This window comes from Sphingobacterium wenxiniae, from assembly GCF_900116225.1.
Lineage (GTDB): Bacteria > Bacteroidota > Bacteroidia > Sphingobacteriales > Sphingobacteriaceae > Sphingobacterium > Sphingobacterium wenxiniae.
Window position 1 is genome coordinate 57,672 of the sequence record NZ_FOZZ01000004.1, and the last position, 57,671, is coordinate 115,342.

General features: G+C 41.6%; 52 protein-coding genes (1 of these 52 only partly in view). 16 read left to right on the forward strand and 36 right to left on the reverse strand.

Features of this window, described 5'->3' with window-relative positions:
• Window positions 1-231: 231 nt before the first annotated feature.
• Both BM375_RS06760 and BM375_RS06765 read right to left on the reverse strand, forming a co-directional pair.
• Window positions 232-906, reverse strand: a complete 675-nt coding sequence (locus BM375_RS06760) for a response regulator transcription factor (protein ID WP_093364683.1) — start codon at window positions 904-906, stop codon at window positions 232-234.
• A gap of 69 nt (window positions 907-975) precedes the next feature.
• Window positions 976-2,361: a sensor histidine kinase gene (locus tag BM375_RS06765; protein ID WP_170852606.1), complete on the reverse strand. Its 1,386-nt coding sequence runs from the start codon at window positions 2,359-2,361 to the stop codon at window positions 976-978.
• 198 nt (window positions 2,362-2,559) lie between these two features.
• Here BM375_RS06765 and BM375_RS06770 point away from each other — a divergent pair, with 198 nt between their 5' ends.
• Complete coding sequence (locus BM375_RS06770) at window positions 2,560-3,885, forward strand: DUF4270 family protein (RefSeq protein WP_244525845.1); 1,326 nt, start codon at window positions 2,560-2,562, stop codon at window positions 3,883-3,885.
• Between the two features lie 3 nt (window positions 3,886-3,888).
• Window positions 3,889-4,893 carry a Kelch repeat-containing protein gene (locus tag BM375_RS06775; RefSeq protein WP_093364690.1) on the forward strand — a complete coding sequence of 335 codons (1,005 nt, stop codon included), beginning with the start codon at window positions 3,889-3,891 and terminating at the stop codon, window positions 4,891-4,893.
• A gap of 626 nt (window positions 4,894-5,519) precedes the next feature.
• Here the strand turns inward: BM375_RS06775 and BM375_RS06780 are convergent.
• Entirely contained in the window at window positions 5,520-6,509 is a 990-nt protein-coding gene (locus BM375_RS06780) for an aspartate-semialdehyde dehydrogenase (protein ID WP_093365004.1), read from the reverse strand.
• A gap of 204 nt (window positions 6,510-6,713) precedes the next feature.
• On the opposite strand from BM375_RS06780, the gene BM375_RS06785 reads away from it, so the two are divergent.
• From BM375_RS06785 to BM375_RS06795, 3 genes are read left to right on the forward strand one after another with little or no spacing between them, the layout of a single operon-like run.
• Window positions 6,714-8,330, forward strand: coding sequence for a lamin tail domain-containing protein (locus BM375_RS06785; protein WP_170852607.1), 1,617 nt, complete (start codon window positions 6,714-6,716; stop codon window positions 8,328-8,330).
• 33 nt (window positions 8,331-8,363) lie between these two features.
• The gene (locus tag BM375_RS06790; RefSeq protein WP_093364692.1) at window positions 8,364-9,311 is read left to right on the forward strand and encodes an NAD-dependent epimerase/dehydratase family protein; all 948 of its coding nucleotides are present in this window, start codon (window positions 8,364-8,366) and stop codon (window positions 9,309-9,311) included.
• 2 nt (window positions 9,312-9,313) lie between these two features.
• Window positions 9,314-10,039: a YebC/PmpR family DNA-binding transcriptional regulator gene (locus BM375_RS06795; protein ID WP_093364694.1), complete on the forward strand. Its 726-nt coding sequence runs from the start codon at window positions 9,314-9,316 to the stop codon at window positions 10,037-10,039.
• Window positions 10,040-10,095: 56 nt separating this feature from the next.
• Here the strand turns inward: BM375_RS06795 and BM375_RS06800 are convergent, their stop codons facing one another.
• From BM375_RS06800 to BM375_RS06910, 23 genes are all read right to left on the reverse strand, one after another.
• Entirely contained in the window at window positions 10,096-12,219 is a 2,124-nt protein-coding gene (locus tag BM375_RS06800; protein WP_093364695.1) for a glycoside hydrolase family 97 protein, read from the reverse strand.
• A 70-nt stretch (window positions 12,220-12,289) separates the two neighbouring features.
• Entirely contained in the window at window positions 12,290-13,675 is a 1,386-nt protein-coding gene (locus BM375_RS06805) for an alpha-galactosidase (RefSeq protein WP_093364696.1), read from the reverse strand.
• Window positions 13,672-14,805, reverse strand: coding sequence for a SusE domain-containing protein (locus BM375_RS06810; protein ID WP_093364697.1), 1,134 nt, complete (start codon window positions 14,803-14,805; stop codon window positions 13,672-13,674). The genes BM375_RS06805 and BM375_RS06810 overlap by 4 nt, the downstream gene beginning before the upstream one ends.
• Before the next feature lie 20 nt (window positions 14,806-14,825).
• On the reverse strand, window positions 14,826-16,541 hold the full coding sequence (locus BM375_RS06815; protein WP_093364698.1) for a RagB/SusD family nutrient uptake outer membrane protein: 1,716 nt from the start codon (window positions 16,539-16,541) through the stop codon (window positions 14,826-14,828).
• A gap of 21 nt (window positions 16,542-16,562) precedes the next feature.
• Window positions 16,563-19,565 (reverse strand): SusC/RagA family TonB-linked outer membrane protein, encoded by a 3,003-nt coding sequence (locus tag BM375_RS06820; RefSeq protein ID WP_212611635.1) that lies wholly within the window; start codon window positions 19,563-19,565, stop codon window positions 16,563-16,565.
• 233 nt (window positions 19,566-19,798) lie between these two features.
• Window positions 19,799-21,388, reverse strand: coding sequence for a DUF6377 domain-containing protein (locus BM375_RS06825; protein WP_170852608.1), 1,590 nt, complete (start codon window positions 21,386-21,388; stop codon window positions 19,799-19,801).
• Window positions 21,389-21,626: 238 nt separating this feature from the next.
• Window positions 21,627-22,724, reverse strand: coding sequence for a beta-ketoacyl synthase N-terminal-like domain-containing protein (locus BM375_RS06830; RefSeq protein WP_093364701.1), 1,098 nt, complete (start codon window positions 22,722-22,724; stop codon window positions 21,627-21,629).
• Window positions 22,725-22,793: 69 nt separating this feature from the next.
• Entirely contained in the window at window positions 22,794-23,240 is a 447-nt protein-coding gene (locus BM375_RS06835; RefSeq protein ID WP_093364702.1) for an acyl-CoA thioesterase, read from the reverse strand.
• Entirely contained in the window at window positions 23,215-24,504 is a 1,290-nt protein-coding gene (locus tag BM375_RS06840) for an ABC transporter permease (protein WP_093364703.1), read from the reverse strand. Before BM375_RS06840 ends, BM375_RS06835 begins: the two co-directional genes overlap by 26 nt.
• Window positions 24,497-25,249: an ABC transporter ATP-binding protein gene (locus BM375_RS06845; protein ID WP_093364704.1), complete on the reverse strand. Its 753-nt coding sequence runs from the start codon at window positions 25,247-25,249 to the stop codon at window positions 24,497-24,499. The genes BM375_RS06840 and BM375_RS06845 overlap by 8 nt, the downstream gene beginning before the upstream one ends.
• Window positions 25,246-26,241 carry a BtrH-related acyltransferase DarH gene (locus BM375_RS06850; protein WP_093364706.1) on the reverse strand — a complete coding sequence of 332 codons (996 nt, stop codon included), beginning with the start codon at window positions 26,239-26,241 and terminating at the stop codon, window positions 25,246-25,248. The genes BM375_RS06845 and BM375_RS06850 overlap by 4 nt, the downstream gene beginning before the upstream one ends.
• Complete coding sequence (locus BM375_RS06855; protein WP_093364707.1) at window positions 26,232-26,645, reverse strand: flexirubin biosynthesis protein DarG; 414 nt, start codon at window positions 26,643-26,645, stop codon at window positions 26,232-26,234. Before BM375_RS06855 ends, BM375_RS06850 begins: the two co-directional genes overlap by 10 nt.
• Before the next feature lie 3 nt (window positions 26,646-26,648).
• Window positions 26,649-27,104, reverse strand: coding sequence for a hotdog family protein (locus BM375_RS06860; protein ID WP_093364709.1), 456 nt, complete (start codon window positions 27,102-27,104; stop codon window positions 26,649-26,651).
• A 1-nt stretch (window position 27,105) separates the two neighbouring features.
• Window positions 27,106-27,540: a hotdog family protein gene (locus tag BM375_RS06865; RefSeq protein ID WP_212611636.1), complete on the reverse strand. Its 435-nt coding sequence runs from the start codon at window positions 27,538-27,540 to the stop codon at window positions 27,106-27,108.
• Window positions 27,540-28,673: a dialkylresorcinol biosynthesis protein DarB gene (locus BM375_RS06870; protein WP_093364713.1), complete on the reverse strand. Its 1,134-nt coding sequence runs from the start codon at window positions 28,671-28,673 to the stop codon at window positions 27,540-27,542. The genes BM375_RS06865 and BM375_RS06870 overlap by 1 nt, the downstream gene beginning before the upstream one ends.
• A gap of 3 nt (window positions 28,674-28,676) precedes the next feature.
• Window positions 28,677-29,582, reverse strand: coding sequence for a flavodoxin family protein (locus BM375_RS06875; RefSeq protein WP_093364714.1), 906 nt, complete (start codon window positions 29,580-29,582; stop codon window positions 28,677-28,679).
• Between the two features lie 18 nt (window positions 29,583-29,600).
• Window positions 29,601-30,482, reverse strand: a complete 882-nt coding sequence (locus BM375_RS06880) for an LpxL/LpxP family acyltransferase (protein ID WP_093364715.1) — start codon at window positions 30,480-30,482, stop codon at window positions 29,601-29,603.
• 7 nt (window positions 30,483-30,489) lie between these two features.
• Window positions 30,490-30,741, reverse strand: coding sequence for an acyl carrier protein (locus tag BM375_RS06885; protein WP_093364716.1), 252 nt, complete (start codon window positions 30,739-30,741; stop codon window positions 30,490-30,492).
• A complete protein-coding gene (locus BM375_RS06890; protein ID WP_093364717.1) occupies window positions 30,734-31,960 on the reverse strand; it encodes a beta-ketoacyl-[acyl-carrier-protein] synthase family protein in 1,227 nt (408 codons plus the stop codon). The genes BM375_RS06885 and BM375_RS06890 overlap by 8 nt, the downstream gene beginning before the upstream one ends.
• Window positions 31,961-31,986: 26 nt before the next feature.
• The gene (locus BM375_RS06895) at window positions 31,987-32,265 is read right to left on the reverse strand and encodes a Txe/YoeB family addiction module toxin (protein WP_093364718.1); all 279 of its coding nucleotides are present in this window, start codon (window positions 32,263-32,265) and stop codon (window positions 31,987-31,989) included.
• Window positions 32,262-32,489: a DUF2683 family protein gene (locus BM375_RS06900; protein WP_093364719.1), complete on the reverse strand. Its 228-nt coding sequence runs from the start codon at window positions 32,487-32,489 to the stop codon at window positions 32,262-32,264. The genes BM375_RS06895 and BM375_RS06900 overlap by 4 nt, the downstream gene beginning before the upstream one ends.
• 89 nt (window positions 32,490-32,578) lie before the next feature.
• Window positions 32,579-33,310, reverse strand: coding sequence for a flexirubin biosynthesis SDR family reductase FlxB (gene fabG, locus BM375_RS06905; RefSeq protein WP_093364721.1), 732 nt, complete (start codon window positions 33,308-33,310; stop codon window positions 32,579-32,581).
• A gap of 9 nt (window positions 33,311-33,319) precedes the next feature.
• Window positions 33,320-34,837 carry a flexirubin biosynthesis tyrosine ammonia-lyase FlxA gene (locus BM375_RS06910; protein ID WP_093364722.1) on the reverse strand — a complete coding sequence of 506 codons (1,518 nt, stop codon included), beginning with the start codon at window positions 34,835-34,837 and terminating at the stop codon, window positions 33,320-33,322.
• Between the two features lie 132 nt (window positions 34,838-34,969).
• Between BM375_RS06910 and BM375_RS06915 the strand changes: the two genes are divergently transcribed.
• The 4 genes from BM375_RS06915 (at window position 34,970) to BM375_RS06930 (ending at window position 38,327) form a co-directional block, all read left to right on the forward strand.
• Window positions 34,970-36,223, forward strand: a complete 1,254-nt coding sequence (locus BM375_RS06915) for an NAD(P)/FAD-dependent oxidoreductase (protein ID WP_212611637.1) — start codon at window positions 34,970-34,972, stop codon at window positions 36,221-36,223.
• 183 nt (window positions 36,224-36,406) lie between these two features.
• Window positions 36,407-36,961, forward strand: coding sequence for a hypothetical protein (locus BM375_RS06920; protein WP_093364724.1), 555 nt, complete (start codon window positions 36,407-36,409; stop codon window positions 36,959-36,961).
• Between the two features lie 98 nt (window positions 36,962-37,059).
• Window positions 37,060-37,746, forward strand: coding sequence for a hypothetical protein (locus BM375_RS06925; RefSeq protein ID WP_093364725.1), 687 nt, complete (start codon window positions 37,060-37,062; stop codon window positions 37,744-37,746).
• A gap of 26 nt (window positions 37,747-37,772) precedes the next feature.
• Complete coding sequence (locus tag BM375_RS06930) at window positions 37,773-38,327, forward strand: hypothetical protein (protein ID WP_093364726.1); 555 nt, start codon at window positions 37,773-37,775, stop codon at window positions 38,325-38,327.
• Between the two features lie 151 nt (window positions 38,328-38,478).
• Here BM375_RS06930 and BM375_RS06935 read toward each other — a convergent pair whose 3' ends face one another.
• The gene (locus tag BM375_RS06935; protein ID WP_093364728.1) at window positions 38,479-39,423 is read right to left on the reverse strand and encodes an aldo/keto reductase; all 945 of its coding nucleotides are present in this window, start codon (window positions 39,421-39,423) and stop codon (window positions 38,479-38,481) included.
• Window positions 39,424-39,525: 102 nt separating this feature from the next.
• Window positions 39,526-40,737 (reverse strand): MFS transporter, encoded by a 1,212-nt coding sequence (locus BM375_RS06940; protein ID WP_093364729.1) that lies wholly within the window; start codon window positions 40,735-40,737, stop codon window positions 39,526-39,528.
• A 137-nt stretch (window positions 40,738-40,874) separates the two neighbouring features.
• Between BM375_RS06940 and BM375_RS06945 the strand changes: the two genes are divergently transcribed.
• Both BM375_RS06945 and BM375_RS06950 read left to right on the forward strand, forming a co-directional pair.
• The gene (locus BM375_RS06945; RefSeq protein ID WP_093364730.1) at window positions 40,875-41,237 is read left to right on the forward strand and encodes a BlaI/MecI/CopY family transcriptional regulator; all 363 of its coding nucleotides are present in this window, start codon (window positions 40,875-40,877) and stop codon (window positions 41,235-41,237) included.
• Window positions 41,238-41,239: 2 nt separating this feature from the next.
• A complete protein-coding gene (locus BM375_RS06950) occupies window positions 41,240-42,904 on the forward strand; it encodes a M56 family metallopeptidase (RefSeq protein ID WP_093364731.1) in 1,665 nt (554 codons plus the stop codon).
• Window positions 42,905-42,932: 28 nt separating this feature from the next.
• On the opposite strand, the gene BM375_RS06955 is transcribed toward BM375_RS06950, so the two are convergent.
• A complete protein-coding gene (locus BM375_RS06955; RefSeq protein ID WP_093364733.1) occupies window positions 42,933-44,192 on the reverse strand; it encodes a chloride channel protein in 1,260 nt (419 codons plus the stop codon).
• A 150-nt stretch (window positions 44,193-44,342) separates the two neighbouring features.
• Here BM375_RS06955 and BM375_RS06960 point away from each other — a divergent pair, with 150 nt between their 5' ends.
• A complete protein-coding gene (locus tag BM375_RS06960) occupies window positions 44,343-44,945 on the forward strand; it encodes a trimeric intracellular cation channel family protein (RefSeq protein WP_093364739.1) in 603 nt (200 codons plus the stop codon).
• Window positions 44,946-44,968: 23 nt separating this feature from the next.
• Here BM375_RS06960 and def read toward each other — a convergent pair whose 3' ends face one another.
• Complete coding sequence (gene def / locus BM375_RS06965) at window positions 44,969-45,559, reverse strand: peptide deformylase (RefSeq protein ID WP_093365006.1); 591 nt, start codon at window positions 45,557-45,559, stop codon at window positions 44,969-44,971.
• Window positions 45,560-45,702: 143 nt separating this feature from the next.
• Here def and BM375_RS06970 point away from each other — a divergent pair, with 143 nt between their 5' ends.
• The 3 genes from BM375_RS06970 to miaA all read left to right on the forward strand — a co-directional run bounded on the left by BM375_RS06970 (window position 45,703) and on the right by miaA (window position 48,664).
• The gene (locus BM375_RS06970) at window positions 45,703-46,476 is read left to right on the forward strand and encodes a hypothetical protein (protein ID WP_093364740.1); all 774 of its coding nucleotides are present in this window, start codon (window positions 45,703-45,705) and stop codon (window positions 46,474-46,476) included.
• Between the two features lie 62 nt (window positions 46,477-46,538).
• On the forward strand, window positions 46,539-47,711 hold the full coding sequence (locus BM375_RS06975; RefSeq protein ID WP_093364741.1) for a Gfo/Idh/MocA family protein: 1,173 nt from the start codon (window positions 46,539-46,541) through the stop codon (window positions 47,709-47,711).
• Entirely contained in the window at window positions 47,708-48,664 is a 957-nt protein-coding gene (gene miaA, locus BM375_RS06980; protein WP_093364742.1) for a tRNA (adenosine(37)-N6)-dimethylallyltransferase MiaA, read from the forward strand. The genes BM375_RS06975 and miaA overlap by 4 nt, the downstream gene beginning before the upstream one ends.
• Before the next feature lie 67 nt (window positions 48,665-48,731).
• On the opposite strand, the gene BM375_RS06985 is transcribed toward miaA, so the two are convergent.
• The 6 genes from BM375_RS06985 to BM375_RS07010 all read right to left on the reverse strand — a co-directional run bounded on the left by BM375_RS06985 (window position 48,732) and on the right by BM375_RS07010 (window position 54,729).
• A complete protein-coding gene (locus BM375_RS06985) occupies window positions 48,732-49,892 on the reverse strand; it encodes a glycoside hydrolase family 130 protein (RefSeq protein ID WP_212611638.1) in 1,161 nt (386 codons plus the stop codon).
• 111 nt (window positions 49,893-50,003) lie between these two features.
• A complete protein-coding gene (locus tag BM375_RS06990; RefSeq protein ID WP_093364744.1) occupies window positions 50,004-51,557 on the reverse strand; it encodes an Rne/Rng family ribonuclease in 1,554 nt (517 codons plus the stop codon).
• 286 nt (window positions 51,558-51,843) lie between these two features.
• Window positions 51,844-52,680, reverse strand: coding sequence for a tetratricopeptide repeat protein (locus tag BM375_RS06995; protein WP_093364746.1), 837 nt, complete (start codon window positions 52,678-52,680; stop codon window positions 51,844-51,846).
• Window positions 52,681-52,688: 8 nt separating this feature from the next.
• A complete protein-coding gene (locus BM375_RS07000) occupies window positions 52,689-52,973 on the reverse strand; it encodes an HU family DNA-binding protein (RefSeq protein WP_093364748.1) in 285 nt (94 codons plus the stop codon).
• A 224-nt stretch (window positions 52,974-53,197) separates the two neighbouring features.
• Entirely contained in the window at window positions 53,198-54,247 is a 1,050-nt protein-coding gene (locus BM375_RS07005; protein WP_093364749.1) for an aminotransferase class I/II-fold pyridoxal phosphate-dependent enzyme, read from the reverse strand.
• Between the two features lie 17 nt (window positions 54,248-54,264).
• Window positions 54,265-54,729: a hypothetical protein gene (locus tag BM375_RS07010; protein WP_139227516.1), complete on the reverse strand. Its 465-nt coding sequence runs from the start codon at window positions 54,727-54,729 to the stop codon at window positions 54,265-54,267.
• A 134-nt stretch (window positions 54,730-54,863) separates the two neighbouring features.
• Here BM375_RS07010 and BM375_RS07015 point away from each other — a divergent pair, with 134 nt between their 5' ends.
• Window positions 54,864-57,671, forward strand: partial view of a S41 family peptidase gene (locus BM375_RS07015; RefSeq protein WP_093364751.1) — the 5' portion only. It continues 327 nt past the right edge of the window; the window shows 2,808 of its 3,135 coding nt (coding positions 1-2,808); its start codon is at window positions 54,864-54,866; the stop codon falls past the right edge of the window.

The window sequence follows — 57,671 nt, forward strand, 5'->3', positions numbered from 1 at the left end:
TTGGGAGGGATTTTCTTTGTGTGTGTTGAGACTGTGCGAAAAGCCACCTCGGATGGGACAAAGGGTTTTGGTCACTTTTGCCCTTCAAAAGTGACGCCCTGTCCCGGCGAGGGACGGAAAGGATGTGCGATGGAGAAAATCGACAATTGTCGAAAGAAAACAATTTATTTCATAAAAGACGCTTTAATGAGACAGTGTCAAAAATAATCAAGGCTTTCATGTGATATGAAATTACGCAATAGTCAACATATATCCAACTCCACGAATATTGGTAATCTTGATACGTTCGTCTTTCGACAGATATTTCCGTATGCGACTTATGAATACATCCAGGCTACGTCCTGTGAAATAGTTATCCTCATTCCAGTATGCTCGAATAATCTCATCACGTGGCACGACCTGATCTTTTTGTTCATACAGCCTTCGCAAAAGCTCCCCTTCACGGAAAGACAGCTTCTCTTCCATGTTGTGTAACGTCAAAGTTGACTTTAAAGTGTCCAATACATAGCTCCCAATCTGATACGTCCGTGCTGCAGGAGGTTGCACATTACGTTTCACTAACGCCTCAATACGAACGATAAGTTCCTCTATCTTGAAAGGTTTGCGTACGTAATCATTTGCTCCCAATTTAAAGCCGTGCACAACATCCTCCGTCTGCGTGAGCGCCGTAAGAAAGAGTATAGGAACCTGCGAATCTGTCTTGCGAATCTCTTCTGCAACAGCAAAACCATCCATCAGGGGCATCATCACATCTAACACAACAATATCGGGTTTATGATGGTTAAAAGCAATAATGGCTTCTCGTCCATTTACCTTATGCGTTACCTTATAACCCTGTTCCTCTAGGCTGTCAGTCACAATCATAGCCAAGCTAAGTTCATCTTCTACATACAATATACGCACCATATTATTTTAAGTTATGGAGGTGATAGAAGTTATGGAAGTGAAGAAAGCCATAACCACCGTCACTTTATTTTATTTTTTCGGAAATTTCACCGTAAATGTACTGCCTCTCCCTATTGCACTTTCCACCCCTACTTCTCCTCCATGTTGTTGAATCACCTGTTTCACATACGCCAAACCTATCCCAAAGCCTTTTACCTCATGCAGATGCCCTTCAGAGACACGATAAAACATATCAAAAATATGTTTTTGTTGAGACTTATCTATTCCTTTGCCTTTATCTTCCACACGGATTTCGACAAAATCTCCTTTATCCAGTATATGAACGGCAACTGTTGCCCGCTCCCCTGAATATTTAATAGCATTATCCAGCAAATTGCTGATAACACTCTTCATATGAGCCTCATCTGCATGAACGAAGAGTCTCTCTTCCTCAGTTATTAAATCAATAAGTGTCTCTTTCTTTGCGCTCATCTGCGCAGTTTCTATCCCTGAGGCGACAGCACCGACAATATCCATATCCTGTTTTATCAGTGGCACTCCCCGCACATCATCATGATCCATCTGCAACAGTCGCTCCACCACATTGTTCAAATGTTCCAGTTCTTGTTTAGAAACATGTAAATATTTCTCCGTCCGACCTTTATCGCCTTTGGCACCAAAACGCTGAATAGCTTCGACCGCAGCCATCACCGTCGCAACAGGAGTTTTCAACTCGTGGGTCATATTGTTAACAAAGCTTTTGCGTTGTTGCGCCAGTTCATGCTGTCGTTTTATCGTTTGCAAAAGATAAAGAAACGTACCTATTAAAGCTGCCAAGAGCAAAACAGAAAACAGCACCTGCCACCACATCGTTCGCAATAAGTAAGCCCAAGGATTATCAAATTTAGCAATGAGGAACTGTCCGTTATCGGGATTGACCAAAATTGGTCGGGTAACTAAATCTTGATACATCGGATTTCTGGCAAAATACGCTTCCAACTCCTCACGCGACATTGTTTGGATAAACAGTTCAAAGTCCGTAGACATATTATTTCGCTTCAACGAACGTTGCAACATTTGCTTCAGCTCGTCCAATACTTCCTCATTAAAGGAAATCTTCTCTAACAGATAAGATGGCAGTAATTGATCTGGGTCATCCTTGCGCACTCCTCCTGGTTTATCACGGCGATGTCTTTGGAAGTTTACTGTATCTAGAGCTGTTTTCAGCGGTGAAAGGTCAAGCTCTGGATAAACCTTACCTACGAAAGACAACAAATATCGCTGCCGCCCAGTTCCTGAACCTGTGCTATCTACATCTTTAGCCTCAGGAAGAACTTCTCTTTGATAGTAATTCTGTATCACATTGAACAGCGATCTTTCCGCCGAACCTAAAAACAATTCCTGCCGACCACGGTAGCTACCATACAACCAGATCAACAACACCATCAGGATACCACTGGCTGTCAGGGCTATCATTAGGACAAGTATTTTATGCTTTTTTAACATTATTAATACAAATTTAAATTAGTAGCTTTGCATCGCATCAGCAAGTGGTTGCTTTTAACAAAATATAACACTGATTAACAGTTCAGTTTAACTACTTTTGCGCGTCAGACTATAAATATGAATCAAATTTTTAAGAAAAGCTTTAATTTTTTTATAGCGCCATTTTTTATGCTCCTCCTCATCACTGCCTGTGATAAGGATATGAGTGTGATGTTGGACAATTCTGCTACGAGCAATGTAGGGGTAACTATGATTGATTCATTTACTGTTAAAACTTCCACTATACAATTAGATAATCTTCCAACACAAGCCACGGGTACGCTGTTAGTAGGCAAGTCTAATATACAACAAGTGGGCAGCATGGAGTCTTCGGCTTTTTTCCGAATTGGATTTTCTGATTTCACAAACGACATTCCACAGGGAGCTACTTTTGACTCATTGAATTTGGTGTTAAAGCCAAATGCATCTCGATATTATTTCGGAGACACGACCGTAACGCAGAAGATTAACGTACACCAAGTAACGGAGACAATCGAAACGACTTCTCTCTCTGGGGGTATCAATAACATTGCCACACCGATATATGTAAGCGGAGCGTCTATCTTTTCTAAACAAAAATTCACCTACGACAGTACACCTTTAGGAAGTGTCAGTTTCCTTCCGCGAATTGCTTCGATGGATTCACTAAGCATCAAGCTTAGCCCAACACTTGGTCAGGACTTTTTTGATCTAGTTATCAACAATGATATGCGGGCAAGGTCTAATGAAAATTTCCAAGACTATTTCAAAGGTTTAGCCATCGTTCCAGATACAGACAATTCGCTTGCCATAGGTTTTAGCGATACAGTTCGTGTGAATATTAACTATAGTTACACTGGAGCGGACGGTTTCAAAAAAAACGGGGCAAAAACATTGAGCATTGTCCAAAAGGACCTACAACATAATTATATACATTATGATCGCTCGGAAACTGTTTTTGAGACCTTGAGCTTGACGAACAAAGAGATTGCTACTTCAGCAACAGGAGGGCTTACTTATTTGCAGGCTGGCACCGGTGTTGTAGCGAAAATGACCTTTCCTTCGTTACAAGATTTTGTGCGAGATGACAACATTTCCATTAACAAAGCAGAATTGGTTATCGAGTCGGCCTCTTCAGGAAGCAATGCGGCTCAATCTATTCCAGGCAGTTTGATGTTATTTGTCGCAAATTACGATGGCATCCCAACATCTTATGTACGGGTTCCTTATGCAACAGCGGCACAACAGGCAAATTTTGTTCCGGGCAACCAGACAGGAAGAAACGGGACATATACATTCAATATGATTGAATATTTAAAGATTTTAAAGTCCTCAGATACATATGACCAAACGTCATTATATTTGAGTCCGTTAGTAGGTCCTGCAACATTCAGCACATTGAGTACGGCCTTGATTGCAACAGAAAATGGTGCTCCTAAAATTAAATTGAATATATTGTACACAAAATTTAAATAATTTATGAATAAGAAAAATTGGCTATTGTTAATCTTGGCCTGCACAGTTGCTTTAGCTTCTTTCAATTCTTGTAAGAAAGATAACGACGACGATACTTCGGCAACAGACAATGGACCTACGGAGTGGGAAAGATCAAATGTATTTAAAAATGACCCGAGAAACGGTGCTGCAGCATTCGTTATTGATAATACAGCATACGTAGTCGGTGGATATGTCAGAAATGAAGGTGCAGTAAATGATGGTGCAGCATTTAATGGTGAAACATGGAGTGATATTCCTAATTTCCCAGGCACAGCACGCCAGATGGCAGTAGGTTTTGCTATCGATGGCAAGGGCTTTATTGGTACAGGTTCTGACGGAACAGACGATTTAAATGATTTCTACAAATACGACCCTGCTACAAAAACTTGGTCGAAAATTGCTGATTTCCCAGGAAGAGCGCGTTATGGTGCTGTAGCCTTTTCTTTAGGTGGTTATGGTTACGTAGGATTAGGTACGACCAAGACTGATGCAAAATTCAGTGATTTCTTCAGATATGATCCTAAGACTGACAAATGGGAAACTGTTGCTACACCGTTCAAATACAAAAAAGCAGAAGCTTTTGCCTTCGTTATCGGAGACAAAGCATACGTAGGCGGTGGTTATGCAAACAGCTCTGACCTTCCTGAAGATTTCTATTCTTTCGATGGAACAAGCTGGAAAGCCCTAAACGATTTAAAACGTGACGACAACAGCTTTACGTATGATGTAAGAAAACGTAGTGCTTCTGCATTCGTTATTGGCAACAGTGCGTACGTTGTAAGTGGAAGAAGCGGAACGAGCATTACTAATACAGTGTGGAAATATGAACCATCTTCAGATTCATGGACTGATAAACACCAAAATCTTCCTGCTGATGCGCGTGAAAAAGCTGTAGGTTTCAGCTTAAACGGAAAAGGTTATATCACAACAGGGGTAAACGGTTCGTTTATATTTGATAACACTTGGCAGTTTACACAAGTGCGTTAATTATTTTTGATAAATACTTCATATTAGAAAAGGGTTCAGCATAAGCTGAACCCTTTTTTTGTTTTTGAGAGAGAATAGAATTTACGACAGAAGCGCATACGTTTTTAATAAAGCAGGGAAAAGCATCTAAATTGTTTTTCATGAGATTTGTGGGGAGGGGAAATGGAGATTTTGTTTCATCAATGTTTTGTCGCTCAAGCCCCCGAAAGCATTCGGGACACTGCGCGACTGGCTCATACTTTTATCTTGCCAAAAGTATGCAAAAGCGTGTCGCTCAAAAGTTTTGACCAAATAGATAGTGCAAGGAATATCTTTCTACATGGTCAAAACTTTTAATAGAGTTTAGACTTCCGAAGTTTGTGAACGGCGAAGCCCTCAACGAAGTTAAACTTCGGAAGTCTTCAATAAACTTTCACACCTAAACAGGAGGACATTATGATATATTGCAAATGAAAACATATCGCTCTTCGACTTCGCTCAGAGTGACATGTTTTTGCTGCACGCGCTACTCCATCCTTAACAGCAGATGTCGCCAAAAAAGTACCATACCTCGCCGGCATAGAGGCATTCAATTAAAAAAGGGATTCGGCAATGCCGAATCCCTTTTCTGCTAAGCCTAATGCTAATTATATCAATCCCTTTTTGTGTAACAACTCTGCAATTTGTACCGCATTGGTTGCAGCTCCTTTACGCAAGTTGTCTGCGACAACCCAAAGGTTAAGCGTTTTGTCCTGCGACTCGTCACGACGGATACGACCGACTAAGACCTCGTCTTTACCATGTGCATCTTTTGGCATTGGATATTTCAGGTTTGCAGGGTCATCAACCACAATAACACCTTCTTGTTGTGCTAAGATCTCACGAACTTCCTGCACATCAAAATCATTTTCAAACTCTATATTAACAGACTCAGAATGTCCCCCCATAACTGGGATACGCACTGTGGTTGCTGTTACACGGATAGAGTCATCACCCATAATCTTGTTAGTCTCCTGAATCATTTTCATTTCCTCTTTGGTGTAGCCATTTTCTTGGAATACATCAATATGTGGAATAACATTCAGGTCAATTGTATATGGATATGCTTTTTCTCCCTCTTTACCAGCCCGTTCATCCATCAGTTGATTTACGGCTTTAACACCTGTACCTGTCACAGATTGGTAAGTCGAAACGACTACGCGCTTAATTTTATATTTCTCGTGAAGCGGCTTCAAAACAACAACCATTTGAATGGTTGAACAGTTTGGATTGGCAATAACCTTATCTTCTGCCGACAATACGTCACCATTCACTTCCGGTACAACTAATTTTTTTGTTGGATCCATACGCCAAGCCGAAGAGTTATCGACAACCGTGATCCCTGCCTCAGCATATTGTGGTGCAAATTCTGTCGAAGTGCCCCCTCCTGCAGAAAACAATGCCACATCTGGTTTCAATGCAATAGCTTCTGTCGGCGTGACAACCTTATACTTCTTTCCCTTGAATTCGATTTCCTTACCCTTACTCTTCTCAGAGGCTACGGGAATCAATTCGGTTACGGGGAAATTACGCTCCGCTAAAACGGTCAAGATCTCTGACCCTACAAGGCCTGTTGCGCCTACTACTGCAACTTTCATACTTATAAATTGTTTTTGATAAAAATGATTACTAAAATTTTGTTTATTTTTATTCCAAGGAATCAAACTTACGAAATAAGCAGCGTCTTTTCTAAAAAATTATTTATAAACTTTCACAAGTATTCCCTATACTATTCAAAATATAATGACATGAGGCCTCTTTTTATAAAAATAAAGCAAAAATATCTTTGTGTCTTTTTTATAATGCTAAACTTCTGCGTAGCTGCTCAGGATCGGCTAATCATCACAGAAATCATGGCTAACCCGAACAATGGACAACTCCCCAACACGGAGTTTATTGAACTATACAACAGCGGAGAAAAGCCTGTCGATTTATCAAACTATAAACTGCAGGTCAATAAGCAGAGTATAGAACTGCTGCCTCGCTATTTAGCCTCGAAACAATTCATTCTACTGGTATATGCTCCGAGCAGCAGCACTTTTGAGCGATTTGGCAACGTTATGCCTTTACCGCGCTGGCAAGCGCTGAACAATAGCGGAGCAGAGATTTCACTCATCAAACCCGATGGTCAACTTGCCGATCAAGTCACTTACTCCGATCGTTGGTACGCCAGCAGTACTAAGCGTAATGGGGGATGGAGTCTGGAACGTATTAATCCTAATATCTCATGTGATGAGTCCCTCAATTGGAGTGCTTCCGAATCGTTGAGCGGGGGAACACCCGGCCAACGCAACAGCATTTGGGATGAGTATTATAAGCCTGCCATACAGCCAAGCATCGCAGACATTCAAGACCATAGCATTCGCCTCCGATTTCCACCAGCGCTAACAAATTTACCCGCAATCACAACGGAGCAGATCCAATTACACCCTGTTGGGGCAAAACCAACAGCTATTGAAATAGATCGCGAGCATCTCACACTTATCTTTTCAACTGCAATTCCGATGGATACGCCCTTAGAACTTAACATGGTTGATATATCATGGTGTCAGTTGACCTATCAATTTTCTATTCCCCTGCTCCATGCATCGCCCTCCGAATATAACGACATTATCATCAACGAAGTTCTCTTCAATCCAAAAGCTGGCGGTGTAGATTTTGTGGAGCTTTACAACCGCTCGGGGAAAATCATAAATCTCCAAGGCTGGTTACTCGGTAATAGGGAAATCATTCGCGAACCCCATCTTTTTTACCCATCAGCATATCGGGTGCTCACGACTTCGCCCGAAACCGTAGAAAAACACTATCCCAACGCACAGTTAGAAAATTTTATTACGATGTCTGCTCTGCCGCCTTATGCCAATGAACGTGGACAGGTTGTTTTATCACATGCCTCAGTATTGGTCGATAGTCTCGCTTATGTTAGTGCTATGCATCAACCTTTTTTAAGTGATGTGAAAGGAATTTCCTTAGAGCGGCAGTCACTCGAGAGGGACACAAATGAACCAGGCAATTTCACCTCTGCGTCTACTTTGGTTGGAGGTGCCACTCCGGGATACAAGAACTCCGTTGGTGTAGAGAAAAATATGCATAACAATACCATCACGCTAGCGTCGCGTACATTCTCACCAAATGGTGATGGATTTGAAGATCAGCTCCATTTCATTTATGCATTTTCAGAAGAAAATCCGATGTTCACTTTACAGATTTTTGATGATAGAGGCCGTTCAGTCAATCGATTGATTCGTAACAAAAGTGTAGGTCAGCAAGGTGAAATCAGTTGGGACGGCAAGGATGAAAATGGACATGATTGCACAGGAGGCATCTATATCTTTCAAGCAGAAATGTATACCGCAAAAGGCTATTTTCAGAGTTTTAAAGGGAGTTTTGTCTTGGTAAGAGATTCATCAAAATATTGACAGATCAGTAAAAAATGACCTATCTTTGCAGTGATGAAAGAGCGTATTATTATGATTGGCGCCAATGGTCAGATTGGCTCTGAACTGGCGGCTGCCTTGCGACAAAAATTTGGCAGTGAAAATGTCATTACATCCGATATCCGGACACCACAAACCCTAAAAGATGATGAAATTTTTGAAATCATCAATGTCTTGGATAAACAAGCATTAAAGGCTTTGTTAGAAAAACATAAACCCACACAAATATACTTGTTGGCAGCTATGCTCTCTGCAACTGGCGAGCAGTATCCGCAAAAGGCCTGGGACTTGAACATGAACGGTTTATTGAATGTTTTGGATTTAGCTATAGAATTAGGTATCAAGAAGATATTTTGGCCAAGTTCAATTGCGGTATTTGGCCCGCATTCGCCAAAGCAGCAAACCGATCAATACTGCATCATGGATCCGAACAGCATCTACGGGATCAGCAAATTGGCAGGTGAAAGGCTCTGTGAATATTATCACGCAAAATATGGATTAGATATTCGCAGCATACGTTACCCGGGCATTATCTCTTGGAAAACTGCACCTGGAGGAGGTACTACAGACTACGCCGTACACATTTTCTTTGAAGCCCTAAAACACGGCAAATACAGCAGCTTTCTTTCAGCAGAAACAGAGCTTCCTATGATGTATATGCCAGATGCTGTTCGTGGCACAATAGAACTGATGGAGGCTCCGGCTGAAAAGCTGACTATACGTTCTAGCTATAATTTGGCAGGAATTTCCTTTACACCAGCCCAGATTGCCGAAGAAATTAAAAAAATTCTTCCTAATTTTGAGCTGTCTTATGTCGAAAATGACCCTCGACAAGCCATTGCTGATTCCTGGCCAGCCAGCATTGACGACTCTTACGCGCGGAATGACTGGGGCTGGAAACCGTCCTTTGATTTGGAGGCGATGACAAAAGACATGATTGAGAACCTCAAAACAAACGTATAACAATGGGTAGAGCTTTCGAATTTAGAAAAGAGAGAAAATTTAAACGTTGGGCCAAGATGGCCGTGCAGTTTACACGATTGGGAAAAGAGATCGCTATTGCGGTTAAAGAGGGTGGCCCACACCCGGAAAACAACTCCCGCCTGCGCACAGCTGTTCAGAACGCCAAGGCAGTGAACATGCCGAAAGATCGTGTAGAAGCGGCTATTAAGAGAGCATCTGAAAAAGATGCCAAAGGCTATGAAGAGTATGTTTACGAAGGCTATGGCCCGCACGGCGTACCTGTATTAATCGAAACAGCAACAGATAATACCAACCGTACGGTGGCAAATGTACGTAGCTACTTCACCAAAGCAGGAGGTTCATTAGGAAAAACAGGTTCTTTGGACTTTATCTTTCAACGTAAATCTATTTTCCGTTTTGATGCGGCTGAGGATTTGGATACGGATGAATTAGAATTGGAGCTTATCGACGGCGGATTGGAAGAACTTTATATAGAATCCGACGAAGAGGGTAATGATATTGTTGTGGTACAGACTTCTTTTGAAGACTTTGGAAATATGCAAAGCCTATTGGAAGCAAAAGGTATCGAAGTAAAATCTGCAAAATTAGAGCGTATCGCTTTATCGCACACTACGCTTACCGAAGAACAAGCAGCAGACGTGTTGAAAATGATCGACAAAATCGAGGAAGACGACGACGTTCAGGCTGTTTATCACAATATGGAATAATAAAAGACTAAATAGGGCAACGAAAAACGTTGCCCTATTAGTTTAGTAAAGACCCCTTATTTTTGAATGGGTATAATCGAGATTGCAAAACCACCTCCAGGAGCAGCTCTCTGAGTTAATTTCGATTTATTGGTCACCTTGATTTTCTTAATAACATAAGCCTGAGGGTTTGTTAAGTAATGTGCCTCAGGAGCATCTGCATAGATTGTTGCCTCATAGGTTTTCCCTGCATCTAAAAATCCAAAATCAATATTTGCTGTATGTCCGTTTTCTCCACACACGCTTCCTAGAAACCAATCATTTTTCCCTTTAGCCTTTCGTACAATGGTCAAAAACTGTCCCGGTTCAGCCTCTAGATATTTGCTTTCGTCCCAATCCAGAGCAACATCCTTGATGAACTGAAAAGCATCGAGGAAACGCTCGTAGTTTTCCGGAAAATCTGCTGCCATTTGCAAAGGGCTGTACATAGTTACGTAGAGCGCGAGCTGATTTGCCAAAGTGCTGTTCACATGTGCTCCGTTAGTAAGATCCATTTGGAATATTCCCGGTGTATAATCCATGGGACCGCCAATTAACCGTGTAAATGGCAAAATCGTTACATGATTAGGATGGATACCTCCAAATGCATGATATTCTGTTCCCCTTGCCGACTCATTTCCTATAAGGTTTGGCCAAGTGCGCGCAATCCCAGTTGGGCGCACAGCTTCATGCGCATTCACCATAATTTGATAATCTGCTGCTTTTTCTACTGCAAATTGATAATGATTATTGGTCCATTGACTATAATGATGCTCCCCCAATGGGAGTATTTTACCCACATAGCCACTTTTTACAGCATCATAACCATATTGTTTCATCAGTCTATAAGCCGTATCTATATGACGTTCATAGTTACGGATAGAAGCAGATGTTTCATGATGCATCATAAGCTTAACACCTTTTGACTGGGCATATTCATTCAACCCTTTAAGATCAAAATCCGGATAGGGTGTTACAAAATCAAAAACATAATCTTTATCATTGCCAAACCAATCTTCCCAACCGATATTCCATCCTTCTACCAGAACTGCGTCAAACCCATGTTTCGCCGCAAAATCAATATGTCTCTTCACATTAGTATTATTAGCTCCATGACTTTTATTAGGTTTTGCTTTATTGAAATCTGTGATCCCTAATTGTACAGAAGGATATTCTTCTGTATATGCCCAACTGCTTTTACCGGAGATCATTTCCCACCAAACACCTATATACTTTGTTGGTTTAATCCAAGATACATCTTCAATCTTGTTCGGCTCATTGAGATTGTAAGTCATATTAGAAGCCAAAATATCTCTTGCGTCATCACTAACGATAATTGTTCGCCAAGGAGATGTACACGGGGCCTGCATCTTACCTTTGTCTCCATGAGAATCAGGCGTTAACCAAGATTCAAAAATAAAGTTCTTGTCATCAAGATTCAGATGCATAGTTGAATAATTGATACAGGCAGCTTCATGAAGATTGATATAAATACCATCATTACTCTTTAACATCAACGAAGTTTGAACACCTGTCGGTGAAAAAGAGGTTTGAGAAACGTTTCCTTCCTCATAAGATTTTCCCATCAACCCTCTGATCTCGGATAGTTTAGAAGTAGTATAATTATATTCCTGCGTATCATAATCACCAGGAATCCAGTGTGCGATGTGATCGCCAGTCATAGCGAACTGTGTTCTTTCCTCCTTGATCGTGAAATAGACAAGTTTTTTTTGTTGGGGGAATTCATATCGAAACCCAAGCCCATCGTCAAACAAGCGAAAGCGTATGATTAGCTTACGCTCAGAACCTTCTTGCTCTAGAGTGACAGCCAACTCGTTGTACTTATTCTGAATATCCTTAGTTTCACCCCAAATAGGTTGCCACGTTTCCTCAAAAGTGTTTTGGTTTCCATCAATTATTCTGAACTTATCATAGAGTGAATGTAGAGCGTGTACATTCTCCGTCAATTCCAAACCCAATTTACTAGGTTTAATAACCGGCTTTCCTTTATAATCCAATGAATACACTGGCGTACCCTGCTCGTTTAGTGAAAAATATAACTTAAGTTGGCCCGAAGGTGAAGCCAGTTCATGTGCATTACTTTTGAATATACTTAACGCAAATGTTAAATAGATGAATAGATGTCTAAAAGAAAAGTTCATTACTACGTATTTTATGTTTTATTTATTATTCATTCGTATTGCCGTGCAATCTAAATCTTCAAATAAGGAACTACAAGGGACTGATTCTGATAACGACAACACCATGCGGAGGTACTCTTGTTGAAAAAGAAGACATCACACCTAAGTCTTCATGCTTCCAAAGATCCCTCACATTAGCTTTGTCTTGCATAGGCAAATCAGCGAAAATGATTCCTCTACTTTGGTAGGTATTCTCCCGGTTAAAAAATGCCACTACCCAATCACCATTGCTCAACTGCCCCTTCCATATTTGGCTCTCTTGTTTTGTAGGATCATTGGTAAGTGGCTTTCCTACAAAACCATCTTCCCGAAGAGCCAATAACTCTTTATTTTGGTACACCCAAAGGTTGTCACCAATAGAGTTATACCGATCCGAAACAGTGACCGCGCCACCCGAAATAAAACAGAGCGATACAACACTCTTTTTCTCTTCAGCATTTGCAAAGGTATTTATACGCAGAAAATCGGCATCAAGTATCATCTTATTTCGACCTGCGATATAGGACCAATAGGTAGTGCCATCTACCGGGTTTGCATACACTGACCAGCCGACTCTTTTCGTACCCCGCTGATTGTCACTCCATCGATACCAAGTTCCGTACTCCGCATCTTCATTGATGCGAATCATATGTCCGTACTTTATTTCCAATTCGGCTTCATTATGCAAATGGGGCATGACCAAGCTCAATAAGATGCCATTTTTGTCACAAGCTTCCTTTATCCATCGGAGTGCAGTTTCATAATGTGCCTGTGGACGTTTAGGCCCGACAGTCCCCATATTACGGTCCCATCCATCTTCAAACCAAGAGAGAAAATCCACACGCAGATATTTAATGCCCATGTCGGCATAGAACTGTATATAGCCTTTCACGTATGCTTCTGCCCCCGGTTTATCTACCTGAACCCATTTAAACCATGTCGCATTTTCATCTTCATTCATAATGCTAGACAGTGGGATATCCGTTCCTTTTATTTTAATTCCGGCATCGGCAGCGGTCTTTATCACCCATAATGGATTGTTGTACATGCCCAGCTCCATCCCGCGCTCCTTCAAATTTTTTGCCCACCAGGCGTAATCATGTTTCCAATGTTTAGAGTGGGATGTGCGGTAGCCGTGTTCATTAAATTGCTGGTCATCTCCCCAACCGTCGATACAAACCATCTTGTATCCATAATCCTTGAGGTTCTCTTCCATCCAATTGATATTCTTTTCCCACTCTTCTTCGGGGATATAATCATCTGCCTTGATGTTATACTCATACGTACTCCAATACAGGGGCCCCACGAAGGGGTTATGGGGTGCGTTGCTGGGCAGGCTGTCCTTATCAACTGTGTTTTCCGGATGTGCCTTAGCACACCCGGTAGCTATAAGGATACTGACGACGATAACAGCATAGCCTAATTTAATCTTCATCATTGCTTGACAATAGAAATAGTTTCGTACAATTGATTCAACGTAATTTTATAGCTGCCTGCTTCTGCAATCTTCCATTTATTATCAGGATTACCTCCAGCTATAAGAATAGCATCAGTCCCCTCAGTGCCTTGCCCATCAACAGGAGGCATAAAATAATGTGTACTCCAATTGCCTGTTGACGTTGCTATTTTAAAGTCTCCACCACTCAATGGTCCTGTGTATGTAAATTCGTAAGGATTTCCCGCTGTAGCTATCATTGGTGTTGGTGCTTCAATATTCCATCCTGCCGGTGTCGCATCGCCCACCATCCATACCTGTGCATAAGGTGTAAAAGGAATAATGTTAATAAAAGGATCAGACCCAATATTCAGTAATATCTTATATGGACCGGGCTCGGTTATACGCCATTTATTATCCGGGTTGCCACCAATCGTCAGTTGTACGGTTGTTTCCGTAATAGCGGGGTTGTTTTGTAGTGGCATAAAAAAGTCCGTTCCCCAATCGCCCGTAGAGACCGGAATCTTGAAATCTCCGGCATTTAACACCTCATTGAACTTAAATTGGAATGGATCCGTAGGATCTTTCCGCATAGAATTTGGATTATTAATATCCCAACCGTTTGGCGTAGCATCACCAACGACCCAAAGCTCATTATAGGCAGCTCCTGTTGCCGCAGGTGTTACCTTGATTTTAATGTTCTTGGAAACAGCAGATTCATTTTTCGATGATATCTCCGCCAAAAGAGTGAGTCCTAATTCTGACTCCGAACCTATTTTCATACCAAGCTTATCCACTAAGATATTATTCAGTTCACCGTGGTTGAACCTTTTGCTTACCGCGCCCGATGGCACCGTGACCAACTCCTCTACACCTTCATACGATAATTGTATCGTATATTTAATCATTGCATTGGGAAATGCTGCCCATGAGATGGTCATTGCCTCGTCTCCCGGTTTATCAGGATTTATTGTAACCACATCTGCAGATGCGGTTAATTCCCCTGTTTCCAAGGGAAAGGGTGCGGGTGGTCTGTTTTCTTTTTTACATGCTTGTAAAAAGAATGCCGCAACGCAGATTACTAAGAGCGTAATACCTGCTTTTTCGGTGATTTTAATATAATTTCTTCGCATGTGTCTTTATCTAAATGTTATTAATTCCGTGGATATCCCGGATTTTGTTCATAATGAGGTAATAGTCCTAAGACCTCCTGTCCGATTGGATAAATTTTTGTGTGGTCATCGGCATCCGCTTGTTTATCCCACCACACACCCGTGTTAAATTTACCCCAACGGATAAGGTCTATACGACGACGACCTTCCACCAAAAACTCCCGTCCCCACTCGTCTATCAGTTCTTGCTCTGTAAGCTGCACACCGCTTGTTAAGTATAGACTTGTAGAACCCTCAGGATAGTTCCGTTTGCGTACAGCATTCAGCAACGTTGCCGCTCCTACTTTGTCGCCTGCACGGAATTTACATTCAGCCAACGAATAATAGACCTCTGCCAACCGTATCTCTGCATAGGCCGAAGCAATCGCATTTGGGTCTCCGGTAGGGTATATCGGATATTTTGTTACCCATATTCCCGAATTGTCATCTGCATGGTTCATATTTGATTCTTTATCCGCAAGCGATTCCTCCGGAGGGGTATCTCTGAACATCCCCACCTGGTCACGAACATATATCGTGTACCCACGGTTACTCTTAACAAATTTCGTCGGGTCATCATGATAAGGAAGATAACCGTATAGGAACATACCTTCTCTCTTGCTATTTCCCAAATTCTTGTATTTTTTCAATCGAAAATCGTCCGGATAACGTTGGAACTTGATAAAAGGCTTACCCAATGACCAAGGATATTCTACACCATCTACGTCTCGCCCCGGCTGTAAAGCATAACGGGTATTCATATTACCAAAATCCTTAAAACCGAAAAAGTTATGCGCTTGATGCGGCCCCATCCACCAATACATATCTCCACTATAATGCCAGTGTGTACGTGCCAGGGTAGATGGGAAACCATACATCATTTCGCTCGACGTAGCATTATCATAGTCGAATGGCTTATACCAAAGGTCTTCTAGTTGATAAGCACCATATTTGCCATCGATAATATCCTGCGCAACGGTTGCACATTCTGCATATTTTGGTTGTCCGATATACACCTCAGCATTAAGATACAGACGCACCAACAATGCTGCCGCACCACCTTTCGTCCAACGGCCAATACCTGTAGTTCCCAAATCCTGAGATGTCGGAAGAGCCGGAATAGCAGAGATAAGTTCTTGTTCAATAAAATCGAATATCTCTTGCGGACTGGATTGAGGAGGTGTTGATGTCTCTCCTTTTACCTTAGTTACTATAGGAATATTTCTGTACAGATCAAATGCCCGGAGGTTAAACCATGCTCTTAGTGTCTTCAACTCAGCTATAAAGTCATCTTTTTCAGCCTGTGTGATGCCGACCTTTTCAATATCGACATTTTGCATATCCTCCAGTGAGTTCGTTGCGAGGCTGACACCCTGAAACAGGGCATTCCACATATGGCTGGTATAGTCATCTTGGATAGTCCAAGTATGATAATGTGCGCGTTGATATTTACCACCATCAAACCAATCACCTTCACGATTAGGTGTCATGAGCTGATCTCCAGACAATTCCTGTGCATAAAAAAGACCGCTACCCTGTATGGACCAATAGGCATGTTCGAACGGGCGGAGAAAGTCGCGAATTACATCTTCTCTTGTTTGCAAAAAATTTTCGGATGTGATACGGTCATATAGGGTTTCATCTAGGTCGGTACAGCCTGCTCCCAGAAAAAAGAGGCTACTGCTTAATATGATAAGTTTTTTTCTAAAATACTTCATTTCAAATAGGAGTTAAAAGTTTTAAAATCTAACTTGTACACCGGCAAGGAATTGAACCGTCGACGGATAATACGATAGCGAGGTATTGATCCCCGGCGTTAATCCGTTTACGGATATCATCTCAGGGTCTCCAGTTGTAAAGTTGGTGAACGTGTATAAGTTTCGGGCTACTCCATACAACCGTATCGAATTGATATATTTTACCGGCGAATCAAAACTATAGCCCACACTCACATTGTCTATTTTCAGGAAGTCACCTTTTTCAAGGAAATAATCCGACAGTGTAGAATAGGTTTCAGCATTGGTCAACGCAGCATATTTACCCTTTCCATAAGCTGATGCCAACACATTTGCCCCACTTTGCGTAACAGGTGTTCCCAAATAGAACGCAGTGGTATTAAAAATATCATATTTAAAAGCTCCTCTCAGGAACACCGAAACATCCAGTTTTTTGTAAGTGAAGGTATTTCCTAAGCTTGCGGTATACAACGGCAATCCATTGCCGACAAATCGCTTATCATTTTCATTGGCCATATTTCCGGGAATGATGTTGTCATTCTTATCATACACCATCAACCTTCCTGTGGCATCTATTCCTGCGGACTTATACATGTAGAAACCACCTATCCGGCGCCCTTCTTCTAACCTCTGTGCCGGACCAGGGGAACCCGGCGAAGGCATTCCGGCCATAAATTGAAAATCTTGTCCACGATAAGTATCATTCGAGAAGGAAACGAATTTATTGTTATTGGTTGCTCCTGCAAAGGTAATGGAATAGGAAAAGTTCTCTTTTTGCACAACCGCAGCATTCAACTGAAGTTCTACTCCCGAGTTTTTCATCGTTCCTACATTTACAAAAGTAGTCGTTTGTACGAAAGGCGGTACAGGGACATTGTAGTACCCCAACAGGTCTCTATTTGTTCTTACATAGTAGTTTAAGCTACCGCTTAACTTCCTTTGAAACAATTCAAAATCTAATCCGGCATTAAAGTTCTGTGCCTTTTCCCACCGAAGATTATAATTGGTATTTTGGCTTGGCCCCCACACTTGATAGTTCAGACCATTAAAGTTAAAGTAGCCAAACCCGGTATAGGTATCAAGAGAGAGATAATTTCCAAAATCCTGATTTCCTGTTTCACCATAATCAGCGCGCAACTTCAATTCGTCTATCCACGAATCTTTCGGAAAGAATGACTCTTCCGTCAACCGCCAACCGAGTGATACCGCCGGAAAATAGCCCCATTTATTATCATAACCAAACTTGGACGAACCCTCATACCGCAAACTTGCTGAGGCATAATATCTACCGCCATAGTTGTAGTTTAACCGTCCGAAAAAAGCAATCAATTTTGAATCATTTTTATAGGAGCCTACGGATCTGAAAGTATAATCGCCCGATTGTGGATTGTCAGGAATAGGAATGTTATATTCTCCGGTACCCAAACTATTATAGGTCAGAATGTCTGAAGGAAAATTTTGGTTTCCGGCATTCATTCCCGAATTAACAAAGTAATTATAGGAATATCCACCCATCAGGTTAAAATTGTGTTCCTGAATCAGTTTTTTATAATTTCCAATCCACTCAAACACGTATTGGTCACTTTTATTGTAATCTCTACTTGCCGAGTTTCTTCCGTTGTTGCCATTTATGGCTCCGGTGTTATACGATGGCGTAAATCCAAAACCAAAAAAGTCGCTGGATTGCTGTCCTAACATGATTTGGGTAGATAAGTCATCAGTCAAGTTCAATTTGAATGCTGCATTCCAGTCAATATATTTACCTTCTGTTCCACTTTGCACTGTACGTAACTCCTCTACCGGGTTGTATGATCCTGAAAATCCTGTGTTTATAAAATAGTATCTATTTGGGTTCGACTCATCGAAAACAGGTAACGTTGGATTCAGTGTAAGACTCTGATTAAACGCATTGTGACTGCTGTTATTCGCTTTCAGAAATCGGGGAGCGATATTGAAAGTCGCCGTGTACAGATTATTGGCTGAGGTATGATTAAGGTTCAATCGTGCTCCATACTCTCTTTTGGTAGAACGAAGGTCAAGACCATTGGCATTTCGGTAGTCTACAGAAACGATATAATTCGTGGATGCCCCTCCTCCGGAAAACTGTACAGTATTCTTTTGATTATAAGCAAAATCACGTGATACTTCGTCAAACCAGTTTGTTTTCGCACCAAAATCAGTTCCTCTGTTGTATTTCACGAAATCTTCCGCACTCAATACCGGAATTTTATTGTTGACAATATCAAAGCTGGCATATCCATCGTAAAAAGCAGAGGCTATACCTGTACCTTTCTTGGTGGTAATAATAATAACCCCATTGCTACCACGGGTACCGTAAATCGCTGAAGCAGCTCCACCTTTCAATACGTCAATGGATTCGATATCATTTTGATTAAGGTTATCCACATTCCCTCCGGGAACTCCATTAATGACATACAAAGGTCCAAGACCAGCATTGCGGGAGGAGGCTCCACGCAATTGGATACTTGGACCCGCATTCGGATCAGACTGTGCCGTATTCACTACACTCAGTCCAGCAACCTTGCCCTGTATAGAATTAAGCACCGCATTTCCACCAAATACATTAAGGTCTTTGCTACCCAAATGGGTGATAGCGCTCGTTACTTCTTTCTTGTCCAAGGTACCGTAACCTACCACGACCACCTCATCAATGACATCAGCACTTTCTTGGAGTGTAATCTGATAATGGGAACGAGCATCAATAGTAACATCTACTCCCGTATAGCCGGTAGACGATATTTGCAGAACGCCTCCCTCACGGACGGACTGAAATATGAACTGTCCATTTTCATTACTCTGTGTACCCACAGCAGTGTCCTTAATCTTAATGGTAGCACCTGCAATAGGATTGCCTTGCATATCAGAAATTAAGCCTGAGATGTCTTTTTGTTGTGCATACGCCCCTGATGCCATACATATCCATAAGATGATGGAAAGGTAAAAAACAGGAGGTCGTCGAAAAAAAAGTAGAATAAATTCCCTCATAGTTTGTTCGATTTATAATTTGTTTACTAAGGTTTATTTGGTAGCGCTTTGCTACATCACAAATCTATATAAACAAGAAACTTAGAAAAAGGGGAGTATTAGAAAATATGAATACAAATAATACCCAACACATTATTAATCAGAATATTAATAATGAAAAAATGAGTGAAAAATATAAATGATACGCTCTATTTACACAAGATTTATGGTGTATATATAAAGCGTTTTTAGGTTTAAGTAATTCTTATCTGACCAATTTTCATGACCATTTTATCAAATTCATCTTTATCCATAATAGCTTTGTTTCTCACTTTTGCACGGTAGGTGTAAATAGTATTCAAAGAGTAATGCAGGAAACTTGCAAGCTTGGCGGTATCGGATATACCTAATCGAATAAGTGCGAAAATACGGAGTTCTGTATTTAGCTTTTCACTGTCTTTGACCTCGATTCGCTCTTCGGGACGAAGAAGTGAGTTAAAATCTCCTATAAAATCGGGAAATAAATGGAGGAAAGTCGTGTCAAACGTATTATAAAGCTCTTGTACTTCATGATCAATCATTTCATGGGACTTGACTAATCGTAGTAGCTGGTTTATTTTATCGCCCATAATCAGCTTCTTAATAGTGCTTTGGTATCGTTCCAGCTTATCGATATACGTTGCGCAAAGATCCAAAAAGTGCCCGATATAAACTTCTTTAATCTGATTGGCTTCCGATAGTTTTTTATTCATAGATGAAACCTCCTGATTAACCCGAATTAGTTCCTCATTAGCGACGTGCAGCTTGTCATTAAACTCGCGAAGCTTCATGTTTGTGCTGTATAGTTCCTGTCTGACTCGGTTAATACGTTGCTTCTGTCTATAAACGAAGATAACAGCAGTGACCAACAAAGCTGATAAAATAGAAGCCACAACTAAAAACGTACCTAAAATTTTTCTTTTTTCACGTTCATTATCCTGATAGGATGCCTCTATAATAGGGTAAATCTGAGATGCTTCGTAAGATCGAAAGCGGGCATTGCAAAACTTTGCGTCCTCCATAGAAGACCTTATACAGGCATATGCTCCTTCAATATCACCCATTTTGTACAACAGGGAAGCTAATGCACGTGAGGAAGCATTCTCCTTAATCGCATTTTTAATATCACATATCGCCGAGATTATATAATACATTCTTTGCTTTTCGAGATTGTCTTCTTTTTTATAAACATTTGCTAAGGAATAAGCAAGCATAGCCTTCTCATGTGTGTCTTCCTTGATATTCTTTATCATACCAAAGATGATTTTTTTGGCCTCTTCGCTTTTATCTTGGTCAATAAGCTTCTCGGAGTAAACCATTTTAAAATGGTACGACGCTGTATCCAATATGGACAATAAAGAGTCACGATAACTATCACTAAGGGCAATATACTTTTCATGTTCAAGATGCTGAAAAGCATAGAACCTATAAAATTTCTGCTTCGTGTCGAAATATTTAATGCGTAGATAGTGGTCAATTCGGGTCGGTTTAATCTGTCTTAGGAGACTATCCGCATCGAGATACATTCCTCCTGTTAAATAAAAAGCCGCTAAATCCAATTGACTTTCTATACGCCAAAAGTCCATATTTTGCTCAATGGCAAGATTAACATTCTTTTTCGCATAAACTATCGCAGAGTCAGACTCATAGGAAATATAAATATTATATAACTCCCGTTGGATTTCATACGTGGGTTTAATATTTCCAGCGCTATCGGCTAATTTCTTTTTTAGGTTTAATAGATAATTTTTTTTCTGCTCCGCATACGCCTCTTTATTCTGAATATGCTTCAAAAGACTATTCATCAAGGTATCTGTTGATGCGGAAGCAACCCCGTCAAACAGTCTGACAAGAAATAAAAACTGGATTATAAAAAGCCTGTACACAAACTTTCGCATTATAGCCAAGAAAATTTATTCGAACGTAACATGATTTATCTTTTCAAAGATAATCTAAAATTCCTTTTTTTCTTGGCTTATGCGCTTAATAGGTTGGCTCGACTGTGATTCTTATATCCTTTGTACCAAAGGATTTAAGTATTTCCTAATTCTTTTCAATTATCATCGCCGCATTACTACCTCCAAAGCCCGAGGCTGTTTTTAGCAAACGTTTAATATTTCTATGTTCTTTCCGACTGACAATATTAACCGCTCTGGAAACACCTAAGTTTTCAAAGCCAAGCGTGGGTAAAAAGTTGTTTTCAACCATCGCTTTTAAAGAAACAACGGTCTCCAAAAGTCCCGAAGCACCTAAAGTATGTCCGTAATATCCTTTCAAACTATTGATGGGCTTATCCGCCAAACCTAAACGGTCAAAGGCAATAGCTTCCATCTCGTCATTATAGGCTGTGGCTGTGCCATGTGCTGATATGAAATCAATACTTTCCAAAGGAATATTGGCTTCTTGGATAGCGGCAAGTACACTTTGACAAAGCCCTTCTCCTGTTCGGGATGGACCCGAAATATGATTGGCATCGTTGATAGCTCCCTCACCCAATATACGGAAAGGTCCTTCCTCTTTGGACAGATAAACCGCAGCAGCAGCCTCACCAAGAGAAACGCCTGCCCTGTCTCGATCAAATGGTTTACATGGAACCGAACTCATCGCTTGGAAAGCCTGAAAACCCGACACGACAAAATCGCTGACCACATCTGCGGCAAGCACTATCACATCGTCAAATTGCCCCATCTGTATCATTCTTTTCCCTACGGCAACAGCTAACAACCCTGATACACAGGCATGGGATACAATGACAGGTTCAGGAGATATTCCCAAAGCCGAGGCAATCTTCCGGGCTAAAACAGTAAGTTGAGCTTGTTCTACATCTCCGCTTCGTAGATACCCAATGTTTCCTTTCGTTGTGGAAAGAATCAAGCCGGTTTTTGCAGAAGGTGTTCTTTTTTCCAACAAAGGCTGAGCAGCGAGCAACAGCATCTTCTCTAATAGCGTGTAATTGTCTTGTGGGAATAAATGTGCAAATAATGTTTCATCAATTTTTCCAACAAAGACATCATGAAAAGTGCCAACCTCTTGTTTGGTAATGCCCGTTTTGCCCGCCAGCAGGTTTTCCCAATTCATTTCCAGGTTCAGTCCCAAAGGACTGACACAATTGATCTCTTGTATGAAAATAGGTCTAAACATATCTTAAACTTTTCGAGAAAACCTATAAGGTCTCCCGTTATTGTCCCAACAAAACCTTATAGGTTTATTTTACAACAGACCTACCTTTCTCTTCCAGTCCAGTATAAAGCCCGGTGTTTGCAGAACAAGATGATTCTCCTTATCCAGAAAGACCTGTATAGTTTCACCCGTTGCGACCAGCTGCTCCTGTGCATTAAATATCTTAAACCGAAAAATCATCTTAGCGGCAGGGGTATCCACAAATGAGGTCTCCACACGGGCAGATTCACCATATCGTAAAGGTAACTTATGCTCACATACAGACTTCACAATGGGAGTGATATAACCTGATTTCTGTACGGTCAGGTAATCAATACCATATTTACGTCCAAAGGCTTCGCGCCCTTGTTCGAAATAGAGGATATAGTGTCCATGCCATACGATACCAAGCGAATCCACTTCGCTAAAGCGGACCTGAATATCAACTGATTCTTTCAGATTGGATTCCTCGTTAAACTGTTCTCTTCTTTTTATCATATAGAATGGCGACCGTAAGCGTGAGCAAGAAACACAAAATTAATAAAATAATCTCAGGCAGTATATCCACCAAACCTCCTCCTCGGAGAAGCACTTTGTAAAAGGCCCCTAATCCCCAGTTCATTGGAGAAAGAGCCGATAGCTGCTGCATAACTGGCGGCATGATAAATACCGGAACCCAAACCCCTCCTACGGCAGCTAATACAACCGTTAAAGTTGCACCAAAAGGGGCTGATTGCTCCTGCGTACTGGCAATCGTTCCGATAAGAATACCTAACCCTACTGCTGCTAATCCACTAAACAATGCGATAACACTCAACAGCCCAAAAGAATTACCTACTTGGAACGAATGCAACCCTATATAAGGAAACACAAATATGCCGACCAACAGCATAAGATAAAACTGGATAAGGCTAATCAACAGGTAAGTAACTGTCTTTCCCATTAAAAAAAGAGCATAAGATGTAGGGCTTGTCTCGATGCGAAGCATCGTGCCTTGTGCTTTTTCCTTAACAATATTGATGGACAGCGGTACTACAATGAAAAAGATAGCAAAAAGCGTCCAGGCTGGTACATTATGCTGTACAGCATCGGGAAGGGATTCTTCGGCATGCTCCCCATCTCGACCGACTTCTTTATAGGAAATAAATTGCTGTTCCCCCAGTTCGATGTCCATATCTTCGCCCAACTCTTCCTGAAAGGTAGAATAAATGGTTTTGGATTCTATATTCGACACCAATTTGTCAATAGACATCTTGATAGCTGTTTTAAAGGAAGCATGTGCTGCTGGGTCAAAATAAAGTTTGATTTCTTTGGGTTCAATCGGCTTTGTTTCTGTAGCAACAAGGGTAGTATCTCCACTGAAATCAAATTCAGACATAATCTTATCCACATTCTGCTGGACGTGGGTATTCAAATCCCGACTGAGATGCTCGGGTAATATTACCGCCAACTGATAGGTTCCCTGCCGAACAAGCTCTTGGGCAAGTTCCTCCGAAATAGGCTTTCCATCAAGCTCCATTAGCAATTCCAGATTTTCATCAGCTCTAAAATATTCTTGGATACGTTGAGAGATACTCTCCCGATCGTGGTCAACCAACAATACAGATACCTTGCCCCCCAAAATAGAGTCAAACGATCCCTTCTGCACCATCGTTACTGCAAGTAACAAGATCAAAGGCATGACAAACAGAATAACGATGCCACCAACATCCCTGAACAATAACAACAGTTCCTTCTGTACAGAACGCCTCAGTTTAAACATCCCTCAGCCCCTTTCCCGTTATCTCGATAAAAACATCTTCCAGGGTTTGTGCCTTTTCCTCTTCAGCAATAAGCTGCTCAGGCGTCCCCTCTTTCCATAATCTACCCGATTCCATAATGCCCACACGTGTACAGAAAGCCTGTGCTTCAGAAAGATGGTGCGAGGTATACACAATGGTTGTACCCTGGAAATGCAGGGCTTTTAGATACTCCATGATAGCATTTTTGGAATGCACATCCACGCCTACTGTTGGCTCATCTAAAAACAATACCTTCGGTCTATGCAAAACACCTGCAAGCAGATTGACGCGGCGTTTCATTCCTCCCGAAAATGTTTCCACACGCTTGTCCATAAAGGTAGCCAAACCCAAGGCATCCAATGAAGCGATAACTTCTTGTTCCAATTTTCGTCCTTTCAGACCATACATACTGCCAAAATACAGGAGATTCTCACGAGCTGTCAAGGATGGATATAGCGCAAAGTCCTGCGGCACAACACCTAAAGATTGCTTCAATTGCACTGGAGATTGTTCGTAGGTGTATCCATTGATACTGAATTTTCCCGAAGTCGGTCTGATTATTCCGCACAGCATCGAAAGCAAGGTTGTTTTGCCAGCCCCGTTGGGCCCCAGCAAACCAAAGATTTCCCCTGACTGTATCGTTAGACTGAGGTTTTGTACAGCGACAAAATCTGCTCCCCGATACTGCTTCGAAAGGTTTTCGATATGGATAGCTGTAGTACTCAAATCACTTTTTTCAATTTCTTAAAAAACTCTTCTTCTAGATCAGCTAAATGCAAGAGATCGTCTGCCAGCTTATTATATACGTCAGTTTGATTGCTACGTTTTTTATATACGCGGGAGGCTTCAACTGCAAAATCACGCCATAAATCACCGATCTTGGTCATTTCATCTGACATCTCCAACAAAGCGGGACGGTTAATCTTCTTGCCGGCTTCTTGTAAAAAAGCGGAATAGATATAGCGAAACCCGCCACCACCTGTACCAATCTCTTCCTGCATACGCACCAACTGTGCTAAATAATAGTTTGCTTTTTTGACGCCTACCTTGGTCGGCCATTTCCGTATAGCACGTGAAACCATACGCATTCCTTTCACACCTACAATAGGCACAGGCGCCAACATATCGTTACAGGTCTTTTTAATCGCCTTTGTGATTGCTTTTTCCCAATCGATCTGTTGAGGAATATAAATAGGGTAATAAATATGTCCTTTGGGAGCTAACACCCCCTTGGCAAAACGTACTTTCTCCAATTCAGGCTCCGTGAGCCGGTGAACGGTTTCCATCGTTGGGTCACTAATCAAATACTCGTTACCTTCTTTTCCATAAACAACCAAATTATGCGCATTGAAATGGAACCGGTAATCTTCCGGGAAATAAGGCAGATGATACACGCCAACTTGTAAACCTGCTGGGATATTGTTCCGTAGGTTCTCATCCAGCACCCGCTGCGCTTTTTCGGGATTGCTGAATTTTTGCCTTTTTATCTTAATGCCCAATCGCTTCGCTAAGCGGTTAAATATCCAGCCCGGAGCTGGTCTATAGCTCAATCCAGGCGCATGGTTTACTTTTAAAAAAGGCAGATATACATAAAACAGACCTGATCCGATACCAAATACCATCGGTTCACTAATATCCAAACCCTTATTTCGCAACAAATTAGAAGCCACACCATTTTCACAATGGGCGGTTATACGGTGTTCAAAATCTATTTGCATTCCTCTCCTCTATAATTCTTCAGCTCTTCAATCGTAATCTCAAAAGTGTCGGCATAACGCTGCAATACTTTGTCATTTAACTTGGCAAAGACCATTGGTTTTGCATGTCGTTTAATACGCCATTTCCACATACCCGTATAGTCCGATACAATTTGCCAATCCATACGGCGCAGCTCCATAAAATAAACAATAGGGCTCACGACACCTGCTTTCACATCCTCCTGCGCCTGATCAATACGTTCCTGAATTTCTTGCATCGTATGGTCCTGCACGATATTCTTGGCCTCCCATCCTGTGCTTAACGCTGTTGTGTACTCTCCATTATCGTCCACAGCATAGTACAGCTCACGCGACCCTTTCTCCGATACACGGCCTTTGTCTTGAGGCACTTCTGATTTCTTCATGACTTACTGCTTTTTCAAAAACAAATTGATTTCTGCCGAGGACAACACGTCTTCTCCTCTCTTGGTTTGCACATTCATCGTACAAATGGAGTACCCCTCCCCATCAAACTGGGAGGTCAACGTAGAAGACGTCAAAATTTCATCGCCAACTTTCGGCAGGTTATAAATCGTCAACTGTTTGACTCCCGAAATAAAACCGATAATCCGCTTATCCGATAGTGGGTTATAATCAGCCTCATAGAACGTTTGCCCTACAATCGAAGAACAGGTCTGTGCCATATTCTCCATAAGACCCACCTCTTGAAACAAGCCATCAATGAGAAAGATATTGTCCTCTTTTATAATAAAACTGCATAAAACCTGCGTAGGCGAAATCTCCAAAATAGCATCTACCATCAACATAGGAGGTCGATGGGGTAAATAATGCTCAATGGCAATCTTATGCAGTTCTTTATCCATGTTAAGTATCTGTAGCGGCGATAACCGTCTTCATCTTAGCCGTAGCAATCACTTTATCAGCCAGTCGGGTCGTAATGTCAACCAACGTCACACCCATAAATTCCTGTCGGATCAGCACCTCACTATAAACTGTATCGCCTATATTCGGCAAGGACATAATCTCCGCCTTTTGTATCGCTCCGATATATCCCGTTGGCGCATCTTCATGACGAAGATAAAAGCTATACCCCGTATGCAGTGCAACGGACTGTGCCATGTGTTCCAATAACCCACTTTCAGCCAGACTACAATCGTCCACAAACAACTTTCCTTCTTCTACTTGGAAAGAAGCCACCAAACGTTGCTCATCATATTCCTCCAAACTGGACACCATTACTATTGGTGGACGTTGGGGAATTAGCTTCAATAAGCTATCTCCAATGATAGGCAGGCTCATCAGCAAACTGTTAAATAAGCATAAGCATACGTAAATCGTGCGCTTTCCGGTACACAAAGCATAATGCGTTGCCCTTTCTTCAATTTACCGGAACTCATCAACTGCTCCAACATCAGATATACCGAGCCTGCGCCGACATTACCCACGTCTTTGAGGTTCAAGAACCATTTATCACGTGTAATTTCTATTCCTGCTTTGGCAAAACCATCGTAAAGCCCATCCACAAAGTAATGGGAAGATACGTGAGGGAGGATGTAATCAATATCTTCAGGTGTGACCTGATGCTTGTCCATCGCCTTCTTCATACTATCCACGCCCTTCGCCAAGATGTATTTATCCAACAGCTTCGTATCCTGTTTCACCGCAAAGATGGATTTTGTTAACCACTCTTCCGAAGGATAATCCGAGAAAGGTTTTATTGTTCCATCTTCTAACTTATCCGCGCCTGCGTACATACAGGTTTCCAGTTCATAAGCATAGGAGTAGCCTTCCATCCATTCTATTCTTAATGAAAGCTCGCCTTGCGGCTTGTCTTCCAACAAGACTGCCGCAGCTCCATCAGACAACATCCAGCGTAAGAAATCTTTATTAAAAGCAATGATAGGCTGTTCTTCCAGTTCTTTTAGATTCTCCACTTCCTTGTTAAAATGGTCTGCCAGCATCCAAGAAGACATCCGCTCCGAACCTGCACATATCGCATTTTTGGTATTCCCGCATTTCACGGACATATAACCAAATTTTAAGGCATTCATCCCTGCACAGCAGTTCCCCGATGCCGAGTTGACCTCCATATTTCTATTCCCCAACTCCCCATGTACCATAACCGCGTGGGATGGCATAAGGAAATCCGGGGACGATGTGCCACAGGATAAAAGCTCTGCATCTTTAGGTTGAAATTTTTCATCAAAAAGACCTCGTATCGCTTCTGCCGTCAACTGTGCATTCGTGTGTGTAGGAATACCTTCTTTTGTCAAGGCATAATAACGGGTCTGTATACCGTTGTTCCGCAAGACAATACGTCGTGCCTTGGACTCCTTATCGTTGATTTTACCCAAGTACTGCTCCATTTCCTCATTTGCAACTGGTGCATTGGGCAAAAATTTCGCAATACGGTTTATATAAACTTCATTCATTCGTTACACTCCTTCATAATGCGCCTTTTCCTTTCGGTATTTCAAGAAATACACGACAGGATATAGCAACAATTCTATCAAATATACAATCGGCGAAATACCGTATATCGCAAAAACTACATAGTACTTGAATAAGGTGACCAAACGTTTTCTTCGCTTGGGATTACGCCGTATAATCGACGACCAAATCCGAAACATCCGGTTTCCTTTTTGGTCCATGGATACCAGAAAAAACCGATAATCCACGGCACCTTGTTTCACCAAGTCCTGCTGTAGTCCTTCAAAATTAAGATTTTTTAGATAAGGTAAAATAGTTTGTCCAAATTTATCTGCCTCTTCTATTTCCTTATCAGATACTCCCGGTTTTGGGAAGATACCATAGGCCTTACGTTTCTTACCGGAGAACATCCAGTCCACAATCGTTACGACCGAGATCAGGTTATGGTGCCTATCCGTCAACGCAATATTGCCTACCAAAGTTGCACCACATTGCTGAAGAAGTACCTTCATCTTATCCTGCGCCAAAGCCCACATATTCCGGCTTCCACTAACCGTAACAACAGGTTTTCCTGCCAATATCTGATTCGCATAACTGCTTTTCATAAAGGAATTTACAGGTATAGAAGGTGTCAGATACCAGACCTGATAATGGACGATTACCAAATCGTAATTGGTTTCCAGTATCTTCGGGGCAGGGGGATGTATTTCCTCTGGAATTTGTTGGAAAGTTTCCGGAAAAGTATTGAAAAAAGCATCTGAGGTCCAGGGAAAGGGGAAGCTGTGCACCATCTTAACTTCATAAAAATCCACTTCTACGCTTTTAGCTTCTGCAAAAGGGCGTGCAATCGAACGGGCTATTTCTTCCAGTTGACCGGATTGTGAATAATATATAAAAAGGACTTTCTTCATACCTATTATTTAACCGTACTACTCGGGCTTTCTCCAAAAATCAAAAAAATTAAACCATTGTAAAGGATATTTTCTCAAAATGTGTTCTACACTTTCCGTATATGCCATCAAGTAGGAGGTTGGATTACGTCGTTTGACATCCTGTGCTTTCCGTGCATAAAGGTGGTAATGCAAGCCTTTCTCTTTCATAACATACACGAATATTACAGGTACCCCCAATCTGGAAGCGATATGAAAAGGACCCGCCGGAAAGGCGGCTTCCTCACCCAACAGATTCCCTTTCAATATTTTAGAACCATCAAAATACCGATCTCCTGTAAAGCAAATCAGCTCATTATTCGCCAAAACATCATTAATTTGGAAAATATGCGACATATCCTCTTTAATAAAGATATACTTTACGCTTGACTTTTCCGAAATACGCTCGATATACTTCTTGATAACGCTCCTTTCCTGATCTACAGATACCAGGTTAATCTGAAAGTTTACATCAATATCTGCGAGAAACTTTTCCGCAATCTCAAAATTGCCTACATGTGCCGATATTAATATCCCTCCCTGCTCTGCTGCCAATGCCTCTTTCAGATTTTCAATTCCGTCAAACTCATATGTGAAATAATTACGCATACCGGAAGATATAGCTACTTTGTCAATAATGGTCTGACCGAACACGAAATAGGTCTGGTACACTTTCCAAAAAGAACGCCATGAAGAGTATCCCTGTCTATGACGCAGGTAATAATAGATTCCCCGAAAATTTTTGGGATAAAAGACGAAATAATAAAAGGCCACAAAAATAAGAAGTCCATACGCAGTACGGACACCCAATTTTTTGATTAAAAATACAAATATTTTATAGCCAAGGAGTGTTCCCTTAGATTTTCCGTCCCATTGGCTCATGGTTCACTTAGTTTTTTGCCGCTATCTTCCGCTCGACAACATCATAAAAATCTTGGAATGTTTCCATTCCTGCAAAGTCCGCCTCGACTAACTTAACACCAAAATTAGATTCAATAATAACCACCAAATCAACATAGTCCAAGCTGTCCAGGTCAAGTGATTCTTTCAAAGATGCCTCTGGGTGGATCACATCCTCATCCACCTCGAACTCCTCCACCAATATCTCGTTTATCTTTTGATATATGCTCACTTTATTCATTATTATATTTCTTGACCACAATTGCGGAATTGGTTCCACCAAACCCGAAAGAATTAGACAAATATATATCAAATTCTTGTTTTATTGTCGTGGAAACGAAATTTAATTCCTTGATATCATCGTCCGGTTCTTCCAAATTGATATTCGGAGCAATGAAGCCATACTTCATCATCAAGGTTGAGTAAACAATTTCGGAAGCACCCGCCATCCAGCATTCATGCCCGGTCATTGATTTTGTAGAGCTAACATAAGGATGGTTTCCAAAAACCTCCAATATAGCCTTTGCCTCATTTGCATCACCTATAGGAGTAGACGTTGCATGTGCATTGATATAATCTACTTGATCAGCACTGATATTAGCTTGTTCCAAAGCACGTCGCATCGCCTTTGCTGGCCCTTCAATGTTGGGCGTAGAAATATGTCCGCCATTTGATGAAAAGCCATAGCCCAAAACCTCTGCAATAATAGGGACACCACGTTCTATCGCCGACTCATAGCTTTCCAAAATTATGGTAGCAGCTCCTCCACTTGGCACCAAACCTGTTCGATTTTTATCAAAAGGTCGAGAAGCCTGCTGCGGGTGGCTAATATCCTCTGCAAACACGCCAAGTCCATCGAAGCTGGCCATAGCATAAGGATTAATTTCCTGTGCTCCACCACAGATAATCAGATCCTGCAAACCCTGCTGGATAAGCATAAAACCTAAACCTATCGCATGTGAACCACTTGCACAAGCTGCGCTGATGGTCATATTCACACCTCCAAGTCCAAAAATAGTAGCTAAATTCATCGTGACCGTAGAATTCATGGATTTGAAAATAGCACCAGATCCTATCAGCTGTGTATCTTTTTTCTCACGAGCGATGTCAGTAGCTTCAATTACAGCTTTGGAAACACTGTCGTTCCCGTATAAGATACCTACTTCACGTCGCTGTATATCTTCTTCTGAAAGGTTGGCTTGCTGTAATGCTTCCACAGTAGCCATATATGCATATTCGGATTTCTCGCCCATGCTGATGCGTTGCCTACGGCTCAGAACCTTTTTAAGATCGGGAGTGGGCACTTTCCCTGTCAACGGAGATTTAAACCCGAAGGCTATACGTTCTTCATCAACCACAATACCAGAACGTCCCTCAAATAAGGACTTCCTCACTTCTTCTAGATTTGTCCCTATGCAGGAATAAATCCCCATGCCTGTAATAACGACCCTTTTATTCATTTACAATAACTTCGGAAAATAGTTGTTTATTTGTCGCCATAGTGTCCATAGGCTGAGAGCACCAAAACAGTTATCACCTCTTCCTGTATTTCATATACCAAACGATGTTCCGCGGAAACCCTTCGTGACCATGTTGGTTCAGTATAATGCTTCAATTGCTCGGGCTTCCCTGTACCTGTTTTGGGGTGTTCGGATATTTCTTCGAGCAGAATATTCAATTTTTTAAATAAAGCCTTGTTTCCACTTTTCTTTATTCGCTTTACATCTTCATCAGCCTCAGGCGTGAAAATTAATGAATACTTCATAACGAATTCAGATAAGCCTGAAGTTCTTCTTTCGTCTTTACATGAATCCCCTTGCCATCCTTTGCCTGCTGTTTTGCCCGATCTATTTTGGCATAAAACTCTTCTTCCTCCATTAACGTATCATCAGATCTACTAATTTCGAACCGCACCTTCATTTCTTCCAACAAAGATTTAAGCAAAGTTTTTTGCTTTTCGCTTTTCGGGTATATCGTTATGCTTTCCATAATCTTTACTTTTATTAAGCCCCTTTTGTAAAGATACAAAAAAATCAGTTTTTATGTACAGAGAACTATTTAATGGTAGTTAAATAGTATTAGCTATAAATTCCACCGTTAATATTGATAACTTCTCCTGTGATGTAACCTGCTTTTTTAGAAGCTAAGAAGCATACTAAATCTGCAACTTCCTCCACTTCGCCAAAACGGTTAGCAGGAATCAGCTTCACCAATTCTTTTTCATCCATTCCCTCCGTCATATCTGTACGGATAAATCCCGGAGCAACAGCATTCACTGTAATATTTCGCTTTGCCACTTCCTGGGCCAACGCTTTTGTAGCGCCAACTATCCCTGCTTTGGCAGCAGAATAGTTAACCTGTCCGGCCGTACCTTTCACACCAGAAACTGACACCATGTTAATAATACGTCCGTAACGGTTGCGTAAAAGCTTCTGTATGAAAAACCGCGTGACATGGTAAAAACCATCTAACGAAGTCCGCAATACAGACGACCAGTCATCCGGCTCCATCCACATCAATAGGCCATCTCGTGTAATACCTGCATTATTCACAATGACTTCAACAACAGCATCGGGGTGTTTTTCTGACCAGGATTGTAAAGCCTCCTGCACTTTTGTAAGGTCTCCTACGTCAAAGCGGATAATCTCGCCTGTAGCTCCTGCTTCCTCAACCAAAGCCAAGGTTTCACGTGCTGCAGCTTCGTTCCCTTGGTAATTAATTAAGATATGATATTGAAGATCCTCAGCTAATTTTTGACAAATTGCCCGACCAATACCACGTGAACCACCTGTAACTAATGCACACCTCATGTCTACTCTTTATTTCATCAAATAGTCTTTCACCGCCTGTATCGCAGGATAAAGCGGTTTATCATCCACAAAGGCTGGAACAATTACACGCACTTCTTCGTAAACCTTTTTGGTTTTTGAAGATACAAAATTTTGGTAATTTAAAATATCGATGGCCTGTAGAACCGAAATCATCTGTATCGAGAGTACCTCGAATGCGTTAATAATAACCTTATTTGCTAATACCGCAGCATTCGTACCCATACTCACAATATCCTGGTTATCGTTATTGTTCGGAATACTGTGTATATACATCGAAGTAGAGAGCGCCTGGTTTTCGGCAGTCGTCGATGTCGCAGTGAATTGCGCCCCCTGCATACCGAAATTAAAGCCCAATTTGCCCATATTTACAAAAGGAGGTAGTATCTCGTTGATTTTGCGGTTCATTAGATAATTGAGCTGTCTTTCAGAGAGCATGGTCAATCTGGTGATAGCCAATTTCAACTTATCCATCTCCAGAGAGATATAATCGCCATGGAAATTCCCACCATGGTAAACATTCTTATCTTCTACCGAGATAATCGGATTATCACTTACGGAGTTTAATTCGTCCTCCAGCACTTTACCCACCTGCTCAATGGTTTCCAGTACCGGACCTAAAATCTGAGGAACACAACGTAATGAGTAGTATTCCTGAACTTTATCTTTAAATATGTCTTCCTGATTATTTCCCGAGTAAAGGTCTTCTTCACGCTTTTTCACCAGATGGCTATCATCTAAGTGTTCGCGCATGCGCTTCGCAACTTCTTGCTGACCGGTATGGCATTTCACAGCATTGAGCGTAACAGAATAGTGGTCGTCATGTGCGCGTACAATTTCGTTCATGGCACAGGAAAGCCAAGTAGACCAACCCAACAGTTTCTGCGCATATACGTAGTTAACCAGCCCTGCACCAGTCATAACCGATGTACCATTAATCAACGACAAACCTTCCCGTACGACAACGTCAATTGGTTGTAGCCATTCTGCTTCAAATACTTCAGCAGTATTTCTGCGCTCACCTTTATACAATACCTCGCCTTCACCGATAAGCACCAGCGCTAAATGAGCTAATTGTACAAGATCTCCGCTTGCTCCAACACCGCCATGCGCAAAAATCACAGGAACAATATCCCGGTTAATCAATTCCGCCAACAGCTGTACTACACTTTTATGGATACCACTCTTTCCCTTAGAAACATTGGTTAAGCGTGTCAGCATAGCGGCCTTGACAATAGCTGGCGACAATAAATCACCTGTTCCAGAGGCATGGCTACGAATCAGATTATATTGAAGTTGTTGCGTATCCTGATCCTGAATACGGTATTGTGCCATCGGCCCAAAACCTGTATTCACACCATAAATAACTTTATTTGTTGCAAATTCTTTTAGAAAGTCATGGCTCTCTTCTATGATGGACCAGACTTCCTTGCTGACAGCCACATCCTGTTTATCAAATATTATCTCCTTAAACTGAGATAGCGTTAATCTATTATTGAGCGAAATCATGAAACGGGTTTATGTTCTTTCAAATTTTGGATTATACACGAAAAGACAAGATTTAACTCTTACCTTTGCCCTATACTTTTCAATACCTGCAAAAGTAATATATTTATACGTTAATTCATTATCTCATTGAATATGGAGGAAGTAGATATTCTAATCATTGGAGCAGGACCTTCTGGGTGTGTTGCTGCTGGTTATCTTCAACAAAAAGATGTGAAGATTAAAGTGATAGAAAAATCCAAATTCCCTCGCTTAGTAGTGGGGGAAAGCCTAATCCCCCGGGTGATGGACCATTTTGATGAAGCTGGGCTACTACCTGCATTACAGGCGCAGGGATTCCAACCTAAGCCTGGAGCTCGCTTTATTCGCGGAGAGGTCATTAGCATCTTTGACTTTAGCGACAAATTCGGTGAAGGATGGGACTGGACTTGGCAAATACCCCGCGCAGACTTTGATTACACCATGACTCAGGAGCTGCAACGCAAAGGCGTGGATATATCCTTTGAAACAGCGCTAATCGGGATACAGTTTAACGGAACAACGTCCTTATCCACCATTGCCGATAAAAACGGCCATCAATCCACGATTAAAGCCCAGTTTGTTATTGATTGCAGTGGATATGGTCGTGTATTACCACGTCTGCTCCATTTGGACAAGCCCTCTAAACTCAACCCACACTCGGCTATATTTTCCCATGTCCGGGACATCAACCGTCCGGAAGGCATTGAAGGAACACAGATTTCCTTCGATGTATTAGATACAGAAGTTTGGTTATGGGTTATCCCTTTCTCTAATGGCAAGACGAGTTTAGGAATTGTTGCAGACACGGATTTTATTGAGAAGCTTAAAGGCGATGGCGGCACAAAAGAAGCCTTACAAAAAGCTATTCAGCTATCTGATTTCTATGTCAATCGGTTCGCTAACACGACCTTTGAGTTTGAACCAATCCATTTAAAAAATTATTCTGCTGCCGTAACCCAGATGTTTGGAGATGGCTATGCCGTGACAGGCAATAGCAACGAATTTTTGGATCCTGTATTCTCTTCTGGAGTATGCTTTGCCACTGAATCAGGTATATTATCCGCAAAATTAGCCTATCGCCAATTACAGGGAGAAAAAGTAGACTGGCAGGTGGAATACGCCGATTATATGCAACGTGGTATTGATGTATTTACAACGTATGTAGAAGAATGGTATACAGGCAATTTGCAGACCCTCTTCTTTCACCGACCAGAAAATTTAGATGTAAAACGTAAAATCTGTGCTGTCTTAGCTGGCTATGTCTGGAATGAAGAAAACCCCTTCGTTAAAAAGCACGATCGCGTTATTAAAACAATGGCATATATGTTGGAAAATAACCAGTCTTTTTCCAGCGATGATATTCTCTAAAACTTAGCTTTCCAGTTTTTAACGGAAAGCTAAGTTATGCCCTTTTTCCCACTCAAACCCATTTTTGTATATACTTTGTAGATACAAACCATATACACATATACGTTTTGTCTGCGTTTAGCTATTGTGGCTCCCTGTTTTTATGCGGAACTTCATATCAGGTAATTTTAAAGCTATAACGTCATGTCTGAACCCAATTCACTTTACGTAAAAATCAAGATAAAAAAAGAGAATTTACAACAGTTCTTTCAACAGAAACCGTCCGCTCCAGTCATAGATGACAATTGGCGCACGTGGTGGACCAGCCGTGAGATGTATAGCAAACAAGAGCTGCAGCATCTCCCTGTCTACCGTACGCAAACCAATCGGCAGATTATAGACGAGTTCTTAGGCTATAGGGATATGGGAACCTTTGAAGGCTATGATGCGCATTCCGAATGTTGGACTTTTATATCGGTTTTCTTTAGTGAGAATTATGGAGAAATATTGCCAATGCTAGCTTTACTTAAAGACTTAGCAACGTATCAAGATGAAGGCGATGTAGGCATTGCGTTAATCTATGACCACCAATGGGGTGACGAAATGATTATGGCGTATATGGAGTTCATAAATCAAAAGGGATTACTTAAAAGTTATACAAAGACCAAGGAGGTTGATGAGAATGTCTTGTATTTAGCAAATCAAGAAATCAGCCAAGCTGTTGAAAAGTTTAATAAGCAATTGGGAGAAAGAGAATAAACACGTAAAACAACATTCATTAGACTAGAGCTATGAAAGGCTCTCGTGCAAAACAACAAATAATATACAGAACTTTAACTATATAAAAGCATAACATTATGTTCCTATCCATTCAGAAAATAGAGCAGACAGTACATCATATCGATTCGCTACAAAACCCTCAGAACCCTCACAATGCTATGGTATTGGGCATCTATCGCAACAAAGTAAACTCTATTGTCTATTCCGTATATACCAAGAAGACCTATGGCGAATATTGGGATACAGTCGATAATAAGAAAATCCCCAAAAGGTTATGGACTCCCGAAATGAAGGCTTATTATGAGCAAAAAGCCAAAGAGGCTCCCAAACCTCCATACATTTATAAGATTACTGTTGTAGGCTGGCTATTTGTGCTGAGTGCCATAGCGCTCTTTGGCTATCTGATTTACGATTCGGTCAAACCGCCACTTCCAAAATCAGAGACATACGTAGCCATGGAGCAGGTTCCATCGGAAGGAGATACCTATTTTGGCCGATATGAGATATACAAAGAAAAGGGAACCCCTATAGGCATGGAGGGCAATTTCGGTTGGTTTAAGGTTCTTAAAGTTGAAGGAGATGTCTACCACCTAGCAACATCGATAGAGATGAGCAAAAGCCACAAACCCAAAGAACAGCTCAACAACATAGATTTCAATACAGAAACTTTACCTCCGGTAAAATTAACAGAGCAGACCGGTTATAATATCCGCTTCAAATCCGACGACGGATTGACGGAAATATATATCACAGATAAAAAATAAAGTATGCAAGGTAATAACACTGAATCATGACAGTAAAAAAGATTATGGGAATCATCGCATTGGTCATATTTGGCGGCATTGGGCTGTTTATTTTCTTTCTCTACGCTACCATCAAAACAAAATCGACCAGTCTGGACAAGTACAAACCTTTCAGCGAGTGGCTCGGCAAAACGGTAACCCTCAAAAGGGAAACCGTGCTATTCAAAGAGAAAATGAGAATGAATACCAACGGCAAGTATCCTTATACCTTAATTGACAGCCTTCATGAAGGTTGGGAGTATATCCTAGCGCTAGAAGAAAATGGAGATGTCACCAAGATAACTACATTCCCAATAGGAACCGAACTGTCGTTAGAGAAGGCTATTCAGTATACTAACGGCGTATCTGGTTCATCCTATCCTACTATATTCGGAACGATAAAGAGCAACGGGAAGGAATATAAGGTAGGCTATCAATGGGGTAAGCTGGACTTATCTAAAAACTATTATCAAATTGAAAAAAGTTGGAAGTTTGATCAAGCTCCATGGCAAACCAAGCAAGATACAGCTGATTATGCTCTTCCGAAAGCAGATTTTTGGTAAAACTTTAGTATAAGAAAACAATCAGCAGGAGCAATTAAGCCCTTCATAATTTTCACAGAAAAACAAGGCGGCTTTACCTCCTTTTAGCATTAGTTCAGTTTAAACACACAAACAAAATTGGGCCACAATTCTTAAGTGTGGCCCAATTTTGTTATTTACTGGCGACATCTAATAAAGCCACATCCTCCTTATCCAGTTGTAGTGTTGGGGCAGCAAAAAGTGTTTGCAACTGATTTTCGCTTGTTGCACTTACAATAGGCGCTGTAATCAATGGGTTGTCCAACAACCAAGCCAAAGCGACAGTAGCCTGTTTTGTACCATACTTTTCCGCTACGGTATCCAATGCTTCCAATATCGCTTTCCCCCTTTCGTCAAAGTATTTCTTAATTCCACCCCCTCTGACCGTTTTATCGAAGTCTTCTTCCTTTCTATATTTACCAGTTAGAAATCCTGCTGCCAAAGACCAATACGGGAAGACACTAAGGTTATATTTATCCACTAAAGGAGCATAATCACGTTCAAAAGTAGTCCGTTCTACCAAATTATAGTGTGGCTGTAGGGCAATATATTTAGGTAAACCATTCTTTTCGGCCACATCAAAGCTTTCCCTTAACCTTTCTGGAGAAAGATTGGACGCTGCAATGTATCGTACCTTTCCCGATTTAATAAGTTCGTCATAAGCAGATAATGTTTCTTCTATTGGTGTTACCTTGTCGTCGAAGTGCGTATAATACAGATCAATACACTCCACTCCCAACCGACGTAATGATTCATCCGCTGATTGGAGGATATGCTTTTTACTGATATCAAAACCATGTTCTTTCGTTTCAGAACCAACTTTCGTAGCAATCACAATTTGTTCTCTCTTTCCACGGCTCTTTAACCATTTTCCTATAATTTCTTCCGATTGTCCTCCTGTCCCATTTACCCACCAAGAGTAGGTGTCGGCAGTGTCAATAAAGTTAAATCCCGCATCAACAAATTTATCCAGGATTTCAAAAGAACCTTGCTCATCCAATGTCCAACCAAAAACATTTCCTCCAAAACTAATCGGGGCTATTTCTAAATCGCTGTTGTTAATCTTTATTTTATCCATCTTATTATGTAGTTTATCATAGTTTAAAGTTAAGCTTATTTAAAAACATAAAGCTGTCAACTTAGTGGCTAAACGGAAAAATGACAGATAAAGTATACACAGCTATCTCCCCTTAATATTTGGCAAAAATCCTGTCACAATACCGATGAGTGGAAGATAAGAACAGACATGAAATATATATTCAATGCTTGTCCTGTCTGCCAGCCAGCCGAGGAGAGCTGAGCCAATCCCACCCATACCGAAGGCAAACCCAAAGAACAAGCCAGCGATCATACCCACTTTGCCAGGCACCAAATCTGTCGCATACACCAAAATAGCAGAAAATGCAGAAGAAATAATTATCCCGATAATAATAGCCAGTACCACTGTCATCGTTAGGCCCATATAAGGCAGAAGCAATGTAAAAGGTGCTGCTCCCAAAATTGATACCCAGATAATCAATTTACGCCCATACCGGTCTCCCAACGGCCCGCCTAAAATTGTACCAACCGCCACTGCCGCCAAGAAAGCGAAGAGGTAAAATTGCGATTGCGGTACTGTAACGCCAAACTTTTCTATCAAGTAGAATGTAAAATAACTGGTCATGGAAGCCATATAGAAATATTTGGAGAAAATCAGTACCAGAAGAATAACAATAGAACCAATAACTGTATTTTTAGAAAGAGCAGGTGCTTCTGAGCTGTCTTTTTGCACTTTTTTACGGGCGATTCCTTTTTCTAAATTTACTTTATACCATCTTCCGACAACAGAAAGCACAATAATACCCAGCAATGCGATAAGGCAAAACCATTGAATGTGCCGTTGTCCATGTGGCACAATGATAAGCGCAGCCAAAAGTGGACCTATAGCACTACCGGCATTCCCTCCAACCTGGAAAATAGATTGAGCAAGACCTTTCTTACCTCCAGAGGCCATCTGGGCAACACGCGAGGCTTCAGGATGGAACACAGAGGAACCAATCCCTATCAAAGCCACCGAAAGCAGAATAAACATAAAACTATTCGCGAACGACAATGACAACAAACCGATCAATGTAAACCCCATCCCGATTGCCAACGACATCGGATTAGGTCTTCTGTCCGTATAGTTCCCCACAAAAGGCTGCAATATTGAGGCTGATAGTTGAAAGACCAATGTGATAAGCCCCACCTGCGTAAAGGTCAATCTAAAATCTGTCTTCAGCATGGGGTAAATCGATGGTACTACCGCCTGCAACAGATCATTAATCATGTGACCGAAACTGATGGCAAAAAGTATACTATAAACTGTCGATTGTACAATAGATGTCTGTGAAGAGCTAACTGCTGTTTTCATAAAAACCACACTTGATTACTAAACGCACGAAGGTAGCCCTTTTCTCTATGAAAAGAAAAAACAAAAAAAATGTTAAATTATTTTGCATCTACGAATTCATTCGTATATTTGATTACGAAAACATTCGTAGATAAGATATGAAACCGACAGATAGCGAAATGGAAATACTGCAAGTCCTTTGGAAAAAGGAGCAATGCAGCGTGCGAGAGGTATATGAAGCATTGGATAAAAAGGATGTAGGTTACACAACCATCCTAAAACTTATGCAAATTATGCACGAGAAAGGCATGGTAGAACGGGACACATCATCCAAAACCCATTTATATACGAGTAAAATCAATCAAGAGCAGACGGAGCACACATTTTTAGACAAAATGATTGACACGGTGTACAATGGCTCCACCTCACGATTAGTGATGCAGGCCTTAGGTAATAAAAGAACAAGCAAGGAAGAAATTGCATTAATCAAGGAATATCTCGACAGCATAGAAAAATCATAGCCATGGAAACATTTGTACAACACCTAACTGCAGCATTGGGATGGAGCATCGTTCACTCCTTGTGGCAAGGAGCTTTGCTTTATAGCCTATTATGTCTGATCTACAGCCTTTGGCCAGAGACTAAAGCCAAATATCGCTATAGCCTTGCTTATGCCGCTCAGATATTATTGTTAACTCTATTTTTCAGCACATTATTTTTTTATTGTTGGAAACTATTTCCTTCTTCCACTACATTAACTAAAGATTTGACTCTTTTTAGTCCAGCAGAATTCTTTACGACACCAGTAAATAAGTGGGCTATTTTGGAACGTATGCTCCCATGGTTTTCCAGCATATACATATTAGGCCTATTATTACAATTGATTTTCTTCGGCAACAGTTTCTCAAAACTTCGGCAACTTCGCCGTTCAGGTTTATCGGAAGCCCCTATCGAATGGCTGCTTGCTTTCCAGGAACTTCGCCACAAGCTGTCTATCTCTAAGGAGGTTATATTACAGCTATCCGATAAAGTAGCTACACCGCTTACTATAGGATATTTCAAGCCGCTGATATTATTTCCCGTGGCTTATGCCGCTCAGATGGACATCAGACAGGTGGAAAGCATCCTTTTACATGAGCTTGCCCATATAAAACGTAATGATTACTTGCTCAATCTTATCAAAGTATGTATAGAGACTATCCTGTTTTTTAATCCCTTTGTATGGCTCCTATCAAAGCACATCGACACCGAACGCGAATATGCCTGCGACGATATGGTTGTCGAACAGATCCTTTCGCCTATCATTTATGCACAAGCATTATTGGCCATTGAAGAACAAAAACATATCTCTTCTAATCCTTATGCAATGTCAATCAACGGAAAACAACATCATTTACTACACCGCATAAAACGAATTACCAAAATGGAAAAGAATTACATCAACGTAAAGCAGCACCTGATTGCTATTGCTATCAGTACGCTGGCGCTGGGCGCGCTTGCATGGACTGCTCCAACAGAAACTAAAACGGAAGAAAAGGACACTAAAAATACGGTTATCATTCAGAATAAAAACCGAATATTATATTCTGAACCACTCATTGCCGAAGAAGCAGCTCTTCCTCTATTAACACTGCAAACGGACACAACGAAAAAGAAGAGCCAAGTGGTTATTATCAATAGGGATACAGTTTTGACACTCGACGAACAATCCCTATCACCGGAAATTCAGCACATACAGGCGTATTATAATTCTCCGGAATGGAAAGAGCACATTGCTAAGATTGAAGAAAATGCCAAAAAAGTAGGGGAATATTACAATTCACCCGAATGGAAGGGACATATCGATAAAATTGAAGCGAATGCCAAAAAGGTAGAAGAGTATTACAACTCTCCCGAGTGGAAAAATCAAATCGCCAAAATTGAGGAAAATGCTAAGAAAGTAGAAGAATATTATAATTCCCTAGAATGGAAAAATCAAATCGCCAAGATTGAAGCTAATGCAAAAAAAGTAGAGGAATACTACAACTCTGCCGAGTGGAAAGAACAGCTGGCCAAGATTGAAGCTGATGCTCGAAAGATAGGAGAATATTACAACTCCGTCGAATGGAAGCAAAAGGTTGCAGAAATCGAGGAAAATGCAAGAAAAGCTGTTGAAAAAGCCAAAGAGAGAGACAACAGAACACATTAATCCTATTGACAATTACCAAGGAGCTTACTTAAGCTTCTTGGTATGAATACACATTATAAGGACATAATTTGCGGGATAATAGATACGCTACAAAAGCCCCCAACCCCAATGGTAACAATAACTGATAGCCATTCGGTGCAATACTGCACATCAGGAAAATGGCTGTCCATGGACCATGAATTGCTGCCGAAAGTGTCGCAGCAGCTCCTATCAGCGCAAAATTTATAATCCGAAGCTCCATTCCTCCATATTTATTACAGAGATAGGCAAACAAAATCCCCAAGAAAGCACCGGCGACAATACTTGGTGCAAATACACCGCCGTCACCTCCTGCACCCAGCGTGAGCGATGCCACCAAAGGTTTTAAAACGATAAGAGTGCCCAAAACCAAAGGCAAACCTACCAGAACATCCGGCTGCGTAAACGAGGTAAGCATCTGGGACAATCCCGAGTAGCTATCGCCATATAAAGACGGAAAAAAGAAAATCATGAGACCAACAGCTATTGCTCCAAGATTTACACGTATAAAATTACTTTTTATCTGTGCAAACCAATGCTTACAGTGAATAACAATCTGTGTAAAATAAGTCGCCAATAAGCCTCCTAACAATCCCAGCACCAACATAAAAGGCACAGCCTTCCAATGCCACTCTTGTGCAGATATAGTGATCAAAAAGCCATGATCAAAATAATATACAAATCCAAAGGAAACGAGAGCTGCCATTGTACAGCTTAACAATACCGTTCTGTCGAATCGTTTCCCGATCACCTCTATCGCAAATAACCAACCTCCAATCACACTGCCGAACAGAACCGTTACACCTGCTACCACTCCTGCACATATCAGCTCCCGTTTAAAAGCCAAGGGCATGAATCCACGCTTATAGACCTGATTGCCAACTGTTGCTGTCGCTACCACGGTAGAGACTTCAATCCCTGTCGAACCTCCAAAAATAACCGTTAGGAATCCGTTGATATAATGCGACGGGATTTTAAAAAACGGCAAGTGATCCTTTCGGGTCTCCAAGGTTGTATAAATTTCTCGTATCCCTTTATTCTTCCGATTATGAAAGATATATTTCCGTAGAAAATAAATAGACGTTATCCCGACAGAAGGCAGGATTATATACAAGACCGGATTTATCTGTGCCACATGATTCAACATAAAGTGTTCTATATGCTCTGTCAGATGCTTCAAGGAATAAGCCAATACACAACATACCAGTGCCACAATAGCTGCTCCCCCCAATAATTTAAGATAGCTGATGAGAAAGATTTTTTGTCGCATATTCCTTTATTTTTTCTGCAAAGGTAGGAACAAAAATAAAACCATACAGTTTCTGTCTAAAAAAGGTGATGAACCACCTAAACACATTAGTAACCAGTCTTATCTTATCAAATTTTTGTGTATACTTGCGCCCTTAAGTGTTAAGGTCATATGAATATTATATACGCCATTGACTTATTAGGAACTATGGTCTTCGCGATATCGGGAGCGATGGCAGCCAATCGCCATGGCATTGATGTTTTTGGTGCTACTTTTACCGGGTTTGTTACCGCTATCGGTGGTGGATCGCTTCGGGATGTCTTCCTCAATCTTCGACCAGTTTGGGTAGACGACGGCAACTACCTGTTGGCTATCCTAGTGGGCGTTTCCATCTCTATATTTGCCAATCGCCAGCTTTACAAGTTAGCCCGTACACTTTTTCTATTTGATGCTTTAGGAATAGGTTTTTTCTGTGTCGTGGGTGTACAAAAATCCCTTGCTTACGACAGTTCACCTATCGCCGCGATTATATTTGGCATGTTCTCCGCAGTCATGGGGGGAGTCATACGCGACACATTAATGAACGAAACTCCACTCATTTTCCGGAAAGAGATCTATGCCACAGCCTGTCTGTCGGGCGCTATTTTATATGTATTATTGGGTTTACTATCTGTAGACCCGAATCTCAATGCCTTTATTAGTGCAGCAGTAATATTTATTATTCGGTTATTAGCCGTCCGGTTTAAACTGTCGCTGCCTGTTGTTGGCGGGTAAAACAAAAAAGAGATAGCTATTAGCTATCTCTTCTTATTTTTCAGATTGGGGAATCTCATTTTGTACCCAACTCGTATCATCCCTTTAGAAATCGCATCCAACCGACCTTTTATCATTGCCTTCTTAATCGGTCCCAATTTATCGACAAAAAGCTTACCTTCAATATGATCGTATTCATGTTGTACAATACGCGCTGCCAAACCAGTCAATTCCACTTCTTGCTCTTCAAAATCTTCATCTAAATAATTGATGACTACCGTAGAAGGACGCATCACCTCTTCATTGATATCCGGAATACTCAAACAGCCTTCACTAAAACCCCATTTCTCTCCTTTTTCCTCAATAATAATTGGATTAATCAGCACTTTCTTAAAATCTTTTAGTGAAGGATCGCCTTCTCCATCTTCGTCATCTTCGGCAAATGGTGACGCATCAATAACGAACAAACGAATGGGCAGGCCCACCTGTGGAGCAGCTAAACCTACCCCACGAGCTGCATACATCGTTTCAAACATATCATCGATGAGTTGTTTTAAATTAGGATAATCCTCATCTATTTCCTCTGCCTTTTTCCGCAGAACAGGATCACCGTATGCTACAATAGGTAATTTCATGTAAAAATAATATTTATGATATTCTTGCGGCCAATCTTCCTTTCTCTCCGTAACTACCGCTTTCCGCACTATTCCAATGTGATTGCAAAGTTATTAATAATAATTTAAACAGCCCCGCAGAATGTAGTAACTTTGTCCGTAGCATGCAGCAGCAAGAAGTCATTTATGCGTTCGTACGTGAATTGGAGGTCAGGATGGAGCACCCTCTTAAAATCCATCAACATGACGAATATTACACCATTTTTCCTGAAGACAAAGATTATATACTTATCTTTTATTCCAAAAATGCTTCCCATCGAATCGATTCATCACTTGTTCGAACCTTTCATATCGATATTGATCAGATACAGACCTCTTCCTCAAAAATTCTGCATCGCTTAAGTGCTCTTTTAGGTAGAGGTAAAGCGATTTACGCCAGACAAACCGTAGTCGCACGTATCGATAAGAAAGTAGCCATGGAATTTCAACAAGAACACCATCTACAGGTCGCCTTACCCGGCAAGTATAGGTATGGTCTATTCTGCAACGGAGAGCTTATTTCCTTAGCAGTATTTAGTGGCGGCCGCCATATGCGTGATATCCCAGAAACAGAGCGTTCGTTTGAGCTACTCCGCTTCTGTCATAAATCTGACCTTCGGGTGGTCGGAGGCCTATCCAAACTTATTCGAGCCCTCGCTAAGGATTTTAATCCTTATAATATTATGACTTATGTAGACAAAGATTGGTCGCAGGAGTCTAACCTTACAACTCTCGGTTTTGCCGCTACTGGCACAATCCCTCCGCAACGTTTTTGGATTACTAACGGAGAGCGACATTATATCGCAAACGAACAAAACCTCCAGCTACTTCAGGAAAAATACCCTCAAGGTTATCTGAAACACAATTCAGGAAGTACGAAATTAGTACTCATATTATGAAAAAACCAAAGCGATGTGTATATTTAACCTATAAATTTTAAAACTTAAACTTTAGCAACAGTATGAAACGTAAATTACGTATGGGTATGGTTGGTGGAGGAAAAGATGCCTTTATTGGCTCTGTCCACCGCATCGCAGCCTTTATGGATGGAAAAATAGAGCTTGTTTGTGGCGCTTTCAGTGTAGACCCTGAAATTTCCCGTCAATCAGGCGAGGAACTTTTTGTAGCTCCGGACAGAGTATATGCTAACTTTGAAGAGTTAATCACCAAAGAAGCACAGCTTCCAGTAGGCGAACGTATGGATTTCCTAACCATCGTAACTCCCAATTTCTTACATTATGGTCCAGCAAAGATGGCCTTGGAAAACGGCTTCGATGTCGTAGTAGAAAAACCGATGACCGTTACATTGGAAGAAGCTAAAGACCTGAAAGCTACCGTAGAAAGAACTGGTCGTACCTTGTGCTTAACACACACCTATTCAGGCTATCCAATGGTAAAACAGGCGAAAGCTATGGTTAAAGAAGGGCATTTCGGCAAAATCCGTAAAATCGTTGTAGAATATCCGCAAGGTTGGTTAAGCCGCTTGTCCGAAAGAGAGGGCAATGCAGGCGCTGCATGGCGTGCCGATCCAAAAAAATCCGGACTTTCCTTGGTAATGGGCGATATTGGTACACATGCTGCACACTTGGCAGAGTATGTTTCCGGCCTACGCATTACTGAATTATGTGCCGACTTAAGTACCTTGGTAGAAGGTCGCCAATTAGACGATGACGGTTCAGTATTGCTACGCTTTGACAACGGTGCACGTGGCGTATTGATGGCTTCGCAAATATCTGCAGGTGAGGAAAATGCGGTAAGATTACGTATTTATGGTGAAAAAGGTGGATTGGAATGGGCCAACGAAGACCCAAATAACCTCATTATTAAAATGCTTGACCAGCCACGTCAACTTTACCGCACTGGTAATGCCTACGCTGCACCGTACACATTAAGCTCTTTCGCTACACACAATACACGTATACCTGCGGGCCACCCAGAAGGACTTTTGGAATCCTTTGCCAATATCTATCGCAACTTTGCACTTACCTCAAGTGCCAAACGCGAGGGCAATACTCCAACTCCGGAGGAATTGGATTTCCCTTCAGTAGATGATGGTGTGCGTGGTATGGCTTTCGTACAAACAGTCGTTGAAAGCAACGAAAGCAATGAAAAATGGACTAAATTTGTGGTGTGATAAACGCCTCAGAACACAATAGCATACAACAGGCGGGAGACAATCTTCCGCCTGATTTATTATGGGTCATCTTGGGGCCAACTGCCTCCGGAAAAACCAAACTTGCTGTGGCCCTAGCTCAGCGTATTCAGGGAGAAATAATCAGCGTGGATTCCAGGCAAGTATATCGCCGAATGGACATTGGTACCGGCAAAGATCTTGAAGAGTACAAACATGTCCCTTACCACCTGATTGACATTTGCGAACCCGGCGAGAAATACAATATTTTTCAGTTTCAAAACGATTTCCACAAAGCTTATCGAGAGATTGTCAAGAAGGGAAAAAGCACCATAGCCTGTGGAGGCACAGGTATGTATATACAATCCCTGCTACAACCCCAGCCTTATATGGAAATCCCGACAGATGAAGTCTTACGTGAAGAATGGTTACAAAAGCCGAAAGAAGAATTAATCCTACATCTTGAACAGCTCCCTACCCCTGTCGATTTTCGTATAGACCGCAGCTCGCACAAGCGGCTCATCCGCGCTATAGAAATTCTTACCTGGCTTCAAGCAAATCCCGGCTTCAAAGCAAAATCAGCTCCGCATTACCCTCACCTTATCTTCGGCATAGAACCTTCTTTGAAAGATAGAAGAACCCATATCAGCCTCCGATTAAACGAACGAATAGAAAACGGATTGATAACCGAAGTACAACACCTGCTTGATGTTGGATTAACCCATGCCGAATTACAATATTATGGGTTAGAATATAAATATGTATCCCTTTATCTACAAGGAGTGTTGGATAAACCGACCTTTATCAGCCGTTTGGAAACGGAGATACACCGTTATGCAAAAAGGCAAATGACCTATTTCCGTAAAATGGAAAAAGATGGATTACGGATACACTGGTTGAAGGCGAACACTGTGGAAGAGCAATTGGAAGAAATACTCCAATATAAACATACATAAAAAGCTATATGCGTACCTTCAATATATGAACGAAGCATCAGATCACTTTTCAGCATAAGCCTTCTTGTTAAGGTATCGGATCAAAGGGGCTGGCTTTGGCGGGGTCGTATACCGCCACTCCGACTTTGGAATCTGCACAGCCGTAATATAAAAACCATTTGGATTTATAATAAGCTAACCCCTGTAGAAACACCGTGCCGTCGACATACTGTCCGCTTTTTTCAAAATCTTCCATTGGTCTTAAGAAAGGTGTATCCAATCTATCCAATACTTTAGTAGGGTCATTTTTGTCGAACAGTACCTGACCTGCACTATACGTGCCCAGTGTAAATCGAGAGTCTGCCTGTTCCTTTTCATCGTGATTCTTACCATTATATAAGAGTACAATGCCTTTATCGGTCAAGATCGCAGGAGGTCCACATTCCGTAAGTGCGCTGTCAAAATAACCTGGTCTGGTTTCAATGAACTTGGCTAACTCTCCTTTGTCGTCTAAAACAGGTTCCCAATCGATAAGATTTTCCGAGGTAGCTCCTTTAACACCGTGCTCACCCCAATACATCCAATATTTTCCGTTTATTTTGGTGACCACAAGCTTATCATTCTTCAAAGTTGTCAATATCGAGGCCGATTTATGGGAAGTCTCCATCAACTTGGTATACTTTGATTTGGCAAATATAGGTCCATGTTTCTCCCATGTCCTTAAGTCTTTGGATGTGGCAACTCCCAGACGAGGCGTATCTCGGTTCCACTGGGTATAGAATACGACAAAAGTACCATCTTCCGTTACAGCTATACGAGGATCTTCGACTCCACCCGGCCATTCATATTGTTTTTCGCTATCATCGGCAGGATACAATACCGGTTCTTCTGACCGTTCAAAATGAAGCCCGTCGGTACTGCTGGCCAAGCCCAAACGAGATGTTCGGAAACCTATACCTATCCCAAACTTATCTTCGGCGCGATACAGCACGAATAGTGTATCATCTTTGACCACTGCGCCAGGGTTAAAAGTGTCATTCTCTTCCCATCTTACCTGCTTGCCCGACATGGGGTCGAGAAATACAGAATTTGAATCAGGTGAGATAATGGGATTGACTCCTTCAGGTCGCTGAAAACCACCCAAAGTCCAATCAGGTGTGATGGATGTTTGCGTTTGTCTTCCCTCTTGACACGACACGAGGATCGTGGCAGCAGCTGTTATTATTAAACTTTTTGGTTTATTCATCATTAGTAAGCTTTATTTGGTATTATTACATCTGCAGTTTTTCCACTTCAGCCTGTGGGACTGAAAGATACAAAAAAAGGAATAACCGTCGTTATCCCTTTTTCATAATATTTTCTACAGCTTGATTTCTTCATCTTTGCTATTAAAGAATCGAAATTGTGTCAAGTAATATGACGAAATCGTCTTTACTTTTATCCACTTACCGTATCTGAAAAACCATTTAAGCCTTTTCGAAATAAAACCAGACGTGATGTAGGCGCCTATGTAAGGGTGAACGGCCAGCGTTATTCCCTTTTCGTTTTGTTCCTGTAAGATAAAGCTCAAATTGCTTTCAATGTCGTCAAGCAGAACGATACTTGACCGGATTTCGCCAGTTCCTTCACATGCAGGACATTTTTCATTGGTCACTACACTCATCTCTGGCCTTACCCTTTGTCTGGTTATCTGAACCAATCCAAATTTACTTGGCGGCAGAATCGTATGTTTCGCCCGATCATTGGCCATACATTCTTTCAGATAACTATAAAGTTCTTTCCGATTGGCGGGTTTGTGCATATCGATAAAATCGATCACCACAATACCTCCCATATCACGCAGGCGTAGTTGCCTTGCGATTTCTTTTGCAGCTTCTTTGTTAACAAGGAGTGCATTTTCCTCTTGATTTTCTTTGCTGGCAATACGATTACCGCTGTTTACGTCCACGACGTGGAGCGCTTCGGTGTGTTCAATAACGAGATACGCACCTCCTTGCAGATTCACCGTTTTGCCAAACGACGCCTTTATCTGTTTTTCAACACCGTAATGGTCAAAAATAGGCTCTTTATGCTTATAGAGCTTAACTATTTTCTCCAGATCCGGTGATATTTCCTGTACATAAGATTTTACTTCGTCGTGCAGGGTACTATCGTTGACATAGATATGTGTGAATTCATCCGTCAAGATATCACGCAAAATGGTAGAAGCTCTATCCATCTCACCTAACACTTTCTGGGGTGGTTCCGCACTTTTAAGGCGTTTGGTAAACAGTTCCCATTTCGAGATCAGGTCCAGCAGGTCTTTCTGTAATTCTTCAACCCCTTTTCCTTCGGATACCGTACGTATAATCACCCCAAAATTTGGTGGCTTTATACTTTCCACGATTTTTTTCAATCGTGTCCGTTCGGCATTTCCCTTGATTCTCTTGGATATGGAAACCGTGCTTGAGAAAGGAACCAATACAACAAATCTACCAGCAATGGACAGATCCGAACTTAGTCGGGGTCCTTTGGTAGATATAGGCTCTTTGGCTATTTGTACTGGCAAAAGCACGTTTCGGCTCAAGATGTCCGAAATCTTCCCTGCTTTATCGATGTCCTTTTCAAGTTTCAAACTATTGAGCAGCTTCTCTTGATAGCTGCCATTCTTTACTATACGGGTCAACTTGAGTAAAGACTGAACCTGAGGTCCTAAATCCAAATAATGTAAGAACGCATCTTTTTCGTAGCCTACATCTACGAAAGCGGCATTCAGACCTGGCATAATCTTTTTGATACGCCCCAGATAAATATCGCCTACAGCGAAGTTATTATCGGCCTGTTCCCTGTTCAGCTCAACAAGCTGTTTGTCCTGTAGTAAAGCAATAGTCACCCCCTTGTCGGGAGTTGAATCGATAATTAATTCCTTTACCAACAGCTACTTATTTAAGGCCTCAGTAAATCTAATAAAGATACTGAGCCTGATGAAACCTAAAAAACCTGTTCATGAAAAAAATACAATCTATGATCCGACCGAGGTAAAACCATAGATTGTATAAAGTCTTTTGTGGCTAAAGCCAATAAGACTCACAAGCTTATTTTTTCTTGTGTCTGTTTTTTCTTAAACGTTTTTTACGTTTGTGAGTAGCCATTTTGTGTCTTTTTCTTTTTTTTCCGCTTGGCATAGCTTTAATGTTTTTTAATTATGAATAATATGTTAATTACTTACTTAGTTCTTCGACACGTCTGTCAATGAACTGCGACAGGGTCGGATCAGATGCCAATTCCTTACTTTTTTGAAAAGCAGCAATAGCCTCATTCTTCAACCCAATATTTTCATAGCCTGTGGCTAAATAAAAATATGATTCAGCATCAGGACTTAATTCAATCACGGTCTTAAAACGTTCGATTGCTTTATCGAACTGACGAGACTGCAAAGAGAACAAGCCTAAAGTTCTGTTTGCTTGAACATTCTTTGGATCTTTCTCTACTACCTCACGCAACAAGGCAATGCCGGCCATCGGATTACCTGTTGTTCCTGTTACCATAGCAGCCCCAAGACCCGTTTTAGCGTCCAAGCTGTTTTCGTTCAGTTCCACAGCTTTCTCATACGACTGAATAGCCAATCGATTAAGCTCAGCGGCCATGGCTGTATCCTGTAAATTGGTGTATGCCGAACGATAGGCATCACCGGATTTCAACCAGTAGTCAAATTTAGGAGAAATTTTTGCCATTTCCTCATAAACAAAACCTTGAGGGGCATATTTCGCTAAATCATCCCACTTTTGAGCCAATTGCTCCAATAAAGCAAGCTTCTCATCACCTTCTGCCTTGGCAACCTGCTCTTCCAAAGCGTTGATTTCCGCAGCTAAGGTCGGGTTAAGACCTTGCTTGGAGATATCCGATACACTTTTGAAATTATATGCTGACGAGTTTTCAGTCGATTCAGAAGCCTGGCCTTTATCTTCACCTACCAAACCTTTAATAGGACGTGCCAACAATGCGCCCATAATAGCCACAACGACCACGATTACTACTATTTGTTTGGTATTTAACATAGCGTTCCTTATTTATTTCCTTGTTTTACTTTCTCAACAAAAACTTTTGCTGGTTTGAAACTTGGCACATAGTGGGCAGGGATAATAATAGCTGTGTTTTTTGAGATATTACGTGCAGTTTTTTCCGCTCTTTTTTTCACTACGAAGCTTCCAAAACCTCTAACATACACATTCTCTCCGCTAATCATTGCATTTTTTACCACCTTGAAAAATGCCTCAACTGTCTCTTGAACATCTACTTTCTCTAAGCCTGTTTTGTTAGAGATTTCTGCAATAATTTCTGCTTTAGTCATATCTATTTTACTGTAATTATTTATTTCTCAACCCTTAACGCAATGTCTGTTTGGGGATGCAAAAGTATCTTTTTTTTATGATGTTTAAAAATTTATTTGTGTTTTTTTGCGAAACATGACTAACCCGAAACTTTTATGTATCAATCGATTATGCTCCTACAAAATAAAAACGGCATAAAAACTAAGAAAGAAAACAAATTACAGCATTAGTTTTCAACATTTTACTACAATGAATTAACCACTTCCAACAAACGGTCTAAATCTTCCTGTCGGTGGTGCGCCGAAAGCACAATCCGGTTAATTGGCGGATCATTTGGAAGTGGATATGAAAAACTGGAAATCAGAATTCCTCGCTTCAGAAAATCAGCAAAAGCAGTTTCTTTTGCTATCGTAAATACAGCAAAATCGGAAAGATAGTTAACAGTATCGCTGACACGGGCACGTAGATAATCGATATTATTGTGCAGCATAGCCACAGCGTCCTGGTAAATCCTTTCGCCCGCTACCAAAGCATGCAAAGCTGTCGGCGCTGGAGGAGAAGCTCCCCGAAAGAAAGGGGACGGTTTCAACAAGGCAGCCATTGACGCACTACAAAGTATAACCCCAGCATCCGTAGCCATGCCTTTGGCCAGCGAGGCTACAACCAGCAGCTCTACCTGCGGAATATTCAAGGCTTCCCTATCCACATAGCACCGATTAGGCACAGCGATACCAATTCCATGCGAATCATCCAAAAGCAGGTAAACTTTTTTATACGGGGCTAGCTGTTTGAACGGCGAAAAGTCAAATCGTTGCGGCGTAAGGTTATCCAAGGTATTGGACACCACTATAAAATCATCCCTATCCGAATGGTTAATGTAATTGACAGTACGTGTTGCCCAATCTTCAAAACTTTCTACGGAATAAGGCACTTCATTCTCCAGCCACAAAGCTGGGTGAGTACCCGGGGCATACAGCATCTCGCCCAATGCCTGCAATTGCCGAACCGCCAGCTGCGCCGCCAAATAACCACTTGACACCAGCAGTGCTTCTTCAAAACCAAAACGCAAAGCCATATTTCTCTCCGCCAGGTCATAAATCCCCTGCTGCACATTATTGCTGCGCGAAGTGCCGTTATTTAACCCATATTTATCAATACCTTCCTTGAAAAGTGCAATATAATCTTGATTGGTTGGCAATCCCAGATAGGATGTCCCCCCGAAGAACAGGTAATCCTTCTCCGATTGATGTATAATACGCCCAGTAGGTTGATGTAAATCACGAAATAAATCCATGGTGTATTCGGTGGTTTTTATCGCTTTAAGTAGAAATTCAACGGGATGTTCAGCGTCACTCCTCCTGAAATACCTTTCAAAGGCTTAAATCCTGTTTTCGTCTGCATATCAAAGCCATAACCCAGATCTAAATCTATTAACGACAATATGCCAATCCCGATTTTCGGTGTCAGCGTGTAAGGTGTTACTTCCGCTTTCACAAATGGAAAAATCAATCGATCACTTAGATAATACGTAAACCCCAGCTCCGGGATAACCATTGTTTGTGATCGCATCCAGGTGAAATTAGCCGTTGCGTGGATTTTCATATATTGGTAATTGTTTGGTGCAAAAAGCCCCCAACCGCCAACTTTAAGAAAATTACCGCTTTGGTACTGCCATCCTACTGCCGGACCGATAATCCAGTTAGCACCATTGGCATTCTGCGCCTGCGAGAATCCCACCCAGCAACAAAGTAACAATAGTATTATCCGCTTTTTCATATTCCTCAAACTTAACTAAATTCACCTTCTTGTGCAATAAAATCGTATGCACATATTTGTGCCCTCTGTGCCTTTTAGCATCCATATATTTTAATACCTTTGTTTAGAAACAATAACTTGATTGCCCATATATTATGATAAAAAAGCTTCTTCTATTAGCCTTATCCGCCGGTGTCTCTTTCTGTAGCATCGCACAACAACCTTCTTTTCTTTCACATCCGACATTAAGCCCCGACGGCAATACACTCGTTTTCAGCTTCGAAGGTGACCTTTGGAAAGTCCCTACCGCCGGCGGAACAGCGCTTCGCCTAACCGCCATGGAAGGGAATGAAATTGCCCCTCGTATTTCACCGGATGGGCAATGGCTGGCCTTCTCTGCCAACCAGAACGGGAATATGGATGTCTACTGCATGCCTCTTGCCGGCGGCGATATTCAGCAGCTTACCTTCCACGACGGCACTGATGAAGTGGACAGCTGGGGTTGGGACAATCAAACAATTTACTTCACTTCTTCCCGCTACAACCGTTTCAGCGCCTATAAAGTAAACCGAAGCGGCGGAACGGCACAACGTATTTTCCCGCATTTTTTCAATTTTATTCACGGCGTTGTGGAAACCCCATCTGGCGAGCTTCTGTACAACGACTCCTGGGAAAGCTACTCCTCCGCCAACCGCAAGCGCTATAAAGGAGCTTTCAACCCTGATATATACGGTTATAACCCCAAGCAAAAGACATTCAAACAATATACAGACTATATCGGGAAAGATTTTTGGCCAAGTGTAGATCGCAACGGAAATATGTTTTTTGCTTCCGATGAAGGCAATGATGAATACAATCTGTATACCCTTCAAAACGGACAAAAAACCGCACTTACACAGTATGAGCAATCCATCAAACGTCCCGTGGTATCTGCCGACGGCAATAAGGTCGTGTTTGAAAAAGACTACCAGGTTTTTGTCTACGATGTCAACAGCAAAACGACTTTACAGCCACAGATACAGGTCGTCCGCAATCAGGTATTAGGCAAGCACAAAGAGTTTGATATCAGCAATACGATTAGCTTCTTCGATGTTTCGCCTGATGGCAAGAAAATGGCTTTTGTTTCGCGCGGTGAGCTTTTCGTGAGCGACATCGAAGGCAAATTTATCCGTCAGATGCCCAGCAGCGGCGAACGCGTGATGGAAGTCCGCTGGTTGAAAGACAGCAAGACATTGCTCTACAGCCAAACTTACCAGGGCTACCTTAATTGGTTCACACGCCGTGCGGATGGAGAAGGAGATGCCAAACAGCATACGCAAGACCTGCGCAACAACCGCAATATAGCGTTCAACCCCGACCGCAGCAAAGCTGTTTATCTGAGTGGGCGCGATGAAGTACGGTTGATGGATCTGGGCTCTTTGCAAAGCACGGTATTGGTAAATGATGAAATCTGGGCTTTCCAAAATTCAGCACCATCATTTTCTCCGGATGGAGCGTATGTCCTCTTCACCGCAGTACGCAATTTTGAGCAGGATATTTTTATACACGAACTGGCGACCGGCAAAACCACAAACCTGACCAACACCGGCGTATCCGAAACCAGCCCATATTGGTCGCCAGATGGCAAATACATCTATTTTGCCAGCAACCGCACCAAGCCTTCTTATCCAACAGGAATGCAATTCGCCAGCATCTATCGCCTGGCCTTAGAGCATGTGGATGAACCTTATCGCCACAGCAAGTTTGACGATCTTTTTGCCGACAGCAAGAACAATGCAGCAGACACGACCAAGAAACAGGAAAAATCCAACACTGCTGACAATAAAAAACCTGTTGTCCGTATTGACTTTGATAATCTGTTGGATAGGGTCAGCTTAGTCAGTCCTTCTTCCGGTACGCAGTCCAATCCTCAGGTCTTCCAGAAAGGCGAAAAGACATACGTTTTCTTTGGTTCCAACCATGAGGGGAAGAATGCGCTGTATCGCAAAGTGACGGAGGATTTCGGCGAAACCAAAACCGAGAAAGTAGCCGATGGCTGGGTAGGAGAAATTACCGAAATCAGTGGAAAATATTACACCTTAAGTGGAGGTGCTATACAGAAGTATAATATCGACGCCAACAAGCTGGACAAGATCAATACAACCTTTAAATTCAACAAAGATCTGGCGCAGGAATTCCGACAGATGTTCTACGAAACTTGGGCAGGTATTGAAGAAAATTTCTATGATGCTGATTTTCACGGAGTGGATTGGACAGCCATCAAAACCAAGTATGCCGGTTATCTGGACGGCATCAACAACCGCACGGATTTGCGCACCCTGCTGAACGACATGCTCGGCGAACTTAATTCCTCGCATCTGGGCTTCAATTCCATGGGAGTGGAAGAGAAAAAAAGCTTCAATTTCGTCACGAACGAAACAGGCATTGTCTATAGTGATGACAATCCGTTACAGATTGCTGCGTTGGTGCAGAACAGCCCAGCCATTCGTCAGGGTGTAGACCTGAAAGTTGGCGACAAGATTGTTGCTGTCAACGGACAACGGATAGACCCGACGAAAGATCGCGATGCTTATTTCACCTTGCCGTCGTTAGCTCCAGAAATGCAACTTACGGTAGCTCGCGGAGGCAAAGAGCATACGGTCAATATTCGTCCGCTCAACAGCGTTAGTTTTAAAGATTTGCTTTATAACGAATGGATAAAAGACAATCGCCAACGCGTAGACCAACTCAGCAAAAACCGCATTGCTTATTCGCACATGAAAAATATGGGTGGTGGTGAATTAGAACGGTTTTTATTAGACATGGTTGAGCAAGAGAACAACAAAGACGGTATTATTCTGGATCTTCGTTACAATACCGGTGGAAATGTACACGATGAGGTGCTGCGCTTCCTTTCGCAACGTCCTTACCTGCAATGGCAATACCGTGGTGGCAAGAAAGCTCCGCAGAGCAACTTTGCCCCG

Excerpts from the sequence above, each read along its gene's own strand:
- BM375_RS06760 (WP_093364683.1), bottom strand. The coding sequence starts at position 906 with ATGGTGCGTATATTGTATGTAGAAGATGAACTTAGCTTGGCTATGATT.
- BM375_RS06765 (WP_170852606.1), bottom strand. The coding sequence starts at position 2,361 with ATGATAGCCCTGACAGCCAGTGGTATCCTGATGGTGTTGTTGATCTGG.
- BM375_RS06770 (WP_244525845.1), top strand. The coding sequence starts at position 2,560 with ATGCTCCTCCTCATCACTGCCTGTGATAAGGATATGAGTGTGATGTTG.
- BM375_RS06775 (WP_093364690.1), top strand. The coding sequence starts at position 3,889 with ATGAATAAGAAAAATTGGCTATTGTTAATCTTGGCCTGCACAGTTGCT.
- BM375_RS06780 (WP_093365004.1), bottom strand. The coding sequence starts at position 6,509 with ATGAAAGTTGCAGTAGTAGGCGCAACAGGCCTTGTAGGGTCAGAGATC.
- BM375_RS06785 (WP_170852607.1), top strand. The coding sequence starts at position 6,714 with ATGCTAAACTTCTGCGTAGCTGCTCAGGATCGGCTAATCATCACAGAA.
- BM375_RS06790 (WP_093364692.1), top strand. The coding sequence starts at position 8,364 with ATGAAAGAGCGTATTATTATGATTGGCGCCAATGGTCAGATTGGCTCT.
- BM375_RS06795 (WP_093364694.1), top strand. The coding sequence starts at position 9,314 with ATGGGTAGAGCTTTCGAATTTAGAAAAGAGAGAAAATTTAAACGTTGG.
- BM375_RS06800 (WP_093364695.1), bottom strand. The coding sequence starts at position 12,219 with ATGAACTTTTCTTTTAGACATCTATTCATCTATTTAACATTTGCGTTA.
- BM375_RS06805 (WP_093364696.1), bottom strand. The coding sequence starts at position 13,675 with ATGATGAAGATTAAATTAGGCTATGCTGTTATCGTCGTCAGTATCCTT.
- BM375_RS06810 (WP_093364697.1), bottom strand. The coding sequence starts at position 14,805 with ATGCGAAGAAATTATATTAAAATCACCGAAAAAGCAGGTATTACGCTC.
- BM375_RS06815 (WP_093364698.1), bottom strand. The coding sequence starts at position 16,541 with ATGAAGTATTTTAGAAAAAAACTTATCATATTAAGCAGTAGCCTCTTT.
- BM375_RS06820 (WP_212611635.1), bottom strand. The coding sequence starts at position 19,565 with ATGAGGGAATTTATTCTACTTTTTTTTCGACGACCTCCTGTTTTTTAC.
- BM375_RS06825 (WP_170852608.1), bottom strand. The coding sequence starts at position 21,388 with ATGAATAGTCTTTTGAAGCATATTCAGAATAAAGAGGCGTATGCGGAG.
- BM375_RS06830 (WP_093364701.1), bottom strand. The coding sequence starts at position 22,724 with ATGTTTAGACCTATTTTCATACAAGAGATCAATTGTGTCAGTCCTTTG.
- BM375_RS06835 (WP_093364702.1), bottom strand. The coding sequence starts at position 23,240 with ATGATAAAAAGAAGAGAACAGTTTAACGAGGAATCCAATCTGAAAGAA.
- BM375_RS06840 (WP_093364703.1), bottom strand. The coding sequence starts at position 24,504 with ATGTTTAAACTGAGGCGTTCTGTACAGAAGGAACTGTTGTTATTGTTC.
- BM375_RS06850 (WP_093364706.1), bottom strand. The coding sequence starts at position 26,241 with ATGCAAATAGATTTTGAACACCGTATAACCGCCCATTGTGAAAATGGT.
- BM375_RS06855 (WP_093364707.1), bottom strand. The coding sequence starts at position 26,645 with ATGAAGAAATCAGAAGTGCCTCAAGACAAAGGCCGTGTATCGGAGAAA.
- BM375_RS06860 (WP_093364709.1), bottom strand. The coding sequence starts at position 27,104 with ATGGATAAAGAACTGCATAAGATTGCCATTGAGCATTATTTACCCCAT.
- BM375_RS06865 (WP_212611636.1), bottom strand. The coding sequence starts at position 27,540 with ATGAGCCTGCCTATCATTGGAGATAGCTTATTGAAGCTAATTCCCCAA.
- BM375_RS06870 (WP_093364713.1), bottom strand. The coding sequence starts at position 28,673 with ATGAATGAAGTTTATATAAACCGTATTGCGAAATTTTTGCCCAATGCA.
- BM375_RS06875 (WP_093364714.1), bottom strand. The coding sequence starts at position 29,582 with ATGAAGAAAGTCCTTTTTATATATTATTCACAATCCGGTCAACTGGAA.
- BM375_RS06880 (WP_093364715.1), bottom strand. The coding sequence starts at position 30,482 with ATGAGCCAATGGGACGGAAAATCTAAGGGAACACTCCTTGGCTATAAA.
- BM375_RS06885 (WP_093364716.1), bottom strand. The coding sequence starts at position 30,741 with ATGAATAAAGTGAGCATATATCAAAAGATAAACGAGATATTGGTGGAG.
- BM375_RS06890 (WP_093364717.1), bottom strand. The coding sequence starts at position 31,960 with ATGAATAAAAGGGTCGTTATTACAGGCATGGGGATTTATTCCTGCATA.
- BM375_RS06895 (WP_093364718.1), bottom strand. The coding sequence starts at position 32,265 with ATGAAGTATTCATTAATTTTCACGCCTGAGGCTGATGAAGATGTAAAG.
- BM375_RS06900 (WP_093364719.1), bottom strand. The coding sequence starts at position 32,489 with ATGGAAAGCATAACGATATACCCGAAAAGCGAAAAGCAAAAAACTTTG.
- fabG (WP_093364721.1), bottom strand. The coding sequence starts at position 33,310 with ATGAGGTGTGCATTAGTTACAGGTGGTTCACGTGGTATTGGTCGGGCA.
- BM375_RS06910 (WP_093364722.1), bottom strand. The coding sequence starts at position 34,837 with ATGATTTCGCTCAATAATAGATTAACGCTATCTCAGTTTAAGGAGATA.
- BM375_RS06915 (WP_212611637.1), top strand. The coding sequence starts at position 34,970 with ATGGAGGAAGTAGATATTCTAATCATTGGAGCAGGACCTTCTGGGTGT.
- BM375_RS06920 (WP_093364724.1), top strand. The coding sequence starts at position 36,407 with ATGTCTGAACCCAATTCACTTTACGTAAAAATCAAGATAAAAAAAGAG.
- BM375_RS06925 (WP_093364725.1), top strand. The coding sequence starts at position 37,060 with ATGTTCCTATCCATTCAGAAAATAGAGCAGACAGTACATCATATCGAT.
- BM375_RS06930 (WP_093364726.1), top strand. The coding sequence starts at position 37,773 with ATGACAGTAAAAAAGATTATGGGAATCATCGCATTGGTCATATTTGGC.
- BM375_RS06935 (WP_093364728.1), bottom strand. The coding sequence starts at position 39,423 with ATGGATAAAATAAAGATTAACAACAGCGATTTAGAAATAGCCCCGATT.
- BM375_RS06940 (WP_093364729.1), bottom strand. The coding sequence starts at position 40,737 with ATGAAAACAGCAGTTAGCTCTTCACAGACATCTATTGTACAATCGACA.
- BM375_RS06945 (WP_093364730.1), top strand. The coding sequence starts at position 40,875 with ATGAAACCGACAGATAGCGAAATGGAAATACTGCAAGTCCTTTGGAAA.
- BM375_RS06950 (WP_093364731.1), top strand. The coding sequence starts at position 41,240 with ATGGAAACATTTGTACAACACCTAACTGCAGCATTGGGATGGAGCATC.
- BM375_RS06955 (WP_093364733.1), bottom strand. The coding sequence starts at position 44,192 with ATGCGACAAAAAATCTTTCTCATCAGCTATCTTAAATTATTGGGGGGA.
- BM375_RS06960 (WP_093364739.1), top strand. The coding sequence starts at position 44,343 with ATGAATATTATATACGCCATTGACTTATTAGGAACTATGGTCTTCGCG.
- def (WP_093365006.1), bottom strand. The coding sequence starts at position 45,559 with ATGAAATTACCTATTGTAGCATACGGTGATCCTGTTCTGCGGAAAAAG.
- BM375_RS06970 (WP_093364740.1), top strand. The coding sequence starts at position 45,703 with ATGCAGCAGCAAGAAGTCATTTATGCGTTCGTACGTGAATTGGAGGTC.
- BM375_RS06975 (WP_093364741.1), top strand. The coding sequence starts at position 46,539 with ATGAAACGTAAATTACGTATGGGTATGGTTGGTGGAGGAAAAGATGCC.
- BM375_RS06985 (WP_212611638.1), bottom strand. The coding sequence starts at position 49,892 with ATGATGAATAAACCAAAAAGTTTAATAATAACAGCTGCTGCCACGATC.
- BM375_RS06995 (WP_093364746.1), bottom strand. The coding sequence starts at position 52,680 with ATGTTAAATACCAAACAAATAGTAGTAATCGTGGTCGTTGTGGCTATT.
- BM375_RS07000 (WP_093364748.1), bottom strand. The coding sequence starts at position 52,973 with ATGACTAAAGCAGAAATTATTGCAGAAATCTCTAACAAAACAGGCTTA.
- BM375_RS07005 (WP_093364749.1), bottom strand. The coding sequence starts at position 54,247 with ATGGATTTATTTCGTGATTTACATCAACCTACTGGGCGTATTATACAT.
- BM375_RS07010 (WP_139227516.1), bottom strand. The coding sequence starts at position 54,729 with ATGAAAAAGCGGATAATACTATTGTTACTTTGTTGCTGGGTGGGATTC.